We start from the raw sequence: 54,459 nt of genomic DNA on the forward strand, positions 1-54,459 counted from the left end.
TGTCGCAGGTCGAGATGATCGACGCGGCAGGGTCGGGCATGTTCACCATCAAGTCCACCAACCTGTATGGCATGAACTCTGATCAGCTCCCGATCTGGAACTCGTTCCTGGACGGCAAGATGACCGTCGAAGAGATCACCAAGCAGCTCCAAGCCCTCGTCGACAAAGTCCGCAACGACAGCTCCGTCGAGAAGATCGAGATCAAGTGACGGTCTCGACCACAACGCGTGGTCGAGAGATCGAGGCAACCCGCCCGAGGCGTCGTCGCGCGCCCCGGGCGGGGATGCCCCGCAAGCTCACGCTCGACTACGTGTCCTTCCTGCTTGTCTTCCTCGGCCTGCCGCTGGCGATCTTCCTGATCTTCGTCATCTCGCCGTTCCTCCAGGCCGTCTATTACTCGATGACCAACTGGACGGGCTTCTCCCCCGCGATGGACTTCGTCGCGCTCGACAACTTCGTCCGTCTGTTCCAGGACTCGTCGTTCCTCCAGGCGATGGGCAACAACATCGTGCTCGCCATCGTGGTGCCGCTGATCACCATTGCCATCGCACTGGTGTTCGCGAGCATGATCACGGTGGGCGGTGCCAGTCACGGTCAGGTTCGGGGGCTGAAGGGCTCCAGCTTCTACCGGGTGATCTCGTTCTTCCCGTACGTGATCCCGGCGATCGTCATCGCGATCCTGTGGAACATGATCTATCAGCCCAACGGACTGCTGAACGGTCTGCTCGCGCTTGTCGGACTCAACACCAATGAGTTCTCCTGGCTGGGTGATGAGCGCACGGCGATGGGCTCGACGATCTTCGTCATCGTCTGGAGCATGGTCGGGTTCTACATGGTGCTGTTCGTGGCCGCGATCAAGGGCATTCCGGCGGAGACGCTGGAAGCCGCTCGCATCGACGGCGCGGGTCGCTTTCGTACCGTCGTCTCGATCCTTCTCCCCCAGATGCGCGACAACGTGCAGACCGCATACATCTACCTGGGCATCCTCGCGTTGGATGCCTTCGTCTACATGGCGGGTCTCAACGCCACCGGTGGCCCGGGAAACAGCACGCTCGTGATGAGCCAATACCTGTTCCGAACCGCTTTTGAAAAAGGCCAGTTCGGGTTGGCGAGTGCCATGGGTGTGGTGCTCGCGGTCGTCACCCTCGCGTTCGCCGCACTGGTGATCGGGGTGTTCCGGCTGTTGGGTGGCAAGGACGACGGAGACAGAGCATGACCGCGATAGACACCACCGTCCCGTCGACCATCGCCCCGCGACGCCGACGGGTCGGGTCCACACGCGGCGACCGCGCAGTGGGCATCGCTTCTCACGTGGTTCTCGGCGCCTGGTCGCTGGTGGTCATTCTCCCGATGATCTGGACCGTGATCGGCTCCTTCAAGACGACGCCCGAGATCTTCTCGTCGCCTTTCGGCCTCCCCGCCAACTGGAACTTCGACAACTACGTGAATGCGTGGGTGAAGAACAACTTCGGCGGCATGTTCCTCAACACGATCATCGTGGTCGGGGTGTCGTTGGCGCTGGTGATGGTTCTGGGCGCCATGTGCGCGTATGTCCTCGCGCGCTTCTCGCTTCCGGGGAGTCGGGTCGTGTACTACCTGATGCTTGCAGGCCTCACCTTCCCGGTGTTCCTCGCGATCGTGCCGCTGTTCTTCATCCTCCAGGGAATGGGACTGCTGAACACCCTGCCGGGGCTCATCATCACGTATGTGGCGTTCGCGCTGCCGTTCACAGTGTTCTTCCTCTTCTCGTTCTTCAAGTCGTTGCCGTACGAGATCCAGGAAGCCGCCTACGTCGACGGTGCCAGCGAATGGCGCACGTTCTTCCAGGTGATGCTGCCGATGGCCAGACCCGGAATGGCCGCGATCGCGATCATGAACTTCCTCGGCCTGTGGAACCAGTTCCTGCTCCCCATCTCGCTGAACACGAACCAGGACAACTACGTGCTGTCACAGGGTATGGCGACATTCGCCTCAGCGGCCGGGTATCAGGTGGACTTCGGCGCCATGTTCGCGGCCGTCGTCATCACGATCGTTCCCGTGCTCGTGGTGTACATCCTGTTCCAGCGTCAGTTGCAGGGATCGGTGTCTCAGGGCACTTCTCGGTAACCGGCACTTCCTGGCAACCGGCACTTCCTGGCAACCGGCACTTCCCGGTAACAGGCACTTCTTGGCAACAGGGAAGGAGGCGGCGGGCGCACGACGCCCGCCGCCTCCTTGCGTGGCTCCGAGTCCACAATCTCCGGCCTCGAGCTCCGCGTCGACGAGCGGGCGGACTAGGCTCAAAGACTCGGGGCGGTGCACGAAGCACAGGTCTCCGAGCGCGCGAGCGGAGCGGGGATATGAAGCGCACCTGGGTGGTCATGCGCCACGCGACGCCGATGATGCTCGCGCAGCTCATCCCCCTCGCTTCGTCGTTTGTCATCGTCTCCCTCGCGCTCATGCTCGGCCGCGACGATTTCGTGACGGTGACCGGAATCTCCGCCACGATCGTGGGACTCGGTGCGCTGATCAACGTCGGCGTCGGCATCGCCACTCTCCGCGACCTCGCTAGGACGGGCGATGATCCGCGCGGGGTCGCCCAGGCGCTGTCCTGGAATCTTCGGGTGGCGTCCGCGATCTCGTTCGTCTCGCTGGCGGTGAGCCTGGTAACCGCGGTGGTGTTGTGGCTCGTGCTGCCGGAGGGATCGGTCGCGCGCATGGGAGTCGTCCTCGCGTTCCTCCTTCAGATTCCGATCTACTTGATCAGCCCGCATACGAGCGTGCTGTCGTCGGCGTTCCAGCATCTCGACCGTGAGAGGGAGAATTTCGGCATCACGCTGAGCCGGAGTGTAGTGGCGCTCGGCGTCGGCATCGTCGTGGTGCTGCTCGTTGACGATGATGTGATCGCCATCGGGCTCCAGGCGGCCGTGGGATCCGTCATGGTCGGCTTGATGCTGGCTGAGCGCCGGCGTCGCCTCGCGCGATCCGAGGTGAGATTCCGGGTGTTCCCACGGCCGGTGTTCTCCGGGAGGGCGGTGTGGGACCGGACGGTCAACTCGCTCGACGGCGCAGTGTTCATGCTGCTCTTCATCGTGGCGCAGCTCATCGCCGCGAGCATCTCGCTGGAAGTGGGCGCACAGGTCTCGGCGGCGGTGGCCTTCTGTCGCACGGTGATCATTCCGCTCAAGATGATCGGCGTGACGGCCGGGCGCATGAGCCTTCGGGAACCGGGATTACGTTCAGCCTTCGCCCTGTCTTCGATCTCAGCGACCGCGATGATCGTGGTGCCGCTGGCTCTGCTGCTGGCGACGCTGGCGTTCGTGGGCTACAGCCCTCTCTCCGGTACCGTCCTCACTCTTCTGGTCGCGGCTCAGCTGCTTGTCGAGCCGTGCGCGGGCCCGCTGTTCTCGTACCTGAGAGTGTCGTTCGGCGCGCGCCCCGGGCTCGCCGGCCTCATCATCACGTACGTGATTGTCGCTCCCATCGTCCTGATGCTCTGCAAGTTCACGCTGCCCACGGCCGTCGGAATCTGGATCTGCCTGCTCGGTGCCAGGCTCCTGTTCGCCGCGCTCACTCTGCTCGCGCTGCGCCAGGGCCTGCGCCGCGCACTCAGCGGGGCTTCTACGAGGGTGGGAGGAGAAACCACGTGACGAATGGACGATTCGCGACGCCCTCGCGCGTCTGCGCGGTCGGAGCCCAGCCCCGGTTCGCGTAGAACGACTTCGCGCGTGCGTTCCCGTCCCACACCTCGAGCTGTGCGGCTCGCGAGCCTCGGCGACTGTCGAACTCCTCATATAGACGAGTGCCGATCCCGGTGCCGATGGCCGCGGGTACGACGTAGAGTCCGACGAGCTCAACGGGCTCTGTCTGGTCTTGCGGGCCGCGGAGGTGAATGAAGCCGAAGAGTGAGGTGTCGGATTCGATCACCAGCGTCGTGCGATCCGGCTCTGTCAGGAAGCGGGTCCACATCGGCAGGCGATCGCGTCGCGCATCCCCCGGATCCAACGCGCTTCCGTACGAGAACGTCCGTGACGCAACGTGCACCTGCGTGATCGCGCGGGCGTCCGCACGTGTCGCTTCGCGAATCCTCCCGATCATCGGTCCATTTCACCACGCCTCCCCCGTCCCGGGCGTAGCATCGCTTCCTTAAGAAGTGAGGGGGATCTGAGATGGGTGACGCAACGCGCACGGGCGTCATCGTCGACGTGGACGGGACTCTGTGCGATGTCTCGGGCGTTCGTCACTATGTCTCGGGCGAGCACGGCCACCGGAACTTCGATGCCTTCCACCGCGCCAGCGCGCTGTGTCCGCCCGTGCTCGAGACGCTCGCGTGGACGAATGCTCGCCGAGCCGAGGGTCACACGGTCTTCATCGTGACAGCTCGCCGCCAGCGCTGGGAGTACCTGACGCGCGTGTGGTTGAGAAAGTGGGAGGTGTCGTATGAGCACCTCCTGATGCGCGGGGACACCGATGACCGGGTGGACGTCCACGTGAAAGCCGAGATCCTGCAGACGATCCGCGATCGCGGATTCCGCATCGTCGCTGCGATCGACGACAACCCGAGCGTCATCGAGCTGTGGCGCGCGGAGGGCATTCCGGTCACGATCGTTCCCGGCTGGCCAGGCGAGATCGAACCAGAGTTCCGCGAGGCGTGAGCGGGGATCATCGGTCCACTCGCTTAGCCAGGCGCCACATCAGCGAAACGATAGCCTCGGAGCATGCATGACGCGACGAGGCGAGGCACCGAGATCCTCCGGGACCCTGCGTTCGCCTTCTTCTGGAGCGCGACAACCATTCGCGCATTTGGCGGGGCCGTCGCTGGCGTGGCGTTCCAGGTGCTGATCGTCACCGTCCTCGACGCCAGCCCCGCCGAGATCAGCGTGCTGGCAGCACTGAGCGTGGTGCCGTATCTGTTCCTCGGGCTGATCATCGGCGCGCTGATGGACCGCTGGCGCAGGCAGCGCACCCTCATCATCACCACCATCGGACGGGCCCTCGTGCTCGCTGCCGTGCCGGTGCTGCTCCTCACAGGCACGTTGACGTTCTGGACGCTGGCCGCCGTGACGCTTGCACTCGGTGTGCTGACGCTGTTCGCGGACTCCGCCGCACAGCCATTACTCCCCCGGATCGTGCCCCGCACCTCGCTCGTGGCGGCGAACGCGCGACTGGGACAGAGCACCACGGTCGCGGGGACAGCGGGGCCGGCCCTCGGTGGTCTGCTGCTTCGGCTGATCGGGCCGACCTGGCTGTTCGCGCTCGACGCCGTCGTCAACACCATCGCTGCCGTGCTGCAGGCGCGGATCCGGGTGGACGAGCCCCGTCCAGCGCCCCGGGAGACAGGTAGCCACATCGGCCGGGATATCGCCGAGGGAATGCGGTTCACCTATCGCCACCGGACACTGCGTCCGCTGGCGCTCTCCGTGCACGTATGGTTCCTGGCCAACAGCATCGTCGCGACCACTTTCGGAGTCTTCGCGCTGCGACACCTGGACCTGCCCGACTGGGCGTTCGGCGTTGCTCTCGCGGCCGGAGGAGTTGGCGGCTTCCTCGGCGCCTTGATCGCCCCGCGAGTGGGCGCGATGCTCGGGGCCGGCCGCGCGATCCTGTTTGGCCGTGCCCTCATCGTCGTGCCGTGGCTCGCGCTCGCTCTGGTGCCCCTCTCGCCCACGACCTCGATGGCTATCGTTCTCCCGATCGTGGCGGCAGCGCAGTTCGTGTACTGCCTCGCGATGGGCATCGAGGACACCAACGACATCTCCTACCGTCAGGCTGTTGCGCCGGATGAGATCCAAGGCCGCATGAACGCGACCATCCGCACCGTCAATCGTGTCGTCTTCTTCTTCGGTGCGCTGCTCACGGGCGTGTTGATGACGCTGCTCGACTTCGCTGCAACGCTGGGGATTGGTGCGATCGTGTTCGCGGCAGCAGCCGTGATCGTCCTCTTCTCACCGCTGCGCGCGGCGCGTCACGAAGACGCGACCCACGTCTGATCAGGCCCGCTCCGTCTTTGGTCGCGCAGCTTCTCCCAGCCGATCGAACCAGGCATCATCGGAGTCCGCGGCGAGCTTCGGCATGACCCCGATCGCGAGCAGCAACCAGGGCAGCACCTGCTGTCCCGGCCGCCCGGCGAGCGCCGGACGATAGCTGGTGGTCACGACAACACGAGTCGAATCAGCTGTGATGTGCTCGAGCCGGCGATCGATCGTCATGCAGATTCCGCGTTGCCAGAGCTGAAGCACCTGATGGGTGTCGTCCTCCGACCGAGCAACCCGCACGCGCACCCGGTCGTTGCCACAGGACGGCTCATGCACCTCTATCCAGCGAGACCCTGCCACTCGGGGGTCTCCGCTGGGTTCCACGACATCGACGGGATGATCGTCGACGGTCACCATGGCCACGGGATCGGTCAGCACGTGCCAGATCTCCGAGGGCGTTGCGGAAACAACGCCCTCCTCGAGCACCGTGCGGTACGTGGTTTTCATCAGCATTGTTTCTCCTCGCCTGTCGTGGTGGGGATCAGAGCTCGACGTGGCCGTTGACGCAGACGAATGCGTTTCCGCCCACCCAGATCTGTCCGTCGTCGTAGCTGACGTGAACACGACCCTCGTGATCGATCACCGTGCCCTGCGCGGCCACATAGCCGTCCGTCGTCACTCCGGTCTCCCGTAGCCACAAGGCCAGCCCCGCATTGAGGCTGCCGGTGATCGGGTCTTCCCACACCGGGTCGTTCCCGACGAACGCGCGCACTTCGTATCGAATGTCACTCTCGCTCGGATGCTCACCGATCACACCGATGCAGCGCGCTCCAAGGGCGGCAGGATCCGGTCGAAGGGCAAGCACCTCCGCGGCACTGGCGAGTCGTACCCCCATCCACTCCGGCCCGTTCACCAGCCAAGAGGCGTCGCGGATGTCGATGCGATCGATGCCGAGGATCTCGGCGACCTCCATCAGCTCCGCTTCGTCGACCGGACTGAAGCGCGTCAGCGGCGGCGCTGCGAAGGCGAGCATCGCGTCCTCGATGCGCACAGGAACCAGACCCGCACCGCACTCTTGCACGACTTCGCCGGACCGTCGGGGCACGCCGCCAGCGTGCAACCAGGCGAGCGCTGAGCCGAGAGTGGGGTGACCGGCGAACGGGAACTCCTGGGTTGCCGAGAAGATGCGAAGCCGGTAGTCCGCCTCCTCCGACGTCGGCGGAAGCAGGAAAGTCGTCTCGGCGAGGTTCGTCCACTTCGCGAAACGCTGCATCTGCTGCGTCGTGAGCCCTTCGGCGTCATGCACGACTGCGACGGGATTGCCCTGATAGACCGTGGGCGAGAAGACGTCGACTTCGGTGTACCGGCGCAGTGTCACCTCCCCAACGTATCCGAGAGGGGACCCACCGGTGGGAGGGGCCTGTGCACGTTCGCCCCTCCCACCGGGAACCGATCAGGGCGTCCGGCGCCCCGTCATCGACCGGATCAGCCAGGCGATCACAGCGAGCACCAGCAGTACCAGTCCGACCCAGAGCAGGAAGTTCAGAGACTGGACCAGTCCGCCCGTGATGGCGAGCACGATCGCGATCACCACGATCACGATGAACAAGATGTTCATGAGGACTCCTTCCGTGGTCGCGGGTGCGACCGGGACTTCACGCTATGGTCACGCGCACCCGGCACGGAGGGGGTTGACTTCCACGCCCCGCGGGTGGCATGCACACCGCGTCACTTGTCGTCGAGGCGATCCTGAATCTCGTCCTTCGCGTGTTCTGCCGCATCATGCGCGTCATCGACGCCCTGCTTCAGCTTGGCGTTCTCCTCCTCGGCGAAACCGCGCGCCTCCAGGTCCTCGTTGCCGGTGACCTTGCCGGCAGCGTGCTTCACCTTTCCGGCGAGCTCCTCGGCCTTGTGCTGTGCCTTGTCTCCAATAGCCATGGGGTGTCCTTTCGTCCATCGCCGACGCCTGAACGCGCCGACAATCCACGCTCACCCGCACTCATCGCCCCGGGCAACCGGGTTGACAGAGAGCGGGAGACCTGATGATGGACGGCAGATCCTCACACGGAGACGTTGAACGCGAGCCCCAGCACATAGGTCACCGCGGCGGCGCCGAATCCGATCAGCAGCTGACGCAGCGCACGCCGCAGGGGCGAGGCGCCGGACAGGATTCCGACCATCGCACCCGTCGACAGGAGAGCGATACCCACCAGCACCAGGGCGAGCACGACAGCGAGCAGTCCCGTCGCCCCGAAGAGCCAGGGCAGGACCGGGATGACAGCACCCGATGCGAAGAAGAGGAAGCTGGAGATTGCGGCCCCCCAGGCGGAGCCGACCACCTCGTCATCCTCCTGCACCTCGCGCTGCGGCTTGGTGCCTGCATGAGAGGCCTCCAGCACACTGCGAGCCCGAACCATCGCCTCCTCTTCGGGCACCCCGCGCGTGCGATAGATGAGCGCGACCTCGTTCGCATCCAGATCGAGGTCCAGGAAGGCATCGTCGCCGAGATCGCTGGGCTGGGTGGCGTCGAGCAGCTCGCGCTGCGAGCGCACGGAGACGAACTCCCCCGCGCCCATGGACAGGGCACCGGCCAACAGACCGGCCAGGCCGCTGAACAGGACGAACTGCGGTGCAACGCCGGTGGCGCCGATGCCCATGATCAGCGCCAGATTGCTCACCAGGCCATCGTTCGCTCCGAACACCGCCGCGCGGAACGTGCCCGCCAGTCGGCGCCGGCCACGAGCGGCGAGGCCGCGGACCACCTCGTGATGGACCTTCTCATCGGCCGCCATGGCCGCCGTGGCGAACTCCTCGTCCGCGTACGGCGATCGGGCCTCGGCCTGCTGCGCCAAGGCGAGCGTGAAGATCGATCCGAAGCTGCCCGCCATCCAGCCGAGCATCCGCGTGCGTACGCCCGCGCGCGGCAGTCGTGCCGGCTCTCCCCCGAGCAGCGTCAGCCAGTGCGACTCGTGACGGCCCTCGGCTTCGGCGAGCGCGAGCAGGATTTCGCGCTCTTCCCCGGTCTTGCGCTCCGCGAGACGGCGGTAGACATGAGCTTCGGCGCGCTCGTCCGCCAGGTACTTCGCCCAGCGGCGGCGGTCGGCATCGGTGGGGGCTGGGGCAGCGGGGGCAGGCGCAGACATCGTTCTCCTCGGGACAGCAGCTTCCACCGTAGGTGTCGACGCGCCCGAGAACCGCGGAATCTCGCGGATTGCCAGCATTTCGGGCCGCCGAACGAGACCCGGAAAACTCAGGACCGCACGCGGCGGCGGATCACCTCGATGCGCTTCTGCAGCTGCGCTACCGTCGCCGTGCCGACCGCTGGGCCACCGCATTCTCGGCGAAGCTGGGCGTGGACGGCACCGTGCGGCTCGCCGCTCTGTCGGGCATACAGACCCACCAGAGTGTTCAACAGCTGACGCTGTTCCCGAAGTGTACGGTGCAGCGGCTCGGGGAGAGAGGTCTCCCGCTCCCCGCTGGTCTTCTCACGCGCCTCACGCGCTTCGCGGTGTTTGGCCTGCTTCGCCTGATGCTGCATCAGCAGCTCGTGCACGTGCTCGGGCTCCAGCAGTCCCGGCAGCCCGATGAACTCCAGTTCCTCCGCCGTACCGGGCTCAGCGAGCTGCCCGAACTGCTGTCCTTCAAAGACGATGGAATCGAAGTGAGCCGTCGAGGCGATCGCCTGGTACTGGAACTCCTCGGTGAGGGCGTCCTCCGCCTTCTCCTCGCGGTTGGCGGAGTCCAGCAGCGAATCCTCGAGACCGTCGTCGTCTTTCGTCTGGCGATCCAGCGCATGATCGCGCTGTTTCTCCATCTCGTTCGCCAGCTTCATCAGCGGTGGGACGTTCGGCAGGAACACGCTGGCTGCCTCGCCCCGACGACGAGCGCGCACGAAGCGGCCGATCGCCTGCGCGAAGAACAGCGGCGTCGACGACGACGTGGCATAGACGCCGACGGCGAGCCGCGGCACATCGACGCCCTCGGACACCATCCGAACGGCCACCATCCAGCGACTCGTCGAATCCGCGAACTTCTCGATGCGGGCCGAGGCATCGCTCTCGTCGCTCAGGACGACGGTGGGATGCTCGCCGGTGATGCCCTGCAGGAGCTTCGCGTAGGCGCGTGCGACCGTCTGGTCGGTAGCGATGACCAGCCCGCCCGCGTCCGGCACGTGCTTGCGGATCTCGCTCAGCCGGTCATTCGCGGATCGCAGCACGACCTGCATCCACTCGCCCTCCGGATCCAGGGCGGTGCGCCAGGCCTGGGCGTTGACGTCTTTCGTGTTCTCCTGCCCGAGGTTCGCCTCCAGCTCATCGCCCATGCTGGTCTGCCAGCGCATGGTGCCCGCATACACGTGGAAGAGGACCGGCCGCACGACGCCGTCGGCGAGGGCTCGACCGTAGCCATAGCTGTAGTCGGTGGTGGACACTCGTCCGCCGGACTCGTCGGGGTGGTACTCCACGAACGGGATCGGCGCGGTGTCGGATCGGAATGGCGTTCCGGAGAGGGAGAGCCGGCGGGTGGCGGGACCGTAGGCTTCACGAATCGCGTCGCCCCAGCTGAGGGCGTCACCGCCGTGGTGGACCTCATCGAGGACCACCAGGGTGCGTGCAGACTGTGTGAGTCGGCGGTGCACGGAAGCGCGCGCAGCCACCTGCGCGTACGTGACGACGACCCCGTGGTAGTACCGAGCCGGGGCGACATGGGAGTTGCGGAACACCGGGTCGAGGCGGATGTGCAGACGGGCCGCGGCGTCCGCCCACTGGGTCTTCAAGTGCTCGGTGGGCGCCACCACGATGATCTTGTCGACGACGCCGGTACGCAGCAGCTCCTGCGCCAGCGTCAGCGCGAACGTCGTCTTTCCTGCGCCCGGCGTGGCGGCGACGAGAAAGTCCCGCTTGTCCTGCGCGAAGTACTGCTCCAGGGCCTCCTGCTGCCACGCTCGAAGCTTGCCCGCGGTACCCCACGGGGCTCTCTGCGGATAGGACGGTGACAGCACTCGGTCAAGGATAGTCGCCTCCACCGACACTGCTCCGCGGGACGGGGAGGACATGCTCGAAGAGCGCTGTTATGCTTCCGGGTGGCCCGCCGGTGGGCGCGGCCTGACGCGGAAAGCAGGCGATCATGACGAAGCGCGACGAGCAGCCGGACGAGATGCGACGCACCCTGCCGCACACGGTCGGCGACAACGACGGCCCCCACCCCTGGCGGCGGTATGTGGCCATCGGAGACTCGTTCACCGAGGGCGTGGGCGACCCCGAGCCGTCCGCCCCCAATGGCCTGCGCGGCTGGGCGGATCGTGTCGCAGAGGTTCTGGGCACCGGCATCGACGACTTCGCATATGCCAACCTGGCCGTCCGCGGCAAGCTCATCCAGCAGATCATGGACGAGCAGATAGACGCCGCCCTTGAGCTCAAGCCCGACCTGATCACCTTCTGCGCGGGCGGCAACGACGTCATCCGCCCCGGCACCGATCCCGATCACATCGCCGAGCTGTTCGACGAGTCCATTGCGAGACTCGGCCGGGATGGGGCCACGATCGTGGTGTTCACAGGAATCGACGTCACCTTCACGCCGGTCTTCCGACCGTTTCGTGGGAAGATCGCCATCTACAACGAGAACCTGCGCGCGATCGCAGACAAGTACGACTGCATCGTGGCTGATCAGTGGGCCCTCAAAGAGGTCCAGGACGCACGGTTCTTCGCCGAGGACCGGCTGCACATGAACTCCCTCGGCCATCACGAAGTGGCGCGGATGGTGCTGCGTGCGCTGAATGTTCCGAACGATCTGGTGCCGATGCAACCCGACGCGATCGTGCCGCGCACCTGGCGCGAGGCACGCGTCGGCGACATCTCCTGGGCGCGCGAGCATCTGGTGCCGTGGGTCCTGCGCCGACTGCGCCATCAATCCTCGGGCGACACGATCACCGCGAAACGTCCCGAGCCGCTGCCCGTGACCCTCGTGGGCGACAGCCCGGACTGATCCCGATCAGCGACGTGCGCGCCCGAGATGCCACAGGGCGATAGCGCTCGTGGCAGCGACGTTGAGCGAGTCCACGCCGGCTGACATCGGAATCGTGACCACGTCGTGCGCCGAGGCGACGATCTCCGGGGCCAGGCCGGGGCCCTCGGCTCCGAGGATGAGGGCGACCGGACCGGTCGGGTGATAGTCCTGCAGCTCGATCGCGCGCGGATCGAGGGCAAGTGCCGCGACCGTGTATTCCGCGGCGGCGAGAGCGCTACGGAGTTCACGCCACGACGTTGCACGCGCCCACGGCACCTGGAACACGGTTCCCATGCTCACGCGGATGCTGCGGCGGTATAGCGGATCACCGGTGCTCGGCGTGAGAAGCACGCCTGCTGCGCCCAGAGCCGCGGCGTTGCGGAAGATCGAGCCGATGTTCGCCTGATCCGTGATGTTCTCCAGCACGACCACCGGCCGCCCATCGAGGAGGGAGTCGAGCCGGCGAGGTGCGGGACGCTCCACCACCGCGATCACGCCACGGTGCATGTCGAAGCCTGTCACGGCGGCCAGCTCATCCGCCTCCCCCACGAACACATCGACGTCGGAAGCGGTGATCTGCTGAACCTGCGCGAGCCACCGTGGCGCGATGAGCACCGATCGCACGCGGTGGCCGGCGGCGACAGCACGCTCGAGGACGGGCAGGGATTCCGCCACGTACGTGCCGTGTACGGCGTCGGTGGCGCGACGATGGGCCGCGTCCGTCATCGATCGCAGTGGCGCTAGCCGGGGATCCGTCGGGTCGAAGTGCTCGTGTGCGGGCATCGGTCCATCATCGCGCAGGTTGTCCACAGCCGCCTCGCCGTGATGCTCACATGCGCCCGTTCACCCAGCGTCCGACGCCGCCGCGCGGTACTGTGGGCTCACTCAGAAGGGGGAGTTCATGTCTCATACACAACAGCCCGGTGCCGTGCCGGGCGACGCGGGTCCGACCTCGGGTCTCAACGTGAGCAGGATCGCGATGTGGCTCGCGATCGGCATGCTCGTGGCGGCTGCACTGCTGGGCGGCTTCTTCATCATCGTCGGCGACCAGTCCAACGTGGCCGGGCGTGCGTGGCTGACCCTGTTGCTGGTTGCCGCATTCGCCGGTGCTGTTCTCATCGATACGGCGATAACCCGAGGCAGAGACCCCTGGTACCTGGGTGCGTCCACTGTGGTCAACGTGGTGATCGTGGCGGTCGGCCTCCTCAAGATCTGGAACGGCTGGGGCCAGCCCGCTGATACGGCCGATGAACTCGTCTGGTCGGTTCAGATGTTCCGGCTGCTCGGCGTGCTGCTGCTTCTGCGTGCCGCTCTCGGCATCACCCAGCTCTATGTCCCGTTCACGCGCAAGGCGACGACGCCGCCGATTTCGAAGGTCGCGGGCTACGGTGCCATCGCGTTCGGATGGCTGACCGCGCTCGTACTCGCGATTCCGGCGGCGTTCCCCGCCCCCGATTACCCGGACTGGTGGTGGCGTGTGGCCGGGGCCACCGCGCTGATCGCCGTGGTGCTGACGGTGATTCCGCTCATCATCCGCGCCTTTCAGCCCCGCGATGCCGCCTCGAGCGCACCGCAACAGCAGGTTCCGCAGGCCTACGGCCAGCCGGTGTATCCCCCGCAGCAGCAGGGGTATCCGCAGCAGCAGCCGGGGTATCCGCAGCAGCAGCCGGGGTATCCGCAGCAGCAGCCGGGGTACCCGCAGCAGCAGCCGGGGTACCCGCAGCAGCAGCCGGGGTACCCGCAGCAGCAGCCGGAGTACCCGCAGCAGGGGTATCCCGCCCAGCCGGGATATGCGGCTCCGGGGCAACAACCCCGCCAGACGCCTCCGGCACACCAGACACCTCCGGCTAACCCGGCGCAGCAGGGATACCCCACCCCGGGATATCCGCAGCAGCAGGGATATCAGTCCCCCGGGCAGCAGCCGTACTCCACACCGCAGGGGTATCCCCCGGCTCAGGGATACGGTGCTCCCCCGGTGTATCCGGCCCAGCCCGCACCGCCGGTCGTGCCGTCAGCACCCGCCGCCTTCCCCGTCCAGCCCGCGCCGTCGCCAACGCCGGCCGAGGGTGCCCCCGCAGCATCCCCACCACCGCAGGGATCGGGTGTCAACTCGCCTCAGCCGCCCGCAGCGCCGCCCCAGAGCGACGGGCACGGCGGCCACACCTACGACGGCAGCACACCCCAGTGACTCGCAGCTAAACACGTCGAGACGGGTGGGCCGTGGGTGAATGTTCGCACCCACGGCCCATGCGCGCCTGCACGTGGACCCGCGCCAACCCCGGCCCACCAGGCGTCGTGGCCCACATGCCTCGCGCCGACCCCGGGCCACCATGCCCCGCGGCTCACCGTGCGCCCGCCGCGGCGGGGCAGAACGGACCTAGGCTGAAGACGTGAACGCTGTCTCCTTCTCGGTCGCCGACATCTTCCGCGCGGCCGATCTGCTGGCCGGGCATCGCATCGCGATCATCACCGGTGCCGGCATCTCCACGGAGTCGGGAATCCCCGACTACCGCGGCGAAGGTGCCCCGGTGCGGACGCCGATGACGCACGAGCGATTCCTCGCGCAGGATGATGCCGATCGGCGTCGGTACTGGGCCGGCGGTGAGCTGGGCTGGAAGGACTTCTCCACCCGTCAGCCGAATGCGGGACACCTCGCCGTTGCTCGCCTCGAGCGCGAGGGTCTCGCCACCGGAGTCGTCACGCAGAACGTCGATGGCCTCCACCAAGCCGCCGGAAGTCGTCGGGTCGTGGAACTTCACGGCACGGGTCGTCGAGTGCGCTGCCTCGCCTGCGGCCAGGTTTTCGACCGACGTGCGATATCGGCGCGCATCCTCCGCGAGAATCCCTCGTTCGGTCAGAGCGCAGAGGTGAAGCTGGGGCCGGACGGCGACGCGATCCCCGCCGACACCACGGACTTCATCGTTCCTGACTGCACGGTGTGTGGCGGGCTCCTCCGCCCGGACGTGGTGTTCTTCGGAGAGTTCGTGCCGACCGCGACGTTCCGTCTCGCCGAGGGAATCGTGACGGCCGCCGATGCGGTGCTGGTCGCCGGCTCCTCCCTCGTCGTGAACTCCGCGACTCGACTGCTGGAACGTGCGCGTCGGCGTAATCTGCCACTCGTCGTCGTCAATCGCGGTGTCACGCGGTGGGACGACCGCGCGTCGCTGAAACTGGACGGTGCCATCGGTGAAGTCCTACCGGCATTGACGCAGGCGCTGCTGGACTGACATCGTCGGCGCGGCGGAGTCCCAGCGACGGCGCGCTACGCTCACACGGTGACTCTCATCACTCTCGTGCGCCATGGACAGACCGACTGGAACCTCGCCCGCCGTATCCAGGGCTCGACGGACATCCCCCTGAACGACACGGGTCGCCGCCAGGCTCGGGAGGCCGCGGCGGAGCTGACCGTGGGCGATCCCGTGCTGCTCATCTCCAGTGATCTGTCGCGTGCGGAGGAGACCGCGCAGATCATCGGCGCGGCCCGCGGGTGGACCGGACCGGCAACCTTCGCAGCGCTGCGGGAGCGCAACTACGGTGTGGCGGAGGGAATGACCGACACCGAGCTGGTCACTCGCTTCGGATCCTGGCACACCGCGGAGATTCCCGACGCAGAGCCGCGCGAGCAGGTAGCCGAGCGTGCACTTCGGGCGCTCACGGAGATCGCTGCGAGTGTCGATGAGGGCACCCACATCGTCGCGGTCTCGCACGGAGGTGTCATCGGATCGCTGCTGCGGCACCTGACGGGCGAGCCGCTCCCCAGCCTGCGCATCGCCAACGGCTCCGCCCACACGCTGCGCGTCCAAGACGGCACGCTGCGCGTGCACGAGCCGCACCTGCTGCCCGTCGGCTGAATCACATCCGCTCAGCGTCCCGCGCGGCGCAGCACCTCGCGAGCCTGGCGCAGCACCGGTTCATCCACCATGCGACCATCCAGACGGAAGGCTCCGGCTTCACCCGCCGCCGCATCCAGCAGCCGTCGGGCTGACTCGACGTCTGCCTCCGCGGGACGATACGCCCGCCGCACCACCTCCACCTGGGAGGGGTGGATGCACGCGGTCGCGGAGAAGCCACTGGCCGCGCCGTCGCGGCACTCGGCCTCCAGTCCCCCGAGGTCCGGGATGTCCACATGCACGGCGTCGATGGCATGCCGACCGAAGGCCCCCGCGGCCAGCAGCACGCGAGCACGTGCGTGGCGGGCAACATCTCGATACCCGCCATCCTCCCGACGGCTCGATGACCCGCCGAGCGAGGCGATCAGATCCTCCGCGCCCCACATCAGCGCGACCACCGCGGGGTGTGCGGCTATCGCGTCGGACGCCATCACGCCGCGAGCGGTCTCGCACAGCGCGACGACGCTCAGACCGCCACCGATCGCATCCAGCTGCGCCGTCGACTCGGCCTTCGCGAGCATCACCGTGTGAAACGGGCTGCGCCGTACGGCCGCCAGATCCTCGACGAAGTACTCCGAGTCGGCGGCGTTTACCCGCACGATGACCCGATCGGGATCAAGGTCCGCGGTGCTCATCGCGATGCGTGCGTCGTGCTTCGCCGCCGGCAAGACGGCGTCCTCCAGGTCCAGGATGACCGCGTCCGCGCGCTCCAGCGCCTTGCCGTAGCGATCCGGTCGATCGGCGGGACAGAACAGGACCGCGGGACCGTTGTCGAGCACCGCGGCGCTCATCCGGCATTCCGCATCCGCACCAGCACCGTGCGCGTCGCTGTCGCCACCACGGTGCCGTCCTGATTCGTCCCGGTGTGCTCGATGCTCACCAGGCCCTGGCCCGGACGAGATGCAGACGGCCGCTTGCTCACCACCCGCGAAGACACAGTGAGCGTGTCTCCTGCGAACATCGGCGCAGGGAAGGTGATGTCGCTCAATCCCACCTGGGCGATCAGAGTGCCCTGTGTGAGCTGGGCGACGCTGAGTCCGACCATCGTCGACAGCGTCCACATCGAGTTCATCAGCCGCTGACCGAATCCGCTCTCGGCTGCGACCTGCGCGTCGAGATGCAGTGCCTGCGTGTTCATCGTCAGGGTGGTGAACAGCACGTTGTCGGCTTCGGTGGCGGTTCTGCCCGGGCGGTGGACGTAACGCACGCCCTCGTCGAACTCCTCGAAGAACAGGCCCCGCTGCTCGATGACACGCTCCTCGGTCATGACGCCACCCCCAGCGCGCGCGCGATGATCAGCAGCTGCACTTCACTGGTGCCCTCGCCGATCTCCAGGATCTTGGAATCGCGATAGTGGCGCGCCACCGGGTATTCGTTCATGAACCCGTTGCCTCCGAACAGCTGGGTCGCATCCCGAGCATTGTCCATGGCGGCTTCACTGGAGACGAGCTTGGCAATCGCCGCCTCCTCACCAAACGGGCGACCGGCATCGCGCAGCCGGGCGGCGTGCTGCCAGGCGAGGCGCGACGTGTGAACCCGGGTGCGCATCCGCGCGAGCAGGAACTGCACGTGCTGGCGGGTGGACAGCGCCGAGCCGAACACGTTCCGCTTGCCGACGTAGTCCACGGCTGCTTCCAAGCATCCCTCGGCGGCGCCGGTACCCAACGCGGCGATCGCGATCCGACCCTCGTCGAGGATCTCCAGGAAGTTGCGGAACCCGCGGCCGCGTTCACCCAGAAGGTTGTCGGCCGGCACGCGCGTCGACACGAACGTCAGCGGATGTGTGTCGGATGCGTGCCAGCCCACCTTGTCGTACGCGGGTTCCACGGTGAAACCCGGCGTGCCGTTCGGCACGATGATCGTGGAGATCTCGCGCTTGCCGTTCGCCGCTGTCCCGGTGACGGCGGTGACGGTGACGAAGCGCGTGATCGCCGTGCCGGAGTTCGTGATGAACTGCTTGCTGCCGTCGATCACCCACTCCTCCCCGTCGAGGCGAGCGGTGGTGCGGGTGGCTCCGGCGTCGGATCCGGCTTCGGGCTCCGTGAGCCCGAAGCCGGCGAGCGCCCTACCTGCCAGCAGATCAGGCAGCAGTTCCGCCTGCTGCTCCGGTGTCCCGAACTTGAAGATCGGCATGGCGCCGAGGCTCACGCCGGCCTCCAGCGTGATGGCCAGCGACTGATCGGCACGGGCGATCGCCTCGATCGCCAACCCGAGGGCGAAGTAGCTGCCGCCCTGCCCGCCCAGGTCCTCCGGGAACGGAAGCCCGAACAGCCCGAGCTCCCCCATGGCGGCGACGACGTCGAGCGGCAGGGTGTGGGTGCGGTCGGCCTCATAAGACGCCGGAGCGACGACCTCGTCGGTGAAAGCTCGCACCAGACCCGCGAGTTCGCGTTCTTCCTCGGTGAGTTCCATGCTCATGCGGGTTCCTCTGTCTCCTCGTGGGTGAAATGGGCGACGATCTGGTCGCGTCGCACGTGATCGCCCACACGCGCATCGATGGTCACAGTCCCGTCCGCCGGCGCGAGCACCGGGTGCTCCATCTTCATCGCCTCGATGACCACCACCCGGTCCCCGGCGGCGATGGCTCCGCCCGGGTGGACAGCGACGACGTTGCCCGGCATGGGCGCCTTCAGTGCAGGGTCGACAGCGCCCACACCGCGGTCGCGCTCGCTGCGGCGCTTCTCCCCCAGTTCACGGCGCCCGATCGGCGTGAATCGTGCGGTGAGGCCGTCTGCGTGCGCCCAGACCGCACCATCGGGGTCTGCCGCGGACAGGGCGTCGGCGGGTAGCGTGGCAACGAGGCCCACCGTGTGGATCTCGCCATCATCGGCGATCAGCGTGACGGTTCCGCGATGATCCGGAGCGCCGAGACGGAAACCGGCGAGCGATCGCCACGGACCTGTCGGCGCGACGTCTCCGTTTTGCGGGACGGACGCTGCGGCAACGCTCAGCAACGCGGCAGTCGGGTCCGAATCGCGAAACGGCGGAAGCCTGTCGATGAGTCCGGTGTCCATATCTCCCGCGCGAACGTGCTCGTCGTCGAGAAGCGAACGCAGGAAGCCGATGTTCGTGTCGACACCGAGCAGCACGGTCTCCGCGAGCGCATCACGAAGACGCGTCACGGCGGCATCGCGGTCGTCAGCCCAGGCGATGACCTTGGCGATCATCGGGTCGTAATCGGCTGTCACGACGGAGCCGGTCGCCACCGCCGAATCCGTTCGAACTCGCGCGGCACGCTGCCAGAGGAGCACGTCACCCGTTGCCGGCAGGAAGCCGCGCGTCGGGGTCTCCGCGTAGACGCGAGCTTCAACAGCGTGACCGGTGAACGTGACGTCGTCCTGTGTGAGTGCCAACGGCTGGCCCGCAGCCACCCGCAGCTGGAGTTCGACGAGGTCGAGCCCGGTGACCATCTCTGTGACGGGGTGCTCCACCTGCAGCCGCGTGTTCATCTCGATGAAGAAGAACTCATCCGGTCGGTCGGCGGCGACCAGGAACTCGACGGTGCCTGCCCCCACGTAGTCGACGCTCGCCGCAGCTCGGCATGCGGCCGCGCCGATGCGCTCGCGTGTGGTGGCATCGATCAGTGGCGACGGAGCCTCCTCGACGACCTTCTGATGGCGGCGCTGCAAGGTGCACTCGCGTTCGCCGAGATGAATGACCGTGCCCTGCTGGTCGGCGAACACCTGCACCTCGATGTGTCGGGGGCGCTCGATGAGCCGCTCCAAGAGGAGCGAATCATCGCCGAAGGATGCCGCAGCCACACGTCGTGCGGTCGCGAGGGCGTCGTCGAGGTCGGTGGCAGCCCGCACCACCTGCATTCCCTTCCCGCCGCCCCCGGCCGACGGCTTCACCAGCAGCGGGAAGCCGACCTCGGCAGCTCGGCTGCGGATCTCGTCGTCCGTGAGGCCGCGCGCGCTGAAGCCGGGGACCGTGGGAACGCCGGAGGCTGCAACATGATCCTTGGCGCGGATCTTGTCGCCCATCACGTCCAGCGCGTTCTCGCCGGGCCCGATGAACACGACTCCTGCCGCAGCACACGCATGACCGAACGCCACGTTCTCCGACAGGAATCCATAGCCGGGGTGGATCGCCTCAGCACCGCTCTCTCGCGCGGCGGCGATGACCGCATCGATGCTGAAGTAGCTCTCGGCGGCGGGAGCAGGACCCAGGCGCACGGCATGATCTGCCTCCCGCACGTGCGGGGCGGTGGCGTCGGCGTCACTGTAGACGGCGACGGAGCGGATGCCCAGGCGCCGCAGGGTGCGTATCACGCGGCGCGCGATTTCGCCCCGATTGGCGACGAGCACCGTACGGAAGGGCGGAGGCGGAGAGGTCGGCATCGTCATGTCCCTCACATCCGGAAGAGGCCGAAGCGGCTGTCAGCGAAGGGCACGCGCCCGACCACGTCGAGGGCGAGACCGAGCAGGTCACGGGTCTGGAGGGGGTCGACGATTCCGTCATCCCATAGGCGTGCGGTGGCGTAGTAGGGGTTGCCCTGACGTTCGTACTGCTCTCGGACGGGCGCCCGGAAGGCTTCTTCCTCGTCGGTGCTCCACTCTCCGCCACCGGCTTCGATCTGATCCCGCTTGACGGTGGAGAGCACGCGCGCCGCCTGCTCTCCACCCATCACCGAGATCCGGCTGCCGGGCCACGCCCAGAGGAACCGCGGCGAGTAGCCTCGGCCGCTCATGGCGTAGTTTCCCGCGCCGAATGATCCTCCGACGATGACGGTCAGCCGCGGCACCCGACAAGTGGCGATGGCGGTGACCATCTTCGCCCCGTCCTTGGCGATCCCGCCCGCTTCCGCGTCACGGCCCACCATGAACCCGGTGATGTTCTGGAGGAAGAGGAGCGGGATGCCGCGCTGGTCGCACAGCTCGACGAAGTGGGCGCCCTTGAGAGCCGATTCGCTGAGCAGCACGCCATGATTGGCGATGATGCCCACCGGATGACCGTGCAGGCGGGCCCACCCCGTCACGAGCGTCGTGCCGTACTCGCTTTTGAACTCCGTGAAGTCGGAGCCGTCGACGAGACGCGCGATCACCTCGCGTGGATCGTAGGGCTGATTGACGTCCACCGGCACGACGCCGTACAGCTCAGTGGGGGCGACAACGGGATCCTGCGTGTCCACGACATCCCAGGCGAGGGGCCCGGGCGCCGGGAGGGTCGCAACGATGTCGCGGACGATCTCCAGCGCATGATCGTCGTCTTCGGCCAGGTGGTCCACGACCCCGGAGCGGCGGGCGTGAACTTCGCCACCGCCGAGCTCTTCGGCGGTCACGGTCTCACCGATCGCCGCTTTCACGAGGGGCGGGCCACCGAGGAAGATCGTGCCCTGTCCGCGCACGATCACCGTCTCATCGCTCATCGCCGGGACGTACGCTCCGCCCGCGGTGCTGGAGCCGAGCACCGCAGCGATCTGCGGGATGCGCTGCGCGCTCATGCGGGCCTGGTTGTAGAAGATCCGACCGAAGTGGTCTCGATCGGGAAAGACCTCGTCCTGCTGCGGGAGGAATGCCCCGCCGGAATCGACGAGTGAGATCACGGGAAGGCGGTTCTCTTCGGCGATCTCCTGCGCGCGCAGGTGCTTCTTCACCGTAAGCGGGTAGTAGGTGCCGCCCTTCACGGTGGCGTCGTTCGCGATGACCATGACGTGTCGCCCGTGGACGAGCCCGATTCCGGCTACCACGCCAGCGGCGGCCGCCTGCCCGTCGTACAGCCCGTCTGCCGCGAGGGCGCCGATCTCCAGGAACGGGCTGTCGACGTCGAGCAATCGGTCGACCCGCTCTCTCGCGAGAAGCTTCCCGCGCGCGAGGTGCTTCTCGCGTGCCTGGTCGGATCCCCCACGGGCGACCCGTGAGAGACGGCCGACAAGATCATCGCGCAGGGCGCCTTGTGCCGCAGCGTTCTCGTGGAACGCCTCATCCTGAACCACTGCGCTGGTAAGCCGGGTCATGTGTCCTCGCGATCGTGGCTGCTCTGCCGGTGTCGTCGGGATTCAGTTAATGTCTACTAACTGGAATGTACGCTAACGCGGAAGGAGCACGATGACAAGACCCACCACACACCGGGATCGCGCCAAGGCCGAACGACGTGCATCCCTCGTCACCGCGGCCGCGCGGCTGTTCGCGGCGCATGGTTACGCCGCCGTCACCATCGACCAGCTCGGAACCGCAGTCGGTATCAGCGGGCCGGCCGTGTATCGGCACTTCCCCGGCAAGCAGATGGTGCTGGAGGAGCTCCTCGTGGGTGTCAGCACACGCCTGCACGAGGGCGGTCGCGAGGTCTGTGCCGCCGGATCGCCGCCGTCTGAGACGCTGCGAGCGCTGGTCGAGTTCCATACCCGCTTCGCTCTCGTCGAGACCGACGTCATCCGCGTCCAGGACCGCGATCTCCCGTCCCTGAATCCGTTGGCCCGGGATCAGGTGCGCACGTTGCAGCGCGCCTACGTCGACGACTGGGTCGCGACTCTGCGCGCGCTCGATCCGACGCTCTCCGATCCGCTCGCGCGACTGCGCGTTCACGCGGTCTTCGGACTCCTCAACTCCACGCCCCATGCGTTGCGGGGCTCCCGCGCCGACCGCGCCGTGGCGGCGAACGAACTCGCCGCGGCGGCGTGGGCGGCGCTGACCGCCGCGGCATCGCCGATCGGCGATGCACCCCGCGCGTAGGCTCGGGAGCGTGCACGCGAACGACTCCCCCACGCCGCCGCAGAACGATCCGACCACGCCCCGATCGCGGGGCACGTCGCGCCGGCAGTTTCTGCAGGGCGGCGCGATGGATTCTCCCCCGACATGCTTCCGGTGCTGTCGACGCTCGCTCGGGAGTTCGCGGTCTTCGACAACTGGTATGCGGCGGTGCCGACCCAGACGTACGCCAACCGCTCATTCTTCCACGCATCCACCTCCCATGGTTTTTTTGACCAACCACGGCGGCGGCTATCGGAAGTGGCTCACCGATCGGGATGCCGACGCGCGCGACCTACGAGTGAGGCTCAACCTCTCCACGCCGCGGGATCCGGCGGCCTGCCCTCCGTGGCATCGATGTGGACTCCGCCCAATCCCGACGCCACTCTCGACAGTCTGACGATGAAATCCAGCAAGACGGCGCTGACCCCACCGGCGCGAGGACTTCTCGGGCTCCTGATGGAGGGGGAAGGGCTTGCTGGCGGGGCGGCGCCGAAGACCTACGCCGACGCCTTCACCCTTCTCGAGGAATACGGTCACGGGCTGTTCGGCGAACGTTGAGGACGAAGGCCGCGGACGATCCGTCCGCGGCCCCGCCCTCAGGCCACGAGCAGCGCGCGCGCCGGATCCTCGAGAATTCGCGCCACGTCGACCAGGAATCGTGCGCCCTGCTCCCCGTCCACCAGGCGGTGATCGAACGACAGGCTCAGGGTCATCACCTCGCGGAGGGCGATCTCGCCGTCGTGCTCCCACGGACGTCGCAGTGCCGCACCGATGGCCAGGATCCCCGCCTCCCCCGGGTTCAGGATCGGCGTGCCCGCCTCGATCCCGAATGTTCCGATGTTCGTCAGGGAGAAAGTGCCACCCGACATGTCGGCGGGCGCCGTGCGCCCCCCCCGCGCGGTTGCCGCCAGCTCGCGGATCGCGTCCGACAGCCCAGGAAGCGCCAGTGCGCCGACGTCGCGGATCACGGGCACGACGAGCCCGCGCGGGGTCGCCGCCGCGATCCCGAGATTGATGCGCCGCAGTTGGACGATCTCCTGTGCCTCTTCATCCCAGCGCGAATTGAGCTCGGGCGTGCGTCGCAACGCGAGCGACACCGCTTTCGCGACGACGGCGAGGGGTCCGATGCGATGCTCCGCGAGCTCCCGGTCGTCTCGAAGCCTACGCACGAGCGCCATCGTCTCGGTCACGTCGACCGTGTGAAAACACGTGACATGAGGTGCGGTGAAGGCGCTGCGCACCATGGCGGCCGCCGTGTGCTTGCGCACACCGCGGATCGGGATCCGGATCTCGTCTGCATCCGCCACGCTCGCCTGGGGCGCGATCGCCGGGGCCGCGACTCCGACCGCGGCCGAGACGTCTTCGCGGGTGATGAGCCCGTCTGGCCCCGTGCCGGTGAGCTGCTCCAGGTCGACACCAAGGTCGCGAGCAAGCCTGCGGACGGGCGGGGTGGAGCGTGGCCGTTCGGCTCGCTCCGCCGGCGTGGATGGTGCGGGAGCCGTGATCGTGGCCGTGGGTGACGATGACGGCGTCTCGCCACCGCCGCGCCGCTTGCGCATCGGTCGGGCTGTACTGGTGGGTGCCGCGCCGTATCCGACCAGGTTGGGCGGAACCACTTCGTCCGTCACCGTGTCCGTGGTGGGCTCGGGTGCGCCCCCACCCGTGTCGAAGGAGATCAGTACCGATCCCACCTCCACGACGGTGCCGGCTTCCGCATGAAGCGCAGCCACCGTGCCTGCATACGGAGACGGGAGGTCGACCACCGCCTTCGCCGTCTCGACCTCGGCGATCGGCTGGTTGATGGTGACGGTGTCGCCGACCGCGACATGCCACTGGATCAGCTCCGCTTCGGGGAGCCCCTCCCCCAGATCCGGGAGACGGAAATCGGTGGTCGAAGTCACAGGGTCACTCCCGTCAGGCTGTTGGGGCGTCCGAGAGCGCGGTCCACGCCGTCGAGGATCCGATCCAGATCCGGAATGTGGCTGTGCTCCAGCTTGGACGGCGGATACGGAATGTCGTGGCCGGTCACGCGCACGGGCGCAGATTCCAGATACTCGAAGTCCCGCTCAGTCACGGACGCGACGATCTCAGCGCCCACACCCGCCTCGCGGGCGGCCTCATGGGTCACGACAAGGCGACCGGTGCGCCGCACCGAGGCATCGACGGTGTCGTAGTCGACAGGAGAGATAGAGCGGAGATCGATCACCTCGATCGAGACGCCCTCGTCCTCCGCGGCAACGGCCGCATCCATCGCGGTGCGCACCTGCGCGCCGTAGGTCACGAGCGTCACGTCCGTTCCGGGACGCACGACGCGGGCGAGTCCCATCGGCGCCGCATCGGCGAGATTGGCGTCCAGATCGACGTCCCCCTTGGTGTGGTACAGCCGTTTGGGCTCCAGGAACACCACGGGATCATCGCTGGCAATCGCCTGCTGCAGCATCACGTTCGCGTCCTGCGGATTGGACACCGCCACCACGCGTAGCCCCGCCGTGTGGACGAAATAGGCCTCTGGGGACTCCGAGTGATGTTCCGCGGCCCCCACGCCACCCGCCCAGGGCACTCGGATGGTGAGCGGCATCTTCACACGTCCGAGGGTGCGGTAGTGCAGCTTTGCCACCTGGCACACCAGCTGGTCGAAGGCCGGATACATGAAACCGTCGAACTGGATCTCCACGACCGGACGGAACCCGCGCATCGCCAGGCCTACGGCGGTTCCCATGATGCCCGCCTCGGCCAGCGGCGTGTCGATCACGCGCTTCGCGCCGAACTCGTCGAGCAGGCCCTCGGTGATGCGGAACACCCCACCGAGCCGACCGACGTCCTCGCCCATCACGAGCACTCGCTCATCGCGGCGCATCGCAGTCTGGAGCGCGGAATTCAGGGACTTGCCCATCGTCATGGTGGTCATCGTGCATCCCCCTCGAACCCGGCGAGGTACGCGGCGAACTGCGTACGCTGACGCTCCAGCGCGGAGTGCGGTTCCGCGTAGACGTGGTCGAACACTTCGATCGGTGCGCGGTTCTCGATGCTGAGGCACGCGGCCCGCACGTCAGCGCCCAGAGCGTCCGCTTCGGCCGCGATCTCAGCGGCGAACGCGTCGTCGAACTCGCCGATCGAGCGGAGGAAGGTCTCGACGCGCGTCAGCGGATCGCGTGTGCGCCAGAGCTCCAGTTCTGATTCGTCGCGGTATTTCGTCGGGTCATCGGAGGTGGTGTGCGGTCCCATGCGGTAGGTGACCGCCTCGATGAACACCGGGCCCTGACCGGACCGAGCCTGACTGAGCGCCCAGCGCATCGCCGCGAAGCACGCGAGCACATCGTTGCCGTCCACCCGGACGCTCGGGATGCCGAAGCCGGGCGCGCGTCCGGCGATCGGCGCCGCAGCCTGCACGCCCACCGGCTCCGAGATGGCCCACTGGTTGTTCTGACAGACGAAGATCACGGGGGCTGCGAACGAGGCGGCGAACACCATCGCCTCGTTGACATCCCCCTGGCTGGTGGCCCCGTCACCGAAGTAGGCCACGGCGACCTGGTCCTGACCGTCGCGCTGGATGCCCATCGCGTAACCCACCGCGTGCAGCGTCTGCGCGCCGATGATGATCTGCATGGTGGCGGTGTTGATCTCGTAGGGGTCATAGGTGGAGTTGCGCTCACCACGCCACGTGTTCACCAAATCGCTCGTCGTGGCCCCGCGTGCATAGACCACGCCGAGTTCGCGATAGCTCGGAAAGACGAAGTCGTCGCCACGCAGCGCTCGGGCCGTGCCGAGCTGGGCTGCCTCCTGACCCAGGCTCGGAGCCCACAGGCCGAGCTGCCCCTGGCGCTGCAGCGAGAAGCCCTCGCTGTCGATGCGTCGGACCATCGTCATGTCGCGCAGCAGCTCCCGCAGGTCCGTCGCGGTGAGGTCCGAAACGTACGAATCCAGATCCCCGTCCGCAATGCGCGTGCCCTGTGCGGTGATGAGCGTATGAATGCGCCCGGTCCCGGTGGCGGGATCCGCCGTCGCTCCCAGCGTGTACACCATTGTGTGCCTCCTTCGCGCTTCGCCTCGTGAGCTCCGCGCGTCGACCGGCGACATTGCCGGATTGTGGCCAGCGTAGGCGCGCTCATCACCTCGCTCAACCAAATGTGACAGGCATGAGCAACATGCGCCATGCTCGCGATCGATGTCCTGCTAATCTTGCGCAGTATGACAACCCTGGACCGGACCGATCTGGAACTGCTCGCCGCACTGTCGGACGAGCCCCGTGCCACCGTCGTGGCACTGGCGGATCGGCTGGGGCTGTCACGCAACACGGTCCAGGCGCGCATGACGCGACTGGAGCGCGGTGGGGTCTTCCTCTCGTTTCAACGATCGATCTCGTCGACCGCGCTCGGATTCCCGCTCGAAGCCGTGGTGAGTGTGGGCGTGCGCCAGAGCGAACTTCCTCGGATCATCTCGGAGATCGCACGGATCCCCGAGGTTGTCCAGGGGCACGGGCTGAGCGGACAGGTCGACCTGCTGATTCGCGTCGCGTGTCGTGACGCCCGACACCTGTTCGACACGGATGCCCGCATCCTCGCCGTCGAGGGCGTGGAGCGGACCGAGACCTCGCTTGTCATGGGCGAGGTCATCCCCTACCGCCTGGGCGGCCTCATGGAGCTGGCGCGTCGCGACGCCTGAGGCTCACGGCAGCGCGAGGAACTCTCGAATCGCGCGTGCGGCCGGCTCCGGAGTCTCTTAGTGGATCAGGTGAGGCTCACGACAGCGCGAGGAACTCTCGAATCGCCCGTGCGGCCGGCTCCGGAGTCTCGTAGTGGATCAGGTGGCCCACATCGGGGATCTCGACCAGTCGCGCGTCCGCGAACATCGTCACCAGCACACGCTCCTTCTCGATCGGCGTGATGTCGTCCTTCTGCGCGGCGACCAGCAGCGTGGGGACGGCGATCGCCGCTGCTGATTCACGAACATCGTGCGACACGCTCGTCACGAACGCGTCATGGAGCTGGGATCGATCCGCGAACCGGGAGAAGTAGGTGTCGTGCTGGTCGTGAATGAACCGGCGCAGATGAGGGTCGCGTGTCTTGGCCATCGTGATGCTCATGACGCGCACGATGATGCGGGAGCGGAGCAACCAGGTGCCCACTCGCGCGGGCAGGTGCGCGCCCGCCCAGTAATAGAAGACAGCGAGCCGTGTCATGATTCCGCGCGGGCCCTCCAGAGCCGGTGCGCCGATCGGGTTCACCAGGATCAGCCTCGGGGTACGCAGGCCGCGGGCCACCGCAGCGGAGGCCACGATCGATCCGAACGAGTGCCCCAGGATGATCGCGCCCGGCGCCACTCGCGCGAAGTCCACCAGCCAGTCCACGTAAGCGCTCAGGTCGTGTCGTCGCCCCGGAAGCGGTGCCGTCTCGCCGAAGCCGGGAAGATCCGGAGCGATGAAGCGGACGTTCGGAAGCTGCGCGAAGACCGGCTCCAGGCCGTGGTGCTCGCCGCGGAACCCGTGCACGGCGATGATCGTGGTGTCCGCGTTCTCCGGTCCGTACGTCCAATACGCGGTCCGTCCGCCCCCTGCCGGCGCTTCGTGACGAGTCACGGGGATGCGGGAGAGCTGCGCGGCGTACGGGGATGACACGCTGTCGATCCTAACGGCGACACCTGCGGGACACCCGGATGTCGGAGCCGCGCGGTAGCGTGCCGACATGGACATGATTCTCGTACCGGGCCTGTGGCTCGACGCACGCTCATGGGACCCGGTGATCCCGGCTTTGAATGATGCAGGATTCCGCCCACTTCCCCTGACGATGCCGGGCACTGGTCGCCCGGCTGACGGGGTGGCAGACATCGGGATCCAGGACTGGGTGAACGCTGTCGTGGCAGCGATCGACGCCGCCGACGAGCCCGTCGTGCTGGTCGGTCACTCGGGGGGCGGCAATGTTGTCTGGGGTGCCGCGGACCGACGACCCGAGCGCGTCGCGCGTGTCATCTTCGTCGATACCGTGCCTCCCGCCCCGGATCGCGGCATCAGCGAGTTTCCCGTCGTTGACGGGCTCATTCCCTTCCCCGGCTGGGACTTCTTCCCCGAGGAGGACGTGTATGACCTCACCCCCGAGCACCGTGCCGCCACCGCCGACCTCGTGGGCTCCATCCCGCCCCGGGTGCCCACCGAGCCCCTCGCTCTGACCGACGAGCGCCGGTACCGGGTTCCCGTCACGCTGCTGATGGGATCACTCGATGAGAAGGAGCTCGAGGGGATGCTCACCGAGTGGGGGCCGTACGCGGCGGAGTACACGGCCATCGCTGACCGCACCGTGGTCAAGCTCGATACCGCCCACTGGCCGCAGTTCTCCGCACCCGAGCGGCTCACCGACGCGCTGGTCAGCGCAGTTCGCTCCTGAACCACGCAGGAAACTGAACCACGCAGGAAACTGAACCACGCAGGAAACTGAACCGCGCAGGAAACGACGAAGGGCCCGACCATCTGGTCGGGCCCTTCGTCGCGGCGATTACTTGCCGAAGTTCTTGAAGCGCTGGTTGAACTTCTCGACGCGGCCGGCCGAGTCCATGATGCGCTGCTTGCCCGTGTAGAACGGGTGTGAAGCCGACGAGATTTCCACGTCGATGACCGGGTACTCGACACCGTCGAGCTCGATCGTCTTGTCCGAGGACACGGTCGAACGGGTGAGGAAGGTATCGCCCGAGCCCAGGTCGCGGAAAACGACGGGCTTGTAGTCGGGGTGGATGTCAGTCTTCATTGGATTCCTTGCGGGATGGGAGGTGTGCGGAAGAAAAGTCTGTGGCGACGAGCACCAAAGATCGAGTCTATCAGACTCAGGGCTCAGCTTGCCCGAGCGGCGTAGCGTCCGTCGGACGACGTCAGCCGGATCGGAAGGCCGAAGGTCTCACTGAGGTTGGCCTCGGTGAGGACCTCGGTGATGGGCCCCTGCGCAACAGCGCGACCGTCGCGCAGCAGCAGAGCGTGGGTGAAGCCGACGGGGATCTCCTCGACGTGATGGGTGACCATCACCATCGCGGGAGTCATCGGCTCCTGGGCATACTGGGACAGAAGAGCGAGGAGCTCTTCACGCGCTCCGAGGTCGAGGCTCGCAGTCGGCTCATCAAGCAGCAGCATCTCCGGATCCGTCATCGCCGCACGGGCGATCTGGACCCGCTTCTGCTCACCGTCACTCAGGGTGCCGAACGCGCGGTCGGCGAGCGCCGTGAGCTTCCAGTCGGCGAGCACCTCGTCGGCACGGTCGGTGTCCATGCCGTCGTACTGCTCGTTCCAGCGACCGAGCACGGAGTACGCGGCGGTCATCACGACATTGCGCACCGTCTCGTCACCGGGGATGCGTCGCGCCATCGCCGTTGAGGCGAAACCGATGCGCGGGCGGATCTCGAACACGTCCGAACGGCCGAGGGTCTCCCCCAGCACGTCCACCTCACCGGTGGTGGGGTGATCGATGGTCGCAGCCATGCGCAGCACGGTGGTCTTGCCTGCCCCGTTAGGGCCGAGGACCACCCAGCGCTCGTCCTCTTCGACGGACCAGTCGAAAGCGTCGACGATGTGACGACCATTGCGACGCACGACGACGTCGCGGAATTCGAGAACGCGGGACATGCTCTCAGCCTATCGGCTGGCGGCGATGACCTCCGCGTACAGCGCCCGCGTTTCGGCGGCGATCTGCGCCCAGCTGAAGCTCTCGGTGGCGCGCTTTCGCCCCGCCGCGCCATAGGCGCGAGCCGTCTCCGGGTCAGAGACCACCTCGGTGAGCACCCGCGCGAGATCGGCCACGTAGCGGTCCGGATCCACCGGCGTGCCGGTGCCGTCCTGCACCTGCTCGATCGGCACCAGCCGGCCGGTGACGCCGTCTACGACAACCTCGGGGATACCGCCCGTCGCCGTTCCCACCACGGCCGCGCCACACGCCATCGCCTCCAGGTTGACGATGCCGAGCGGCTCGTACACCGAGGGGCATACAAACGTGGTGGCGCTCGTCAGGATCGCGCACAGCTCATCGCGCGGCAGCATGTCCTCGATCCAGACCACGCCCTCGCGTGTCTCGCGCAGGCCCGCGACCAGCGCGCGCACCTCGTCCATGATCTCGGCAGTGTCCGGCGCGCCGGCACACAGCACCACCTGAACGTCCTCGGGCAGCTGAGCCACGGCGCGGAGCAGGTAGGGCAGTCCCTTCTGGCGGGTGATGCGCCCCACGAAGACGACGGAGGGGCGATTCGGGTCGATGCTGTACCGCGCGAGCACGGCGGCATCATCGACGGGACGCCAGGCGTCCACATCGATGCCGTTGTAGATGACCTTGACCTTTGCCGGATCGAGCGCGGGATACGAACGCAGGATGTCCTGACGCATCCCCTCGCTCACCGCGATGACCGCGGCAGCACCTTCCATCGCCGTCTTCTCGATGTAGCTGGACACGGCGTATCCGCCGCCGAGCTGCTCGGCCTTCCACGGGCGCAGCGGCTCGAGGCTGTGCGCCGTGGTCACGTGCGGAATGCCGTGCAGGAGTCCGGCGACATGGCCCGCGAAACCCGCGTACCAGGTGTGCGAGTGCACGACATCGGCACCCGCGACATCGCCGACGATCTCCAGGTCGATCCCGAGGGTCTGGATCGCCGCGTTCGCATTCGCCAGCTCCCCCGGCGTGTCGTATGACGTGGTGTCAACCTCCGGGCGTGGCGCGCCGAACGCGCGCACCTGAACCTCGGTCCCGCTGTCTCGCAGCGATTTCACCAGCTCAGTGGCGTGTACACCCGCACCTCCGTAGATGGCCGGCGGGTACTCCTTCGTCACAATGTCGACGCGCATGTGAGGAACGCTAGTACAGACCGGCCCCAACCCCTAGGTTGGTGTCATGCCAGCAGCTCCAAAGGTCTTGGGAATCGTCCTAGCCGGTGGTGAGGGGAAGCGGCTGATGCCGCTGACCGCCGACCGGGCGAAACCCGCAGTGCCGTTCGGCGGTCAATACCGTCTGATCGACTTCGCCATCTCCAACCTCATCAACTCCGGTCTTCGTCAGATCGTCGTGCTGACGCAGTACAAGTCGCATAGCCTTGATCGCCACATCTCTCAGACGTGGCGCATGTCGGCTCTGCTCAACTCGTACGTCGCGTCGGTGCCCGCTCAGCAGCGCCTCGGGAAACGGTGGTTCACCGGGTCCGCGGACGCCATTCTGCAGAGTCTGAACCTGATCAACGATGAGAAGCCCGACATCGTGATCGTGATCGGTGCTGATCACGTGTACCGGATGGACTTCCGTCAGATGCTCGATGCGCATATCGCATCGGGAGCGCGAGCCACCGTGGCCGGCATCCGCCAGCCCATCGCGCTGGCCAATCAGTTCGGCGTGATCGATGTGGAGCCCGAGCAGAACGACCGCATCCGCGAGTTCCTCGAAAAGCCCAACGACGCAGTCGGACTGGCCGATTCCCCCGGTGAGGTGCTCGCCTCGATGGGCAACTACATCTTCGACGCGGATGCCCTCATCGAAGCCGTCGAGGCCGACGGCGAAGACACCACGTCCGGTCACGACATGGGCGGCGACATCATCCCCTACTTCGTCGATCGTGGCGAAGCCGGTGTGTACGACATGGTGCGCAACGAGGTTCCCGGATCGACGCCGCGCGACCGCTGGTACTGGCGAGACGTGGGTACGATTGACTCCTTCTTCGACGCGCACATGGACCTCATCGCCACGCTGCCGATCTTCAACCTGTACAACACTGAGTGGCCGATCTACGCGCAGGCGCTGAACTCGCCGCCGGCGAAGTTCGTGCGCGATGGTGTGGGTCGTATCGGCAATGCCATCGACTCGATCGTGTCGCTGGGCTCGGTGCTGTCCGGTACCCATCTGGAGCGCAGCGTCGTCGGGCCCTGGACGCTCGCGGCAGGCGGGTCGACCATCACTGATTCGGTGCTGTTCGATCGGGTCGAGGTGGGCCTCGGGGCGCGTGTGAATCGCGCGATACTCGACAAGAACGTCGTGCTCGAAGACGGTGCCACCGTGGGCGTCGATCGAGAACGAGACCTCGCCCGTGGGTTCACTGTCACAGACAGCGGGCTGACCGTTGTCGGCAAGGGCGTCCGCGTCCCCCGCTGACGAGTGACGCCGCCCGCTGACGAACGAGGGGTGGAGAGCGCGCACCGCGCTCTCCACCCCTCGTCGTTCACGCGTTGTCACGCGATGTGAGGCGTCCGCGCGGTGCCGATAGGCTCGCCGTATGCCGCGTGTTCTCGTCGTCCTCGATGCTGATTCCACCCTCATCCGAAACGAGGTGATCGAACTGATCGCCGATGAAGCCGGTCGTGGCGCCGAGGTTGCGGCCGCCACCGAAGCGGCCATGCGCGGCGAGATCGACTTCGCCGCCAGCCTGCGATCACGCGTCCAGCAGCTCGCCGGCGTTCCTGTCGCGGCCTTCGAGCGCGTCCTTGCCCGTATCGAGCCGACGCCGGGTGTTCGTGATCTGATCGCCGCCGTTCACGCGCGCGGCGGCGTCGTGGGCGTGGTCTCCGGCGGTTTTCACGAGATTCTCGATCACATCGCCCCTGCTCTCGGCGTGGACGTCTGGCGCGCGAACCGACTCTCCGTCGCAGACGGCACCCTCACCGGCGAGGTGGATGGACCCATCCTCGATGCTCAGGCCAAGGCAGACGGCCTGCGAGCGTGGGCCGACGAGCATGGCTGCGACGTGACGATCGCGATCGGCGACGGGGCCAACGATCTGCTCATGATGGCTGCCGCGGATCTCGGCCTCGCCTTCAACGCCAAGCCGCGCGTGCGCGCCGAAGCGGACCTGGTGATCGGCCCGGTATCGCTCGCCGAGGTGATCCCGCTCCTTCCCTGACGCGCCGCGCGTGCTTCAGAGGGTCAGTGTCCCATGCCGAGGCCGCCGTCGACGGGGATCACCGCGCCCGAGATGTAGGCGGCATCGTCCGACGCCAGCCACGTGACCACGCCGGCGACCTCGTCGGCCGCGGCGAAGCGCCCGGCGGGGATGCTGCGCTTGTACTCGGCCTGCGTCTCTTCCGGGAGCGCAGTGGTCATGTCAGTCTCGATGAAACCCGGGGCGACGACGTTCGCCGTGATGTTGCGCGCACCCAGCTCGCGAGTCAGCGACCGAGCGAATCCGACGAGCGCGCTCTTGGAGGCGGCGTAGTTGATCTGGCCGGCTGAGCCGTAGAGGCCGACGACGGAGGAGATGAGGATGACGCGGCCGTACTTGCGGCGCAGCATGTTCTTCGATGCTCGCTTCACCACGCGGAAGGTGCCGCCCAGGTTGGTGTTCACCACCGAGTCGAAGTCGTCCTCGCTCATACGCAGCAGCAGCATGTCCTTGGTGATTCCCGCATTGGCCACGAGAACGTCGATGGGGCCGAGCTTCGCTTCGACCTCCGTGAACGCGGCGTCGACGGCGGCGGCGTCCGTGACATCGGCTCGAACGGTCAGCGTGCCTTCCGGACCTTCTCCAGAACGCGCCGTCACCGCGACCGTGTAGCCATCGCGCACGAAGCGCTCGGCGATGGCGCGCCCGATGCCCCGGTTTCCACCGGTCACCAGAACGACGCGTGCGGGAGCGGAATCGGTGGTCATGGAGCCTCCAGAACTCTTGTGAACGAGACTCCAGCTTATCGGCGCCGGATTGACATGACCGCTCGCCCGGACCACGCTGGAATCCGGCGATCACGCCCCGAAAGGACTTCTCATGAGCACGCCCGACGGCACCAACCCTTACGAGCCGACCGCACCCAGCGCGCCGAGCGATCCCTACGCTGCTCCCGCAGCCGCTCCCTCCGACCCCTACGGCGCCCCGGCCGCGCCCGCAGACCCGTATGGCCAGGCACCCGCCGCTGACCCGTACGCGGCACCGGCGGACCCGTACGGTCAGGCACCCGCTGCTGACCCGTACGCCGCACCTGCTGCCGACCCGTATGGTCAGGCACCCGCCGCTGCCCCGTACGGCCAGGCACCCGCCGCCGACCCCTACGGCCAGGCGCCCGCTGGTGGCTACGGCGCGCCGGCCGGCGACGCGTATGCCGCCTATGGGCAGCCCGCGTACTCCGCACCCGGATACGGCGCGGCCCCGGCGTACGGCTACCCCGCCGCGGCTCCGAACAACACGATGGCGCTCGTCTCGATGATCGCCGGTATCGCGGGCTGGACGCTCGTGCCGTTCATCGGATCGATCGTTGCCGTCATCTGCGGCCACATCGCGCGCAAGCAGATCGCTCAGACGCACGAGGGCGGCGCCGGCATGGCCACCGCGGGCCTCATCATGGGCTACATCGCGATCGGCCTGTGGGCGCTCGTGATCGTCTTCGGCATCATCGCGCTCGTGATCGGCATCGCCGCCTCCAGTTCCTACAGCAGCTACTGATCCATGCCTGCGCCGCCGGTCAGCGATCGGCGGCGTAGGCTGGAGGGGCCGTGAACAAGAACCGCCCCTCCCACTCCGCGACTTCGCTCCCGCGCTCCCCTCAGGATGAGGCGGCATCGCGGTTGAAGCGCTATGCGATCACGATGGGCATTCGCATCGCGTGCTTCCTGCTCATGGTGATCATTCAGCCCTACGGCTGGTGGACCTGGGTGTTCGCCGCCGGCGCGATCTTCCTGCCCTATGTCGCGGTCGTCCGTGCGAATGCCGGCGAGGAGAGCGATGCGCGCATCGTAGAGTCGCCCGAGATGTCCTTGAATGCGCCGACGGAAGACGTTGCCGTGGATGAGGCGCCGCCCATCGTCATTCGCCTGGCGGAGACGCCGCCGCAGACCGGGTCCGCGTCCGACTCCCGCGACACGCCATGAGCCCGCGCGAGGTGACTCATGCTCGGTGACATTCTCGGCTCTCTCGGCGGTGACCCGGGAGCTGACACCTGCTCGCGAGCCGGCTGCTCCGCTCCCGCCACGCAGCGGGTGATCTGGCGCAACCCACGCATTCACGCTGCGGATCGCCAGAAGATCTGGCTGGCGTGCGATGAGCACGTCACCTACCTGCGCGACTTCCTCGCCGCGCGCGAGTTCCCCGTGCGCGTGGAAGCGCACGACACGGCAACCCCTGAGCCCCCTTCACCGAACGATGCGAACGAGTCCGACTGATGCCGAAGAACACCGTCGCCCGCTGGAGCATCTACATCGCGATCGCCATCGTGTTCGCCGTGGTGTGCGCGTTCCTGTCCCATTGGCAGTTCGACCGTAACGAGCACCGCGCGCGGGCGAACCTGCTCATCGAGACGAACTACGATGCCACCCCCGCCCCCCTGGCGGAGCGCATCCCGAGCGGCGCCGAGTTCGACCCCGCCGATGAGTGGGCTCCCGTCGTTCTCACGGGCGAGTACCTCGCGGATGACACCGTTCTCGCCCGCAACCGCCCTCTCGGCGGCACCAGCGCCTTCGAGGTCCTCGTCCCGTTCGCGACTGACGATGGCCGCATCATCGTGGTGGATCGTGGCTGGATCCCGCCCGCCGAGGATTCCTCCCCCAGTGCCATCCCCGCCCCTCCGGCCGGGAACGTGACCGTGACGGTCCGGCTGCGACCGGGTGAGATGCTGCCGGCTTCCGGCCGCGGAGCGCCCGCGGGGCAGGTCCCCACGATCAATCTGCCGGCCGTCGCCGACGTCAGCGGCGTTGACGTGGAGACCTCCGCCTATGGACTCATGGCCGAGGAGTCGCCCGCACCCGCCGAACGTCCCCATGCACTGGAGAAGCCCACCGAGGACCCCGGTCCGCACCTCAGCTACGCGATCCAGTGGATCCTGTTCGCGGTCATGGGCTTCATCTTCATCTTCTACATGATCCGCACCGAAGTGCGGCACCGTCGCGAAGACGCTGAAGATGCGGCGGCGCTGGCCGAGGGACGCACCCCGGCGAGGCGCCAGCAGAAGAAGCGACGCGACCGAGACGCCGAAGAAGAGGACGCGATCCTCTCCGCCTGACGAGAACGTCCCCGCCGCACGGCGGGGACGTTCTGACGTGGTGGATCAGGCGAGCTCGATGAGGTCCTGATACTCCTGGTTCCAGATGTCCTCGACGCCGTCGGGCAGGATCAGCACCCGCTCGGGGTTCAGCGCTGCGACGGCGCCCGGGTCGTGGGAGACCAGCACGACCGCGCCCTCGTAGTGCGCAAGCGCCCCGAGGATCTCCTCGCGAGAGGCGGGATCGAGGTTGTTGGTCGGCTCGTCAAGCAGCAGCAGGTTGGCGCTCGAGACCACAAGGGTGGCCAATGACAGGCGCGTCTTCTCGCCGCCGGACAACACGCCGGCGGGCTTCAGCACATCGTCGCCGGTGAAGAGGAATGATCCGAGCACCTTGCGCGCCTCGGTGGCGTTGATGTCGGGCGCTGCGGACATCATGTTGTCCAGCACGGAGCGGCTGACGTCCAGGTTCTCGTGCTCCTGGGCGTAGTAACCCACCTTGAGACCGTGGCCCGGCTCGATGGCACCGGTGTCAGACTTGTCGACCCCGGCGAGGATGCGCAGCAGCGTGGTCTTGCCGGCACCGTTCAGGCCGAGCACCACGACCTTCGAGCCACGGTCGATCGCGAGGTCGACATCGGTGAAGATCTCCAGAGACCCGTAGGACTTGGACAGACCGTTGGCCATGAGGGGCGTCTTGCCGCAGGCTGCCGGCTTCGGGAACCGCAGCTTCGCCACGCGGTCCTCCTGGCGGACCTCCTCAAGGCCGGAGAGCAGCTTCTCGGCGCGCGCGATCATCTGGTGCGCGGCGGCGGCCTTGGAGGCCTTGGCACCGAACCGTGCGGCCTGCAGCTGCAGCTGGGTCGCCTTCTTCTCGGCGTTGACGCGCTCCTTCTTGCGACGCTCCTCGTCGGCGGCGCGCTGGCGGAGGTAGTTCTTCCAGTTCATGTTGTAGACGTCGATGACCTGACGGTTGGCGTCCAGATAGAACACGCGGTTCACGGTCTCGCCGACCAGCTCGATGTCGTGGGAGATGACGATGAGGCCACCCTTGTAGTTCTTGAGGAACTCGCGCAACCACACGACGCTGTCCGCGTCGAGGTGGTTGGTCGGCTCGTCGAGGATCATCGAGTCCGCGTCGGAGAAGAGGATGCGGGCCAGTTCGATACGACGACGCTGACCGCCCGAGAGCGTGCTGAGCGGCTGCTCGAGGATACGGTCCGGCAGTGAGAGGTTGTGCGCGATCGATGCCGCTTCCGCCTCGGCAGCGTAGCCGCCCAGTGACTCGAAGCGCTCGGTCAGATTGCCGTACTTGCGCATCGCCTTCTCGGCGACGGCGCTGTCCTCCGACGCCATCGCGAGGGCGGCTTCCTTCATGCCGAGCGCCAGAGTGCCGAGGCCCCGGGCATCCAGGATTCGCGTGCGGGCCAGCATCGAGGGGTCGCCGGTACGCGGGTCCTGCGGCAGGTAACCCAGCTCGCCGCTTCGCGTCACGTTGCCGTCGGCGGGAAGCAGATCCCCGGCGAGCACCTTCGTCAGCGTGGTCTTGCCGGCCCCGTTGCGCCCGACCAGTCCCACCTTGTCACCGGGGCTGACCCGGAAGGAGACGCCCTCCATCAGCACGCGTGCGCCGACGCGGATCTCGAGGTTCTGCACGGCGAGCACGACGAAGCTCCTTCTGTGAGGGGATGCGGCCGACTGGCCAGCCTCCTACTCTATCGCCTCCGACTGCACGCGGCCTTCGAGACCGATCCGGACGCGCTCACAGCCCCCGCGCTGTCAGGCTGTCGGCCATGGTGTCCGCGTGCCGCAACGCGACAACCAGCAACGGGAGCACAAACCGAGGGCCGGGACGAAGGCCCCGCATGCGCTGAACCTCCCGGATGGTGCGCGCGTGGCGGAGGAGCACGGGCGCGGTGGTGATCGTCAACGACAGCACCAGCGCCACCCGATCCGGGTTCACTCCGACTCCACGCATCGGGCTCAGCGCCCGTCCCACCACGGCCATCATCTCGGTCTGCGACACGCTCACGGCGACGACGGCGGCGAGCACCAGCAGACCGAGGATGCGGCCGGCGGCGATCAGTGCTGCTTCGATGCCGGAGAACACCCCGACCATCACCAGCACGAACGCCGCGACGACGAGGAGCGACCGAAGCTGTGCACGCAGGGCCGCGCGGGCACGCGGACTGCGCCACGCGGCACAGAGGCCGATGCCGGCGACGAGGATCGCGAGGACCGCGCCGGCGACGGAAGGCAGGAGCGTGACAACCAGTGCCAGGAGCGCCAGCGCGGCGAGCCGCCAACCCGCGCGCAGCTCCCCCGCCGCGCTCATGAGCAATCCCGTTCGTATCTCGCCACGACAGCATCCGCGCTGCCCTGGTCGACGAGTTCACCGTGCGCGAAGCGCAGGACGTGATCACAGCGCCGAGCGAGCGCGAGATCGTGCGTCACGAGCACCAGTCGCTCGGTCACGGGAGGATGGCCTCTCGCCTCGTCGCCCAGCAGCAGGGCACCCACCCGACGCGCATTGCGAAGGTCGAGCTGGGTGGTCGGCTCGTCCGCGATGAGGATGGCGGGCCGGCGTACGATCACACTCGCGAGTGCGAGCAATTGCTTCTGACCGCCGGAGAGTACGCTCGCCGATCGACCCGCCAGCTCTCCGAGCCCGAACTGCGCGAGCGCCGCGTTGACCCGCTCTCGACGCTCGTCCCGGGAGAGGGGCAGCGCGCCCGCAGTGAGGGCGATGTCCTCTCGCGGCGTGGGCATCAGGATCTGGGCGTCGGGATCGGAGAACACCATTCCGACGGTGTCACGCAGCCGACGATCGCGTACATCCACGCCCAGCACCGAGGCGGATCCGCGCGTCGGCTTCACGAGTCCGGCCAGCACACGTGCGAAGGTCGACTTTCCCGACCCGTTCTCCCCGATGACGGCGATTCGTCGGTGCGAAAGGGACACGCTGGCCCGGGTGAGGACGGCAGCGCCGTCCTCACCGACGACATCGAGGTCTCGAACGTCGATCACGCTGCCGCCGGCGCGCTGCGCGGCACCGCTCGATTGCGCAACGGCGCGAAGGCAGCGGGGTAGGCACGCAGCAGCGCCGTCGCCACGACCGTTGCTGCTGCGGCCTTGATCAGATCCCCCGGCAGGAACGCGACGCTCGTCATCGCCGTCTGACCGAGCGGGATGCCCGTGATGAGCGCCTGCAGCGGGATCCCGAGCGCATAGACACCCAGGATCCCTCCGACCACGGCGCCGAGCGCGAAGCGCCACCAGGTGCGACGGCCCGAGTGAGCGATGAGGCCCGCGATCACGACGCCAGAGAGCCAGCCCAGCAGGTAGCCGACCGTCGGCCCGAAGAAGACGCCCAAGCCACCGCGTCCGCCCGAGAGCACCGGAAGCCCGATGGCTGCGAGGAGGATCACGACCGCAACAGCCGCAGCCCCACGCCGAGCGCCGAGTACCAGACCTGCGAGCATCACGCCCAGCGTCTGCGCCGTGATGGGCACCAAACCCGGCACGGGAATCGGCCCGATGAGTCCGAGCGCGACGATGAGCGCGGCGAAGACGGCGATACGAGCAAGGTCACGAGTGTCGAATGGGCTGGTCATCATGCCTCCTGAACGGTGTTCATTGAACGGTGTTCACTATAGTGAGCGGATGGCCACCGAACGCAACTCGCGCACGCCGCGTGTCGACCGCGGCACAATCGTGGACACGGCTCTCCGGCTGCTGGACGAGGTGGGTCTCGCGGATGTGTCGATGCGCCGCCTCGGCAGCGAGTTGGGCGTTCAGCCCAGCGCGCTCTACTGGCACATCGCGAACAAGCAGGAGCTTCTCGCCGCTGTCGCCGATCGCATCGTGCCGGCAGCACCCGTGCTGCTGGGTGAGGACCTGTCCCCCGGAGCCGTTGCTCGACGGCTGCGCACCGCTTTGCTCGCGCATCGCGACGGAGCCGAAGTCGTGCTGAGCACCTACGCGCTCTCGCTGGGCACGAGCCCGGCCGCCGCGGCCTTGCAGGCAGCCCTCCGTCCGGCCGTGGCCGCGGAGCTGCGCCCTACCGTCGCGGCCGCCATTCTCCAGTTCGTGCTGGGCAACGCCTCGGTGCTGCAGCAGCGACTCACCGCTCTCCGCTTCGGCGCCCTGACGGGCGACGCGCACGCGATGACCTCGGCATCCGATGATGAGTTCACCGTGGGACTCGATGCGCTGCTCGCCGGTGTGGCACACCGCGCGTCCGAACAGACACACTGACCTCCACTGAGACGTCGGGATCCACGATGGAGGTCAGTGTGTCTGTTCCTGAACGAGGGGCTCGCGATGAGACGGAGGGCCGTGGTGACGCGCGCGGTGAACTCAGCCGTTCGTCGTGGCTTCGCGGACGTGACCGAGTCGAGTGCCGGGGATGAACGCGACGAGCGCCAGGATCGTCGCGAACGCGAACACAGCGGCGAACCCGCCGCCGAGAGCCACGATGAGCCCGAACACCGCGATGGCTGACGCGGTCGTCAGTGAGTCCGCGATGGTCAGGGACGAAGACACGAAGCCCTGCGTCTGCGGCGTGGAGTAGGCCAGCCCGAGGACGCTCAGTCGGGGGTACATGAACCCCATGCCCGCCCCCGCCGCCGTCCATGCGACGATGATCAGCCAGGCGGGTGCCGTGACGAGCGCGATCAGTGCCACAGCGCCGATCGATGCCGCAAGGATCGTGAGCCCGATGAGCGCGGTGCGTCGGTTTCCCACCCGGTCTCCGAAGCGGCCCTGGAGCTCAGAACTGAGCGACCACAGGATCGCGCCGCCCGTGAGCCCGAGTCCGGCGAGAGTCGGCGTGAACCCGTAGTCCTCGCGCAGCACGTAGGGCACGTACACCTCGGCACCGAGCATCGCCGCCGCGATCAGGCCGCGCATCGACACCACGGACGGAAGTCCCGGCCGAGCGCGGAGTGTTCCCACCGGGATCAGTGGACGGACGACGACGGCGATGAGCACCAGAAGGAGGACGGCTCCCACCACCAGCACGGGCGTCGGAAGGTGCCAGTCGCCGAGCATGCTGAGCGCCGTGGCTGCGACGGCCACCACGACCGCGGCGGCGATCCGGCCCGCGATCCCCTCGTTCGAGGCGCGTTCGGTCGGCCCTCCGATCGTCCGCAGACGCCCGAACACCATGATGAACGCGACCGCCGTCAACACCGCCACACCGAGGAACACCCAGCGCCAGTGCAATTGGTCCGCCACGAACCCGGCCAGGAACGGACCGATCAGCGACGGCACCACCCACGCAGCGGAGAAGGCCGCGAACACGCGACCGTGCAGAGCACCGGGATAGGCGCGCGCCACCACCACGTAGAGGGCAACGGTCTCACCGCCACCACCGAGTCCCTGAACCAGTCGGCCCACCACCAGCGTGGGCATGTCGCTCGCGACGCCCGCGATGATCAGACCTGCCACGAACACGATGACCGAGGTCGCCACGGGCCAGAGCGGCCGCGCGCGGTCGCACCAGATGCCGACCACGATCATGCCGATCACGCTGGCCGCCATCGTGCCCGCGAACGCCACCGAGTAGAGCGATGCGCCGTCGAGGTCCTCGCTCACGACGGGCATCACCGTGGTCACGGCGAGAGACTCGAACGCGGCGAGGAAGATCAGCGCGACCGCACCCGCCGTGGTCCACACGTACTCCGGCGACCAGATGGACGCCGGACGCTGCTCCCGACTCACGCGAGAGCGCCGAGTCGCGCGAACGCGTCCTGCAGAATCTCCGGCGAGGTCGCGAAGTTCACGCGGATGAAACCGCGCCCCTCCTCGCCGAACGTCGGTCCCGGGTTCACGGCGACACGGGCATTCTCGAGGATCCACTCCGCGGCGTCGTCGCCCCAGCCCAGCGGTCGCACGTCGATCCAGGCGAGGTAACCGGCATCGGGGACGACATACTGCGCGCCGGGCAGGTGCTGTGCGACGAGCTCGCCCACCAGCTCACGATTCAGATCCAGACGTGCGCGCACCGCGTCCAGCCAGGCGTCGCTCTCCGGCGCGTACGCGGCTACGCCGGCGATCACACCGAACCAGCCCGTGCGCCACTCCACCTCGACGGGAAGATGGCTGACGACATCGGTGGTCCGATCGGACGCCGTCACCATCAGGGCACACTTCAAGCCGGCCAGGTTGTACGCCTTGCTGGCGCTCGTGACGGCGAAGCCAACCTCGCGGGCATCGTCACCAGCGTCCAGGAACGGGGTGAACGCGACACCATCACGCACCAGCGGGGCGTGGATCTCATCGCTGATGATGAACGCGCCGTGGGCTCGTGCGATTCGGGCCAGCTCGACGAGGGTGTCGCGATCATGCACCGTACCGGTCGGGTTGTGCGGGTTGCAGAGGAGCATCGCGCGCGCCCCCGCAGCAAAGGCAGCGTCAATGCCGGCCAGATCGAGGCGCCATCCCTCCGCGTCGGCCACAAGCGGTACACGAATGACCTCACCACCCGCCTCGGGGACCGCATCGAAGAACGGCGGGTACACGGGCGGGGTCACGATGACGCCGTCGCCCGGGCTGATCACGCCGCGCATGATCTCGACGAGACCCATCACCACATCCCCCGTGGTGCGAACGCGAGTCGCGTCGACCTCCCACCCGTGACGTCGTGCCGAGAAGTCGACGAACGCTGCCTGCAGCGGATGTGTCGGAGGCGTGTAACCGGTGTCGCCGATGGCGAGCGCTCCGGCCAACGCCTCGGTGATCGCCGGTGCCAGCGGAAAGTCCGACTCCGCGACGAACAGCGGCAGCACATCGGCGGGGTACTTCGCCCACTTGGTGCTGCCACGCCGCCGAAGCGTCTCGATCGGCAGGGCGTCGATCGGGTCCGTCATGTCTATAGTCCAATCCGCGCGCGTGAAAAAGTGATGTCCAGGACGGGCTGCCGCCTCCGCATCTGTCGCCGCCGCACTCAAGCGTGTGCCGGGCTGTCTCAGGAAGTCAGCGGGAGCCCTCTCTCGAATCTACTCCCCTCCGCGGACAACGGGCGGGCACCCACGAGCGTCCACCTCCGTGGCCAGCTCGCACTCAGGTCGCAGAAGAACAGCCTCCGACCAGGACAATCCTGGTCGGAGGCTGTTGATAGTCGGGTCAGATCGCGAAGCCGAGGGCGCGCATCATGTCGCGGCCGTCGTCGGTGATCTTCTCCGGGCCCCACGGCGGCATCCACACCCAGTTGATGCGGAACTGCTCGACGACGCCGTCCAGGGCCTCGCCGGTCTGTGCTTCCAGCACATCCGTCAGTGGGCACCCGGCGCTGGTGAGCGTCATGTGGATGACCAGGGCATCATTCTCGTCGTCCCAGCCCAGATCGTAGATCAGGCCGAGATCGACGATGTTGACGTTCAGCTCAGGGTCCATGACGTCCTTGAGCGCTTCCGTCACCTCGTCATACTTCTCGGGGGTCAGTGTCGCGGTCATGCTTCGACCTTACGCCTCGATGATCTCGCCGGGGGCGAGAAAGCGGTCGTAGCCCTCGTTCTCGAGACGCTCGGCCAGCTCGGGTCCGCCCTCTTCCGCGACCTTGCCCTTGACCAGCACGTGCACGTGATCCGGCTTGATGTAGCGGAGGATGCGCGTGTAGTGCGTGATGAGCAGAACACCCATGCCGGTGTTCTCCTTGGCACGGTTGACGCCCTCGGACACGATCTTCAGCGCGTCGACGTCGAGACCTGAGTCGGTCTCGTCGAGGATCGCGAACTTCGGCTTGAGCAGCTCCAGCTGCAGGATCTCGTGGCGCTTCTTCTCACCGCCGGAGAAGCCCTCGTTGACGTTGCGCGCAGCGAACTTCGGGTCCATGCGGAGAGCCTTCATGGCCTCCTTCACGTCCTTCGTCCACGTGCGGATGGCGGGAGCCTCACCGTCGATGGCGGTCTTGGCAGTGCGCAGGAAGTTGGTGACCGTGACGCCGGGGATCTCCACCGGGTACTGCATTGCCAGGAACAGGCCGGCGCGTGCGCGCTCGTCCACCGTCATCGCCAGGACGTCTTCGCCGTCCATCGTGATGGTGCCACCGGTGACGGTGTACTTCGGGTGGCCGGCGATCGTGTACGCCAGCGTCGACTTGCCGGAGCCGTTGGGGCCCATGATCGCGTGGGTCTCGTTGGTGTTGATCGTCAGCGAGACGCCGTTGAGGATCGGGGTGGTGCCCTCCTCGGTCTCGACGGTCACATGGAGGTCGTGGATCTCGAGAACAGCCATCAGTTGATTTCCTTCTTCACATTCGGGTCAATGAGCACGTCGTCGCCGTCGATCACGACGTCGAAAACCGGGACGGGCTCGAAAGCAGGGAGAGTGAGCGGCTTGCCGCTGGTGAGCGAGAAGGCCGAACCGTGTGCCCAGCACTCGATGGTCTCGCCCTCGACGAAGCCGTCCGCCAGCGAGATATCGCCGTGCGTGCAGGTGTCGCCGATCGCATGGATCACGTCATCCGCATCCTTCACGATGCAGATCGCCACGTCTTCGATGACGACGCGCAGTGCGGAGTCCTGTTCCAGCTCACTCACGGAGCAGGCGCGGGATGCGGTCACTTGTCTGCTCCGCGATCCAGTTCCACCGTGATGGCGTCGAAGAGCTCTTGCTCCAGGGAGTCGATGCCGATCTTCTGAACGATCTCGCCCAGGAAGCCGACGACCACCAGACGGCGTGCCTCTTCTTCGTCGATGCCACGAGCCTGCAGGTAGAACAGCTGCTCGTCATCGAAGCGACCGGTGGCCGACGCGTGACCGGCGCCCCGGATGTCGCCCGTCTCGATCTCGAGGTTCGGGATCGAGTCGGCACGCGCACCAGTGGTGAGCACCAGGTTGCGGTTCGCCTCGTAAGAGTCAGTGCCCACGGCATCCGGGCCGATCAGCACATCGCCGACCCAGACGGTGCGGGCCGTCTCACCCTGCAGCGCGCTCTTGTACAGAACGTCACCCTTGGTGTGCGGGCCCTTGTGGTGCAGGTACACCTGGCTCTCCAGGTGCTCCCCCGGATCCGCGAAGGACACGCCGAACAGCTTGCCCTCGGAACCGGAACCCGACAGCTGTACCGACGGGTTCACGCGCACGAGACCGCCGCTGAGGCTGGCAACGATGTGCGTGAGGGTGGCGTCCTTGTCGACGCGCGCCTGGTGAGCGGCCACGTGGACGGAGTTCTCATCCCAGCGCTGCACGGAGATGACCGTGAGATCGGACCCATCGCGAGCGATGATCTCCACGTTCTGCGCGTACTGCGCCGAACCCTTGTGATCCAGCACAACGGTGCCGCGCGCGTTGGCTCCGGCCTCGATCACGATGTGACCGAAGGCGCGCTTGTCCGCACCGGTGCCGAGCACGGGCAGAATCAGCGGAGCATCCAGCTCCTCATTCGCCGGAATGCTGAGGTGGATCACACCCGGTGCCTGCTTGAAAGCGATGGCTGCCATGCGGTCTTCGGGACGGAAGAACTCGTCACCGCTGGCGACCTCGTCGGCCGAGAGGTGAGCTTCGACGCCATCGAGGTCGTACTGCACGGCGCCCTCGTCGCCCGGCTCGTCGACGAGCAGACCGCGCAGGCGGTCCACCGGCGTGTGGAGGAAGTTGACCTCGCGCCCGGTGGGCATGGGCAGCTCCTCCGGGACGAACGAGGTCGGGCGCTCAGAACGCGTCTGAACGGGGACGAACGGGCCGTCGCTGTGCGCGAGAGAACCCGGCACCACCTGGGGTGCCTCTGTGCTGGTCGTCATCTCAGCCGACCGATCCTTCCATGCCCATCTCAATGAGCTTGTTCAGCTCGAGGGCGTACTCCATGGGCAGTTCACGGGCGATGGGCTCGATGAAGCCGCGGACGATCATCGCCATGGCTTCGTCCTCGGGCATGCCGCGGCTCTGCAGGTAGAAAAGCTGCTCTTCGCTGACCTTCGAGACGGTGGCCTCGTGGCCGAGCTGAACATCGTCGACACGAATGTCGATCGCCGGATAGGTGTCCGAGCGCGACATGGTGTCCACCAGCAGCGCGTCGCATCGCACCGTGTTGGCGGAGTGGTGCGCGTTGGCGTCCACGCGCACCTCGCCGCGGTAGCCGGCGCGACCGCCGCCGCGGGCGATCGACTTCGATACGATCGAGGACTGCGTGTACGGAGCCATGTGGATCATCTTCGCGCCGGCGTCCTGGTGCTGGCCGGGGCCCGCGAAGGCGACGGAGAGGGTCTCACCCTTGGCGTGCTCGCCCATCAGGTAGATGGACGGGTACTTCATCGTCACCTTGGAGCCGATGTTGCCGTCGACCCATTCCATGGTGGCGCCTTCGTGCGCGACGGCACGCTTGGTCACCAGGTTGTAGACGTTGTTGGACCAGTTCTGAATCGTGGTGTAGCGAACGCGCGCGTTCTTCTTCACGATGATCTCGACCACGGCGGAGTGCAGCGAGTCCGACTTGTAGATCGGAGCGGTGCAGCCCTCGATGTAGTGGATGTAGCTGCCTTCGTCGGCGATGATCAGGGTCCGCTCGAACTGACCCATGTTCTCCGTATTGATGCGGAAGTAGGCCTGCAGCGGGATCTCCACGTGAACGCCCTTGGGCACGTACACGAAGGATCCGCCGGACCACACCGCGGTGTTCAGCGCGGCGAACTTGTTGTCTCCGGCGGGGATCACCGTGCCGAAGTACTCCTCGAAGAACTCGGGGTGCTCGCGCAGCGCGGTGTCGGTGTCCATGAAGATGACACCCTGCTCCTCCAGGTCCTCACGGATCTGGTGGTAGACGACCTCGGACTCATACTGTGCGGCGACGCCGGCGACGAGACGCTGACGCTCGGCCTCGGGGATACCCAGGCGCTCGTAGGTGTTGCGGATGTCCTCCGGGAGATCCTCCCAGGACTGCGCCTGCTTCTCCGTGGAGCGCACGAAGTACTTGATGTTCTCGAAGTCGATGTCCGACAGATCGGCACCCCACGTGGGCATCGGCTTACGCCCGAAGAGCTGCAAGCCCTTCAGACGGGTTTTGAGCATCCATTCCGGTTCGCTCTTGAGCGCCGAGATGTCACGGACGACGGCTTCACTCAGGCCGCGCTTCGCGCTGGCACCGGCGGCATCGGCATCGTGCCAGCCGAATTCGTACACCCCCAGCCCTTCGAGCTCGGGTCGGTCAATGAGCACATCAGACATGGCGTCACACTCTCCTCAATTGGCCCAAACGGTCTCATCCGTCCCGGCATTCCGGACGCCCGACGAGGTGGACGGGGTAGGGATGCCGCTTCGGGCCATTCTCAGGCGCCGGGATTCCGACGCCTAGACTGTGTAGGGATGCCGCGTCTGGGAACGCCGCATCTCGACCCCTCGATTCTACAGGTTTGCTCGGACACTGGGCGGACCTGCCGCGGTGCCGTCACCGATCAGCACCGCCCGTCCGGAAGGCTGCGCATGTCGGCGTCCACCACCTCCGCCCCCACGCCGCTCGCGCGTTTCATCGCTTGGCTGCCCACAGTTCCCGATCGTCGGGTGCGGGTGATCGCCTGGCTGAACTTCATCGGCAACGTGGTGATCATCGCCACCGGAGGCGCCGTGCGTCTGACCGGTTCAGGCCTCGGCTGTCCCACCTGGCCGCTGTGCACCGCGGACTCGCTGGTGCCCGTACCCGGAATGGAAGAGGGCTACCACAAGTACATCGAGTTCGGCAATCGCCTGATGAGCCCGGTGCTGGGCATCGTCGCTCTGCTGCTGCTCGTGCTGATCTGGCGCATGCGCCAGGAACGGCGCGATCTGTTCGTCCTCTCGTGGATCGTGATGGGCGGCATTCTCGCGCAGGCCGTGGTGGGTGGAATCACCGTGTGGACCGGGCTGAACCCGTTCATCGTGGGCTTCCACTACGTCGCCTCGCTGACGCTGGTGTGCATCACGGCCGTGCTGCTGTGGCGCGTGTACTCCCCCGCTGGCCCGCGGGAGCGCGCCGTGCCGACGTGGTATCTGATCCTCACCCACGTGGCCACGCTCGCCATGGCAGTCAGCGTCGTCTTCGGGGTGCTGACCACCGGTGCCGGCCCGCACTCGGGCGACGATGATGTGCTGCGCCGCAACGGGTTCGACGCCACGATCCTCGAGCACATTCACGCCTGGCCGGGCTACGTGCTGTTCGCACTCACGCTGGTGCTCGCGGTTGTCGCCTGGCTGCAGAAGCTGCCGACGCTCCGGTGGGTCGTCTTGCTCCTCGCCGTCGAGCTGGTGCAGATCGCCGTCGGGCTGTACCAGGCGCGCAACGGCCTGCCGCCGCTCGCGGTGGGCATTCACATGGTCCTCGCATCGCTGACGGCAGCGGCCATGGTCACCGTCGTGATGTCTCTCAAGCAGCCGACTCCGACGAAGACGCTCACAGCACAGGCATAGCCCGCGCATCGCGGGCTCGGATACGCGCTTGTCACCCTTGTTCGAGCGGAGGGCTTCTCCGCTCGAACAAGGAGCTTGTACTGATGAAGAACCCCAGCGCCCTCAAGAGCGCACCGTTCTGGATTCTGCTGGTCGCCTCTGCGGGTGTCGCCGCGTACGGCGTGCAGGCGGCAGTGAGCCGTATCACGACCATGGAAGCCGGCCTGACGGACGGCTCGGCCACCACGGCGCAGGTCTACGGCGGGCAGTCGTGGGTGGTCCTGGAGTCCATCCTGGCGGGTGCCGGAATCGTCGGCGTGCTGGTCGCGCTGGCCGTGTGGGCCCTGGGCCCGCGGGTGGTCACCGCACCGGCGGTCGAAATCGCGCCCGCGCTCGAACCCGGCCAGTCGCTGCCGGAGCCGGCCTGGGGTGAGCAGACGGGAACGGGACACGATGCCGCCGCGCAGGCGAGCGTCGAAGCGCTGCCGAGCGACGCGGCGCAGCGGGCCGCGGACTCCGAGTCCACGACCGAGTCTGAGCCCACGACTGAATCTGAGCCCACGACCGAGTCTGAGCCGACTCCCGGGACGCCGCGCGCCGCTGCCGACGGAGAAGCAGCCGCGATCGCGACGGAGCCCAGCCTCACGCGCTGAGTCCCCTCGAACATGCGAAATGCCCCGGATCACCGGGGCATTTCGCGTTCGAGATCAGAAGGCGATCGGGAACAGGGCGTCCAGCGCGATAGCGAGGAAGAGGATGGTGCAGTACGTGATCGATGCATGGAACACGCGCATCGGGGCCGGCGGCGTGGTCCCCTTCACGGCCTGGTTGTAAAGGCGGTGCGCCTCGTAGACGAACCAGCCGCCCGAGACGAGAGCCGAGACGGTGTAGATCGCGTGCATCGGCCCGGCCGGAATCAACAGCAACGAGCAGATCACGGTGGCCCACGTGTAGAGGATCACCTGCAGCCCCACCTGGGCGGTGCCGCGCGTGACGCCGAGCATCGGCACGGAGACGGCTCCGTACTGGTCCTTGTACTTCATGGACAGCGGCCAGTAGTGGGCCGGGGTCCAGAGGAACACGACGATGAACAGAATCACCGGTGCCCAGGAGAAGGTCGGGTCCACGGCCGTCCAGCCGATCACCACCGGGAAGCAGCCGGCGATGCCGCCCCAGATGATGTTCTGCTCGGTGCGGCGCTTGAGCCAGAGCGTGTAGATGACGACGTAGAAGAAGATCGCGACGACCGAGTAGATCGTGGCCACCCAGTTCGTGAACACGGCGAGCCACACCGTGGAGAGCGCCGCCAGGACCCAGGCGAACACCAGCGCATTGCGCGGGGTGAGCTCCCCCGTGACCAGCGGGCGATCCTTGGTGCGCTTCATGTGCGCGTCCATGTCACGGTCGATGTACATGTTGAAAGCGGCCGCAGATCCCGCGCTCATCGCCCCACCGATGACGGTGGTGACCACGAGCCAGAGATCCGGCATTCCTTGTGCCGCCAGGAACATCACCGGCACCGTGGTGACCAGGAGGAGCTCCATCACGCGCGGCTTGGTGAGGGCCACGTAGGCTCGGATCTTTCGTCCGATTCCCAGCTTCTCGGTCAGCTGTTCTGTCGGTGTGGACGTCGCAGTCAGTTCGATCGCCCCCTTCGGACGTGTCGGCACGGGTCTTTTCAGTCTATGTCATCGCGCCGTACTGCCAGACGGTGGTCCGCAGTGCAAGAACCCCGCGCGGTGAATCGTCACAAACTCTCGATTCGACGCCGAGAATCCCCTACATGGCTATGCTGGAAAGGAACTATACGTGCGCATTTGCGAACCGTTTCCGTGCTGTTGCGGCCTGCGGACCGCTGATGCGCGCATCCAACTTCGCGGAAGGTGATCCGGTGCCGGAACTTCTTTGGGATGACGTCGACAAGCGCGCGGTGGACACCGCACGTGTGCTGGCAGCAGATGCGGTGGAGAAGGTCGGCAACGGCCATCCAGGCACTGCAATGAGCCTCGCCCCGGTGGCGTACCTGCTCTACCAGCGTGTGCTGCGTCACGACCCGTCCGACCCCACCTGGATCGGTCGCGACCGTTTCATCCTGTCCGTCGGTCACTCGTCACTGACCCAGTACATCCAGCTCTACTACGGCGGATTCGGCCTGGAGCTGAACGACATCGAGAGCCTGCGCACGTGGGGATCGCTCACCCCCGGCCACCCGGAGTACGGCCACACCAAGGGCGTCGAGATCACGACCGGACCGCTCGGTCAGGGTCTCGCCTCGGCGGTCGGATTCGCCTACGCGCAGCGTTATGAGCGCGGCCTGTTCGACCCGGAGGCCGCAGCGGGCACCAGCCCCTTCGATCACAATGTCTACGTGATCTGCGGCGACGGCGACCTGCAGGAGGGTGTCACCAGCGAGGCCTCGTCGCTCGCCGGTCACCAGCAGCTCGGCAACCTCATCGCCATCTACGACTCCAACCAGATCTCGATCGAGGACGACACCAACGTCGCCTTCACCGAGAACGTCGCCGCGCGATACGAGGCCTACGGGTGGGACGTCCGGGTCGTTGACTGGAAGAAGACGGGTGAGTACGTCGAGGATGTCGACGCCCTGTACGCGGAGATCGAGGCGGCCAAGGGCGTCTCGGACAAGCCGTCGCTGATCATTCTGAAGACCATCATCGGCTGGCCGTCGCCCGGCAAGCAGAACTCCGGCAAGATCCACGGCTCCGCTCTCGGTGCCGACGAGCTCGCCGCGGTGAAGAAGGTTCTGGACTTCGACCCCGAGCAGCACTTCGCCGTCGAGGACGCCGTCATCGAGCGCGCCCGCAGTCTGGTCGCCCGCGGCGCCGAGGCACACGCCGCCTGGCAGCAGGACTTCGACGCGTGGGCCGAGGCGAACCCGGAGCGCAAGCAGCTCCTGGACCGTCTCGAGGCGCAGGCGCTCCCGGCCGATATCGAGGACGCCCTGCCGGTGTTCGAGGCGGGCAAGGAAGTGTCGACTCGTGTCGCCTCCGGCAAGGTGATCAACGCCCTCGCCGCACGCCTTCCCGAGCTGTGGGGCGGATCGGCAGATCTCGCCGAGTCCAACATGACGTCCATCACGGACGCCCCCTCCTTCATCCCCACCGAGTGGTCCACCCACGAGTGGAGCGGAAACCCGTACGGCCGCGTGCTGCACTTCGGCATCCGTGAGCACGCCATGGGCTCGATCCTGAACGGCATCGTCCTGTCGGGCCTCACCCGTCCGTTCGGCGGCACGTTCCTGATCTTCAGCGACTACATGCGCCCAGCGGTTCGTCTGGCGGCACTCATGGGCATCGCCCCGGTGTTCGTGTGGACGCACGACTCCGTCGCGCTCGGTGAGGACGGCCCCACCCACCAGCCCATCGAACAGCTCGCGTCGCTGCGCGTGATCCCCAACATGACGGTGGTTCGTCCGGCAGACGCCAACGAGACCGCGGTCGCGTGGCTGCAGGCACTGCGCCACCACTCGGGCCCGATCGGTCTGGCGCTCACGCGTCAGAACGTTCCGACCTATGACCGCGTCGACGGACCGGCCACGGGCGATGCGTTCGCCTCCGCCGAGGGCGTCGCCCGTGGGGCGTACGTGCTGCAGGAGGCTCCGGGCGGAACCCCGAACGTGGTCCTCATCGCCACCGGCTCCGAGGTTCAGCTCGCCGTGGGCGCCCGTGAGGTTCTGCGTGGCGAGGGCATCAACGCCCGCGTCGTCTCCGCTCCGTCGCTCGAGTGGTTCGCTCAGCAGGACGAGGACTACCGCGAGAGCGTGCTACCCGCCGGTGTCAAGGCTCGCGTCTCCGTGGAGGCCGGTTCCGCAGCGAGCTGGTACCGCATCGTCGGCGACACCGGACGCACTGTTGCGATCGACCACTTCGGCGCCTCCGCCGACTGGAAGACGCTGTTCACCAACTTCGGGTTCACTGTCGACCACGTCGTGCAGGCAGCCCGCGAGACCGTTAAGGAGAACTCATGACCACCCCCACGGCAGATCTCACTGCAGCCGGCGTCAGCATCTGGCTGGATGACCTCTCGCGCTCGCGCATCACGTCCGGCAACCTCGCCGAGCTGATCCAGACGCGCAACGTCTCCGGCGTCACCACGAACCCGACGATCTTCCAGGGTGCCATCAGCAACGGCGGCGGCGACTACGCGGCCCAGCTGGAGGAGCTGGCGAAGGCCGGTGCCAGCGTTGACGAGGCGATCTTCGCGCTCACCACCGACGACGTTCGCAACGCGACGGACATCTTCCGTCCGGTGTACGACGTCACGGGCGGCGTCGATGGCCGCGTCTCGATCGAGGTCTCCCCCGATCTGGCGCACGACACCGAGGGCACTGTCGCGCAGGCGAAGGAGCTGTGGGCTGCGGTCGACCGCGAGAACACGCTCATCAAGATCCCCGCGACCAAGGCCGGCATCCCGGCGATCACGGCCACGCTGGCCGAGGGCATCAGCGTCAACGTCACGCTGATCTTCTCGCTGGAGCGCTACAACGACGTGATCGACGCGTACTACGCGGGCATCGAGCAGGCACAGGCCAACGGTCACGACATCAGCCGCATCCACTCGGTCGCCTCGTTCTTCGTGTCCCGCGTCGACACGGAGGTGGACAAGCGCCTCACGGAGATCGGCACCGAGGATGCCCTCGCGCTCAAGAGCCAGGCCGGCCTGGCCAACGCACGCCTTGCTTACGAGCTGTTCGGACAGAAGTCCGCGACCGAGCGTGCGCGCCAGCTCACCGCAGCGGGTGCCAACCCGCAGCGCCCGCTGTGGGCCTCCACGGGCGTCAAGGACCCGGCTCTGCCGGCCACCCTGTACGTGACCGAGCTGGTCGCCGCTGACACCGTGAACACCATGCCGGAGAAGACGCTGGAGGCGACCTTCGCCGAGGGCGTCGTCACCGGCGACACGATCACGCCGAACATCCCCGCCGCGCACGATGTCGTTGCTCGCCTGGCTGCGGTCGGCGTCGACTTCGCCGACGTCACCCAGCTCCTCGAGGATGAAGGCGTGTCGAAGTTCATCGCCTCCTGGCAGGACCTCAAGAGCACCGTGCAGACGGCGCTCGAGAGCGCACGGTGACCTTCCGACTTCGTCTCTCCGGCCACCCGCGTGAGGTGGCCGACGCCGTGGTTCCCGCTCTCGTCGAGGATCTGGTGGCTTCAGGCATCGCAGATCAGAACCCCACGCTGTGGGGAGCTGCCGCCGAGGCTGAGGCCGAAGTCCGCCTCGGCTGGGTAGAGTCCGTCGAGATCTCCCGCCCGCTCGTGACGGAGGTCGTCGCCCTGCGCGACGACCTCCGTGGGCGGGGGCTGGACCGCGTCGTGCTCGCCGGAATGGGCGGATCATCGCTTGCTCCGGAGGTCATCACGCGGGGTGCCGACGTTCCCCTCGTGGTCCTCGACTCGACCGCACCGGGCCAGGTTCTCGCGGCGATCGACGGGGAGAGCGAGGACGACCTGCGCCGCACCGTGCTGGTCGTCTCCTCGAAGTCGGGCTCCACGGTGGAGACGGATTCGGCGCAGCGCGCGTTCGAGGCCGCGTTCACTGATCTCGGACTCGACCCGGCCGAGCGGATCATCGTGGTCACCGACCCCGGTTCCCCGCTCGAGGCACGCGCTGTCGAACACGGCTACCGGGTGTTCACGG

58 protein-coding genes and 2 pseudogenes (1 of these 60 only partly in view) are annotated in these 54,459 nt (G+C 67.2%); 27 read left to right on the plus strand and 33 right to left on the minus strand.

Annotation, left to right across the window (positions count from 1 at the left end; all coding sequences use genetic code 11):
* The 4 genes and pseudogenes from ACI3KU_RS07945 to ACI3KU_RS07960 all read left to right on the plus strand — a co-directional run.
* Positions 1-209: pseudogene (locus tag ACI3KU_RS07945) on the plus strand (carbohydrate ABC transporter, N-acetylglucosamine/diacetylchitobiose-binding protein); the annotation flags it as partial.
* 74 nt (positions 210-283) lie between these two features.
* Complete coding sequence (locus ACI3KU_RS07950; RefSeq protein WP_404921773.1) at positions 284-1,216, plus strand: carbohydrate ABC transporter permease; 933 nt, start codon at positions 284-286, stop codon at positions 1,214-1,216.
* Positions 1,213-2,106 (plus strand): carbohydrate ABC transporter permease, encoded by an 894-nt coding sequence (locus tag ACI3KU_RS07955; protein WP_404921774.1) that lies wholly within the window; start codon positions 1,213-1,215, stop codon positions 2,104-2,106. Before ACI3KU_RS07950 ends, ACI3KU_RS07955 begins: the two co-directional genes overlap by 4 nt.
* A 233-nt stretch (positions 2,107-2,339) precedes the next feature.
* On the plus strand, positions 2,340-3,629 hold the full coding sequence (locus ACI3KU_RS07960; RefSeq protein WP_404921775.1) for a hypothetical protein: 1,290 nt from the start codon (positions 2,340-2,342) through the stop codon (positions 3,627-3,629).
* Here the strand turns inward: ACI3KU_RS07960 and ACI3KU_RS07965 are convergent.
* Complete coding sequence (locus tag ACI3KU_RS07965; RefSeq protein WP_404921776.1) at positions 3,601-4,077, minus strand: GNAT family N-acetyltransferase; 477 nt, start codon at positions 4,075-4,077, stop codon at positions 3,601-3,603. The two genes, ACI3KU_RS07960 and ACI3KU_RS07965, sit on opposite strands and share 29 nt — an antisense overlap.
* Before the next feature lie 71 nt (positions 4,078-4,148).
* On the opposite strand from ACI3KU_RS07965, the gene ACI3KU_RS07970 reads away from it, so the two are divergent.
* Positions 4,149-4,634 carry an HAD family acid phosphatase gene (locus tag ACI3KU_RS07970; RefSeq protein ID WP_404921777.1) on the plus strand — a complete coding sequence of 162 codons (486 nt, stop codon included), beginning with the start codon at positions 4,149-4,151 and terminating at the stop codon, positions 4,632-4,634.
* A gap of 63 nt (positions 4,635-4,697) precedes the next feature.
* Positions 4,698-5,969, plus strand: a complete 1,272-nt coding sequence (locus ACI3KU_RS07975; RefSeq protein WP_404921778.1) for an MFS transporter — start codon at positions 4,698-4,700, stop codon at positions 5,967-5,969.
* On the opposite strand, the gene ACI3KU_RS07980 is transcribed toward ACI3KU_RS07975, so the two are convergent.
* The 6 genes from ACI3KU_RS07980 to ACI3KU_RS08005 all read right to left on the minus strand — a co-directional run bounded on the left by ACI3KU_RS07980 (position 5,970) and on the right by ACI3KU_RS08005 (position 11,007).
* Positions 5,970-6,467, minus strand: coding sequence for a hypothetical protein (locus tag ACI3KU_RS07980; RefSeq protein WP_404921779.1), 498 nt, complete (start codon positions 6,465-6,467; stop codon positions 5,970-5,972).
* A gap of 28 nt (positions 6,468-6,495) precedes the next feature.
* Positions 6,496-7,332 carry a PhzF family phenazine biosynthesis protein gene (locus ACI3KU_RS07985; protein ID WP_404921780.1) on the minus strand — a complete coding sequence of 279 codons (837 nt, stop codon included), beginning with the start codon at positions 7,330-7,332 and terminating at the stop codon, positions 6,496-6,498.
* A 75-nt stretch (positions 7,333-7,407) separates the two neighbouring features.
* Positions 7,408-7,572 (minus strand): hypothetical protein, encoded by a 165-nt coding sequence (locus ACI3KU_RS07990; RefSeq protein ID WP_404921781.1) that lies wholly within the window; start codon positions 7,570-7,572, stop codon positions 7,408-7,410.
* 110 nt (positions 7,573-7,682) lie between these two features.
* Positions 7,683-7,892: a CsbD family protein gene (locus ACI3KU_RS07995; protein ID WP_404921782.1), complete on the minus strand. Its 210-nt coding sequence runs from the start codon at positions 7,890-7,892 to the stop codon at positions 7,683-7,685.
* 122 nt (positions 7,893-8,014) lie between these two features.
* Entirely contained in the window at positions 8,015-9,097 is a 1,083-nt protein-coding gene (locus ACI3KU_RS08000) for a VIT1/CCC1 family protein (RefSeq protein ID WP_404921783.1), read from the minus strand.
* A gap of 107 nt (positions 9,098-9,204) precedes the next feature.
* Complete coding sequence (locus ACI3KU_RS08005; RefSeq protein WP_404921784.1) at positions 9,205-11,007, minus strand: DEAD/DEAH box helicase; 1,803 nt, start codon at positions 11,005-11,007, stop codon at positions 9,205-9,207.
* Positions 11,008-11,108: 101 nt separating this feature from the next.
* Here ACI3KU_RS08005 and ACI3KU_RS08010 point away from each other — a divergent pair, with 101 nt between their 5' ends.
* A complete protein-coding gene (locus ACI3KU_RS08010; RefSeq protein WP_404921865.1) occupies positions 11,109-11,936 on the plus strand; it encodes an SGNH/GDSL hydrolase family protein in 828 nt (275 codons plus the stop codon).
* Positions 11,937-11,942: 6 nt separating this feature from the next.
* Here the strand turns inward: ACI3KU_RS08010 and ACI3KU_RS08015 are convergent, their stop codons facing one another.
* Positions 11,943-12,740, minus strand: a complete 798-nt coding sequence (locus ACI3KU_RS08015; RefSeq protein WP_404921785.1) for a TrmH family RNA methyltransferase — start codon at positions 12,738-12,740, stop codon at positions 11,943-11,945.
* A 118-nt stretch (positions 12,741-12,858) separates the two neighbouring features.
* Here ACI3KU_RS08015 and ACI3KU_RS08020 point away from each other — a divergent pair, with 118 nt between their 5' ends.
* The 3 genes from ACI3KU_RS08020 (at position 12,859) to ACI3KU_RS08030 (ending at position 15,808) form a co-directional block, all read left to right on the plus strand.
* The gene (locus tag ACI3KU_RS08020) at positions 12,859-14,145 is read left to right on the plus strand and encodes a hypothetical protein (RefSeq protein ID WP_404921786.1); all 1,287 of its coding nucleotides are present in this window, start codon (positions 12,859-12,861) and stop codon (positions 14,143-14,145) included.
* A 202-nt stretch (positions 14,146-14,347) separates the two neighbouring features.
* Positions 14,348-15,184, plus strand: a complete 837-nt coding sequence (locus ACI3KU_RS08025) for a Sir2 family NAD-dependent protein deacetylase (protein ID WP_404921787.1) — start codon at positions 14,348-14,350, stop codon at positions 15,182-15,184.
* 48 nt (positions 15,185-15,232) lie between these two features.
* A complete protein-coding gene (locus ACI3KU_RS08030) occupies positions 15,233-15,808 on the plus strand; it encodes a histidine phosphatase family protein (protein WP_404921788.1) in 576 nt (191 codons plus the stop codon).
* Positions 15,809-15,819: 11 nt separating this feature from the next.
* Here the strand turns inward: ACI3KU_RS08030 and ACI3KU_RS08035 are convergent, their stop codons facing one another.
* The 5 genes from ACI3KU_RS08035 to ACI3KU_RS08055 are packed head-to-tail and all read right to left on the minus strand — an operon-like array spanning position 15,820 to position 21,803.
* Entirely contained in the window at positions 15,820-16,638 is an 819-nt protein-coding gene (locus ACI3KU_RS08035) for an HpcH/HpaI aldolase/citrate lyase family protein (RefSeq protein WP_404921789.1), read from the minus strand.
* A complete protein-coding gene (locus tag ACI3KU_RS08040; RefSeq protein WP_404921790.1) occupies positions 16,635-17,114 on the minus strand; it encodes a MaoC family dehydratase in 480 nt (159 codons plus the stop codon). The genes ACI3KU_RS08035 and ACI3KU_RS08040 overlap by 4 nt, the downstream gene beginning before the upstream one ends.
* Positions 17,111-18,265 (minus strand): acyl-CoA dehydrogenase family protein, encoded by a 1,155-nt coding sequence (locus ACI3KU_RS08045; RefSeq protein WP_404921791.1) that lies wholly within the window; start codon positions 18,263-18,265, stop codon positions 17,111-17,113. The genes ACI3KU_RS08040 and ACI3KU_RS08045 overlap by 4 nt, the downstream gene beginning before the upstream one ends.
* The gene (locus tag ACI3KU_RS08050) at positions 18,262-20,193 is read right to left on the minus strand and encodes a biotin carboxylase N-terminal domain-containing protein (RefSeq protein WP_404921792.1); all 1,932 of its coding nucleotides are present in this window, start codon (positions 20,191-20,193) and stop codon (positions 18,262-18,264) included. The genes ACI3KU_RS08045 and ACI3KU_RS08050 overlap by 4 nt, the downstream gene beginning before the upstream one ends.
* 5 nt (positions 20,194-20,198) lie before the next feature.
* Positions 20,199-21,803 carry a carboxyl transferase domain-containing protein gene (locus ACI3KU_RS08055; RefSeq protein ID WP_404921793.1) on the minus strand — a complete coding sequence of 535 codons (1,605 nt, stop codon included), beginning with the start codon at positions 21,801-21,803 and terminating at the stop codon, positions 20,199-20,201.
* Between the two features lie 91 nt (positions 21,804-21,894).
* Between ACI3KU_RS08055 and ACI3KU_RS08060 the strand changes: the two genes are divergently transcribed.
* The 3 genes and pseudogenes from ACI3KU_RS08060 to ACI3KU_RS08070 all read left to right on the plus strand — a co-directional run bounded on the left by ACI3KU_RS08060 (position 21,895) and on the right by ACI3KU_RS08070 (position 23,094).
* Positions 21,895-22,518, plus strand: a complete 624-nt coding sequence (locus ACI3KU_RS08060) for a TetR/AcrR family transcriptional regulator (protein WP_404921794.1) — start codon at positions 21,895-21,897, stop codon at positions 22,516-22,518.
* Positions 22,519-22,641: 123 nt separating this feature from the next.
* Positions 22,642-22,704: pseudogene (locus ACI3KU_RS08065) on the plus strand (hypothetical protein); the annotation flags it as partial.
* 231 nt (positions 22,705-22,935) lie between these two features.
* The gene (locus ACI3KU_RS08070) at positions 22,936-23,094 is read left to right on the plus strand and encodes a hypothetical protein (RefSeq protein ID WP_404921868.1); all 159 of its coding nucleotides are present in this window, start codon (positions 22,936-22,938) and stop codon (positions 23,092-23,094) included.
* A gap of 38 nt (positions 23,095-23,132) precedes the next feature.
* Here the strand turns inward: ACI3KU_RS08070 and ACI3KU_RS08075 are convergent, their stop codons facing one another.
* Genes ACI3KU_RS08075 through pdhA form a run of 3 tightly spaced genes read right to left on the minus strand, consistent with a single transcriptional unit; the run spans position 23,133 to position 26,559 of the window.
* Complete coding sequence (locus ACI3KU_RS08075; protein ID WP_404921795.1) at positions 23,133-24,437, minus strand: dihydrolipoamide acetyltransferase family protein; 1,305 nt, start codon at positions 24,435-24,437, stop codon at positions 23,133-23,135.
* Positions 24,434-25,444 carry an alpha-ketoacid dehydrogenase subunit beta gene (locus ACI3KU_RS08080; RefSeq protein ID WP_404921796.1) on the minus strand — a complete coding sequence of 337 codons (1,011 nt, stop codon included), beginning with the start codon at positions 25,442-25,444 and terminating at the stop codon, positions 24,434-24,436. The genes ACI3KU_RS08075 and ACI3KU_RS08080 overlap by 4 nt, the downstream gene beginning before the upstream one ends.
* A complete protein-coding gene (gene pdhA / locus ACI3KU_RS08085) occupies positions 25,441-26,559 on the minus strand; it encodes a pyruvate dehydrogenase (acetyl-transferring) E1 component subunit alpha (RefSeq protein WP_404921797.1) in 1,119 nt (372 codons plus the stop codon). The genes ACI3KU_RS08080 and pdhA overlap by 4 nt, the downstream gene beginning before the upstream one ends.
* A 165-nt stretch (positions 26,560-26,724) precedes the next feature.
* Between pdhA and ACI3KU_RS08090 the strand changes: the two genes are divergently transcribed.
* On the plus strand, positions 26,725-27,198 hold the full coding sequence (locus ACI3KU_RS08090) for an Lrp/AsnC family transcriptional regulator (protein ID WP_404921798.1): 474 nt from the start codon (positions 26,725-26,727) through the stop codon (positions 27,196-27,198).
* A 76-nt stretch (positions 27,199-27,274) separates the two neighbouring features.
* On the opposite strand, the gene ACI3KU_RS08095 is transcribed toward ACI3KU_RS08090, so the two are convergent.
* Positions 27,275-28,150 carry an alpha/beta fold hydrolase gene (locus tag ACI3KU_RS08095; protein ID WP_404921799.1) on the minus strand — a complete coding sequence of 292 codons (876 nt, stop codon included), beginning with the start codon at positions 28,148-28,150 and terminating at the stop codon, positions 27,275-27,277.
* A 67-nt stretch (positions 28,151-28,217) separates the two neighbouring features.
* Here ACI3KU_RS08095 and ACI3KU_RS08100 point away from each other — a divergent pair, with 67 nt between their 5' ends.
* Entirely contained in the window at positions 28,218-28,913 is a 696-nt protein-coding gene (locus ACI3KU_RS08100; RefSeq protein WP_404921800.1) for an alpha/beta fold hydrolase, read from the plus strand.
* 108 nt (positions 28,914-29,021) lie between these two features.
* Here the strand turns inward: ACI3KU_RS08100 and ACI3KU_RS08105 are convergent, their stop codons facing one another.
* The 3 genes from ACI3KU_RS08105 to glgA all read right to left on the minus strand — a co-directional run bounded on the left by ACI3KU_RS08105 (position 29,022) and on the right by glgA (position 31,342).
* On the minus strand, positions 29,022-29,270 hold the full coding sequence (locus ACI3KU_RS08105) for a type B 50S ribosomal protein L31 (RefSeq protein ID WP_404921801.1): 249 nt from the start codon (positions 29,268-29,270) through the stop codon (positions 29,022-29,024).
* Between the two features lie 83 nt (positions 29,271-29,353).
* Positions 29,354-30,136: an ABC transporter ATP-binding protein gene (locus ACI3KU_RS08110; protein WP_404921802.1), complete on the minus strand. Its 783-nt coding sequence runs from the start codon at positions 30,134-30,136 to the stop codon at positions 29,354-29,356.
* Between the two features lie 9 nt (positions 30,137-30,145).
* Entirely contained in the window at positions 30,146-31,342 is a 1,197-nt protein-coding gene (glgA, locus tag ACI3KU_RS08115) for a glycogen synthase (RefSeq protein WP_404921803.1), read from the minus strand.
* Between the two features lie 46 nt (positions 31,343-31,388).
* Here glgA and ACI3KU_RS08120 point away from each other — a divergent pair, with 46 nt between their 5' ends.
* Complete coding sequence (locus ACI3KU_RS08120; RefSeq protein ID WP_404921804.1) at positions 31,389-32,633, plus strand: glucose-1-phosphate adenylyltransferase; 1,245 nt, start codon at positions 31,389-31,391, stop codon at positions 32,631-32,633.
* Between the two features lie 121 nt (positions 32,634-32,754).
* A complete protein-coding gene (gene serB, locus ACI3KU_RS08125) occupies positions 32,755-33,378 on the plus strand; it encodes a phosphoserine phosphatase SerB (RefSeq protein WP_404921805.1) in 624 nt (207 codons plus the stop codon).
* A gap of 23 nt (positions 33,379-33,401) precedes the next feature.
* Here serB and fabG read toward each other — a convergent pair whose 3' ends face one another.
* Entirely contained in the window at positions 33,402-34,124 is a 723-nt protein-coding gene (fabG, locus tag ACI3KU_RS08130; protein WP_404921806.1) for a 3-oxoacyl-ACP reductase FabG, read from the minus strand.
* A 112-nt stretch (positions 34,125-34,236) separates the two neighbouring features.
* Between fabG and ACI3KU_RS08135 the strand changes: the two genes are divergently transcribed.
* From ACI3KU_RS08135 to ACI3KU_RS08150, 4 genes are read left to right on the plus strand one after another with little or no spacing between them, the layout of a single operon-like run.
* Positions 34,237-34,908 carry a DUF4190 domain-containing protein gene (locus tag ACI3KU_RS08135; protein WP_404921807.1) on the plus strand — a complete coding sequence of 224 codons (672 nt, stop codon included), beginning with the start codon at positions 34,237-34,239 and terminating at the stop codon, positions 34,906-34,908.
* Positions 34,909-34,958: 50 nt separating this feature from the next.
* A complete protein-coding gene (locus ACI3KU_RS08140) occupies positions 34,959-35,333 on the plus strand; it encodes a DUF3099 domain-containing protein (RefSeq protein WP_404921808.1) in 375 nt (124 codons plus the stop codon).
* Between the two features lie 18 nt (positions 35,334-35,351).
* On the plus strand, positions 35,352-35,624 hold the full coding sequence (locus tag ACI3KU_RS08145) for a hypothetical protein (protein WP_404921809.1): 273 nt from the start codon (positions 35,352-35,354) through the stop codon (positions 35,622-35,624).
* Entirely contained in the window at positions 35,624-36,460 is an 837-nt protein-coding gene (locus tag ACI3KU_RS08150) for an SURF1 family protein (protein ID WP_404921810.1), read from the plus strand. Before ACI3KU_RS08145 ends, ACI3KU_RS08150 begins: the two co-directional genes overlap by 1 nt.
* Before the next feature lie 45 nt (positions 36,461-36,505).
* Here ACI3KU_RS08150 and ACI3KU_RS08155 read toward each other — a convergent pair whose 3' ends face one another.
* From ACI3KU_RS08155 to ACI3KU_RS08170, 4 genes are all read right to left on the minus strand, one after another.
* Positions 36,506-38,104, minus strand: coding sequence for an ABC-F family ATP-binding cassette domain-containing protein (locus tag ACI3KU_RS08155; RefSeq protein WP_404921811.1), 1,599 nt, complete (start codon positions 38,102-38,104; stop codon positions 36,506-36,508).
* Between the two features lie 97 nt (positions 38,105-38,201).
* Complete coding sequence (locus ACI3KU_RS08160; RefSeq protein WP_404921812.1) at positions 38,202-38,774, minus strand: energy-coupling factor transporter transmembrane component T; 573 nt, start codon at positions 38,772-38,774, stop codon at positions 38,202-38,204.
* On the minus strand, positions 38,771-39,466 hold the full coding sequence (locus ACI3KU_RS08165; protein ID WP_404921813.1) for an energy-coupling factor ABC transporter ATP-binding protein: 696 nt from the start codon (positions 39,464-39,466) through the stop codon (positions 38,771-38,773). The genes ACI3KU_RS08160 and ACI3KU_RS08165 overlap by 4 nt, the downstream gene beginning before the upstream one ends.
* The gene (locus ACI3KU_RS08170; protein ID WP_404921814.1) at positions 39,463-40,053 is read right to left on the minus strand and encodes a biotin transporter BioY; all 591 of its coding nucleotides are present in this window, start codon (positions 40,051-40,053) and stop codon (positions 39,463-39,465) included. Before ACI3KU_RS08170 ends, ACI3KU_RS08165 begins: the two co-directional genes overlap by 4 nt.
* Positions 40,054-40,102: 49 nt before the next feature.
* Between ACI3KU_RS08170 and ACI3KU_RS08175 the strand changes: the two genes are divergently transcribed.
* Positions 40,103-40,696: a TetR family transcriptional regulator gene (locus ACI3KU_RS08175; RefSeq protein WP_404921815.1), complete on the plus strand. Its 594-nt coding sequence runs from the start codon at positions 40,103-40,105 to the stop codon at positions 40,694-40,696.
* A gap of 102 nt (positions 40,697-40,798) precedes the next feature.
* Here the strand turns inward: ACI3KU_RS08175 and ACI3KU_RS08180 are convergent, their stop codons facing one another.
* From ACI3KU_RS08180 to sufB, 7 genes are all read right to left on the minus strand, one after another.
* Entirely contained in the window at positions 40,799-42,163 is a 1,365-nt protein-coding gene (locus ACI3KU_RS08180; protein ID WP_404921816.1) for an MFS transporter, read from the minus strand.
* Positions 42,160-43,311: a MalY/PatB family protein gene (locus ACI3KU_RS08185; protein WP_404921817.1), complete on the minus strand. Its 1,152-nt coding sequence runs from the start codon at positions 43,309-43,311 to the stop codon at positions 42,160-42,162. Before ACI3KU_RS08185 ends, ACI3KU_RS08180 begins: the two co-directional genes overlap by 4 nt.
* 256 nt (positions 43,312-43,567) lie before the next feature.
* Positions 43,568-43,897: a metal-sulfur cluster assembly factor gene (locus ACI3KU_RS08190; RefSeq protein WP_404921818.1), complete on the minus strand. Its 330-nt coding sequence runs from the start codon at positions 43,895-43,897 to the stop codon at positions 43,568-43,570.
* A gap of 9 nt (positions 43,898-43,906) precedes the next feature.
* The gene (sufC, locus tag ACI3KU_RS08195) at positions 43,907-44,677 is read right to left on the minus strand and encodes a Fe-S cluster assembly ATPase SufC (RefSeq protein WP_404921819.1); all 771 of its coding nucleotides are present in this window, start codon (positions 44,675-44,677) and stop codon (positions 43,907-43,909) included.
* Positions 44,677-45,006, minus strand: a complete 330-nt coding sequence (locus tag ACI3KU_RS08200; protein WP_404921820.1) for a non-heme iron oxygenase ferredoxin subunit — start codon at positions 45,004-45,006, stop codon at positions 44,677-44,679. The genes sufC and ACI3KU_RS08200 overlap by 1 nt, the downstream gene beginning before the upstream one ends.
* Positions 45,003-46,184, minus strand: coding sequence for a Fe-S cluster assembly protein SufD (gene sufD, locus ACI3KU_RS08205; protein ID WP_404921821.1), 1,182 nt, complete (start codon positions 46,182-46,184; stop codon positions 45,003-45,005). Before sufD ends, ACI3KU_RS08200 begins: the two co-directional genes overlap by 4 nt.
* Before the next feature lies 1 nt (position 46,185).
* A complete protein-coding gene (gene sufB / locus ACI3KU_RS08210) occupies positions 46,186-47,604 on the minus strand; it encodes a Fe-S cluster assembly protein SufB (protein WP_404921822.1) in 1,419 nt (472 codons plus the stop codon).
* A gap of 255 nt (positions 47,605-47,859) precedes the next feature.
* On the opposite strand from sufB, the gene ACI3KU_RS08215 reads away from it, so the two are divergent.
* Complete coding sequence (locus ACI3KU_RS08215) at positions 47,860-48,819, plus strand: COX15/CtaA family protein (protein WP_404921823.1); 960 nt, start codon at positions 47,860-47,862, stop codon at positions 48,817-48,819.
* Positions 48,820-48,902: 83 nt separating this feature from the next.
* Positions 48,903-49,451 (plus strand): hypothetical protein, encoded by a 549-nt coding sequence (locus ACI3KU_RS08220; RefSeq protein WP_404921824.1) that lies wholly within the window; start codon positions 48,903-48,905, stop codon positions 49,449-49,451.
* Between the two features lie 54 nt (positions 49,452-49,505).
* Here the strand turns inward: ACI3KU_RS08220 and ACI3KU_RS08225 are convergent, their stop codons facing one another.
* On the minus strand, positions 49,506-50,444 hold the full coding sequence (locus ACI3KU_RS08225; protein ID WP_404921866.1) for a heme o synthase: 939 nt from the start codon (positions 50,442-50,444) through the stop codon (positions 49,506-49,508).
* Positions 50,445-50,689: 245 nt separating this feature from the next.
* Here ACI3KU_RS08225 and tkt point away from each other — a divergent pair, with 245 nt between their 5' ends.
* The 3 genes in view from tkt to ACI3KU_RS08240 are tightly spaced (each overlapping or abutting the next) and all read left to right on the plus strand, a layout consistent with a single transcriptional unit that may run on beyond the window.
* A complete protein-coding gene (gene tkt, locus ACI3KU_RS08230; RefSeq protein ID WP_404921825.1) occupies positions 50,690-52,786 on the plus strand; it encodes a transketolase in 2,097 nt (698 codons plus the stop codon).
* On the plus strand, positions 52,783-53,892 hold the full coding sequence (gene tal, locus ACI3KU_RS08235; RefSeq protein WP_404921826.1) for a transaldolase: 1,110 nt from the start codon (positions 52,783-52,785) through the stop codon (positions 53,890-53,892). The genes tkt and tal overlap by 4 nt, the downstream gene beginning before the upstream one ends.
* Positions 53,889-54,459: the 5' portion of a glucose-6-phosphate isomerase gene (locus ACI3KU_RS08240; protein WP_404921827.1), read on the plus strand. Its footprint extends 1,058 nt past the window's final position; the window shows 571 of its 1,629 coding nt (coding positions 1-571); the start codon lies at positions 53,889-53,891; its stop codon lies beyond the right edge, outside the window. The genes tal and ACI3KU_RS08240 overlap by 4 nt, the downstream gene beginning before the upstream one ends.

The organism is Microbacterium sp. ZW T5_56 (assembly GCF_044987425.1).
Taxonomy (GTDB): domain Bacteria; phylum Actinomycetota; class Actinomycetes; order Actinomycetales; family Microbacteriaceae; genus Microbacterium.

Excerpts from the sequence above, each read along its gene's own strand:
- ACI3KU_RS07950 (WP_404921773.1), top strand. The coding sequence starts at position 284 with ATGCCCCGCAAGCTCACGCTCGACTACGTGTCCTTCCTGCTTGTCTTC.
- ACI3KU_RS07955 (WP_404921774.1), top strand. The coding sequence starts at position 1,213 with ATGACCGCGATAGACACCACCGTCCCGTCGACCATCGCCCCGCGACGC.
- ACI3KU_RS07960 (WP_404921775.1), top strand. The coding sequence starts at position 2,340 with ATGAAGCGCACCTGGGTGGTCATGCGCCACGCGACGCCGATGATGCTC.
- ACI3KU_RS07965 (WP_404921776.1), bottom strand. The coding sequence starts at position 4,077 with ATGATCGGGAGGATTCGCGAAGCGACACGTGCGGACGCCCGCGCGATC.
- ACI3KU_RS07970 (WP_404921777.1), top strand. The coding sequence starts at position 4,149 with ATGGGTGACGCAACGCGCACGGGCGTCATCGTCGACGTGGACGGGACT.
- ACI3KU_RS07975 (WP_404921778.1), top strand. The coding sequence starts at position 4,698 with ATGCATGACGCGACGAGGCGAGGCACCGAGATCCTCCGGGACCCTGCG.
- ACI3KU_RS07980 (WP_404921779.1), bottom strand. The coding sequence starts at position 6,467 with ATGCTGATGAAAACCACGTACCGCACGGTGCTCGAGGAGGGCGTTGTT.
- ACI3KU_RS07990 (WP_404921781.1), bottom strand. The coding sequence starts at position 7,572 with ATGAACATCTTGTTCATCGTGATCGTGGTGATCGCGATCGTGCTCGCC.
- ACI3KU_RS07995 (WP_404921782.1), bottom strand. The coding sequence starts at position 7,892 with ATGGCTATTGGAGACAAGGCACAGCACAAGGCCGAGGAGCTCGCCGGA.
- ACI3KU_RS08000 (WP_404921783.1), bottom strand. The coding sequence starts at position 9,097 with ATGTCTGCGCCTGCCCCCGCTGCCCCAGCCCCCACCGATGCCGACCGC.
- ACI3KU_RS08005 (WP_404921784.1), bottom strand. The coding sequence starts at position 11,007 with ATGTCCTCCCCGTCCCGCGGAGCAGTGTCGGTGGAGGCGACTATCCTT.
- ACI3KU_RS08010 (WP_404921865.1), top strand. The coding sequence starts at position 11,109 with ATGCGACGCACCCTGCCGCACACGGTCGGCGACAACGACGGCCCCCAC.
- ACI3KU_RS08015 (WP_404921785.1), bottom strand. The coding sequence starts at position 12,740 with ATGCCCGCACACGAGCACTTCGACCCGACGGATCCCCGGCTAGCGCCA.
- ACI3KU_RS08020 (WP_404921786.1), top strand. The coding sequence starts at position 12,859 with ATGTCTCATACACAACAGCCCGGTGCCGTGCCGGGCGACGCGGGTCCG.
- ACI3KU_RS08035 (WP_404921789.1), bottom strand. The coding sequence starts at position 16,638 with ATGAGCGCCGCGGTGCTCGACAACGGTCCCGCGGTCCTGTTCTGTCCC.
- ACI3KU_RS08040 (WP_404921790.1), bottom strand. The coding sequence starts at position 17,114 with ATGACCGAGGAGCGTGTCATCGAGCAGCGGGGCCTGTTCTTCGAGGAG.
- ACI3KU_RS08045 (WP_404921791.1), bottom strand. The coding sequence starts at position 18,265 with ATGAGCATGGAACTCACCGAGGAAGAACGCGAACTCGCGGGTCTGGTG.
- ACI3KU_RS08050 (WP_404921792.1), bottom strand. The coding sequence starts at position 20,193 with ATGACGATGCCGACCTCTCCGCCTCCGCCCTTCCGTACGGTGCTCGTC.
- ACI3KU_RS08055 (WP_404921793.1), bottom strand. The coding sequence starts at position 21,803 with ATGACCCGGCTTACCAGCGCAGTGGTTCAGGATGAGGCGTTCCACGAG.
- ACI3KU_RS08060 (WP_404921794.1), top strand. The coding sequence starts at position 21,895 with ATGACAAGACCCACCACACACCGGGATCGCGCCAAGGCCGAACGACGT.
- ACI3KU_RS08070 (WP_404921868.1), top strand. The coding sequence starts at position 22,936 with ATGAAATCCAGCAAGACGGCGCTGACCCCACCGGCGCGAGGACTTCTC.
- ACI3KU_RS08080 (WP_404921796.1), bottom strand. The coding sequence starts at position 25,444 with ATGACCACCATGACGATGGGCAAGTCCCTGAATTCCGCGCTCCAGACT.
- pdhA (WP_404921797.1), bottom strand. The coding sequence starts at position 26,559 with ATGGTGTACACGCTGGGAGCGACGGCGGATCCCGCCACCGGGACCGGG.
- ACI3KU_RS08090 (WP_404921798.1), top strand. The coding sequence starts at position 26,725 with ATGACAACCCTGGACCGGACCGATCTGGAACTGCTCGCCGCACTGTCG.
- ACI3KU_RS08100 (WP_404921800.1), top strand. The coding sequence starts at position 28,218 with ATGGACATGATTCTCGTACCGGGCCTGTGGCTCGACGCACGCTCATGG.
- ACI3KU_RS08105 (WP_404921801.1), bottom strand. The coding sequence starts at position 29,270 with ATGAAGACTGACATCCACCCCGACTACAAGCCCGTCGTTTTCCGCGAC.
- ACI3KU_RS08110 (WP_404921802.1), bottom strand. The coding sequence starts at position 30,136 with ATGTCCCGCGTTCTCGAATTCCGCGACGTCGTCGTGCGTCGCAATGGT.
- glgA (WP_404921803.1), bottom strand. The coding sequence starts at position 31,342 with ATGCGCGTCGACATTGTGACGAAGGAGTACCCGCCGGCCATCTACGGA.
- ACI3KU_RS08120 (WP_404921804.1), top strand. The coding sequence starts at position 31,389 with ATGCCAGCAGCTCCAAAGGTCTTGGGAATCGTCCTAGCCGGTGGTGAG.
- serB (WP_404921805.1), top strand. The coding sequence starts at position 32,755 with ATGCCGCGTGTTCTCGTCGTCCTCGATGCTGATTCCACCCTCATCCGA.
- fabG (WP_404921806.1), bottom strand. The coding sequence starts at position 34,124 with ATGACCACCGATTCCGCTCCCGCACGCGTCGTTCTGGTGACCGGTGGA.
- ACI3KU_RS08135 (WP_404921807.1), top strand. The coding sequence starts at position 34,237 with ATGAGCACGCCCGACGGCACCAACCCTTACGAGCCGACCGCACCCAGC.
- ACI3KU_RS08145 (WP_404921809.1), top strand. The coding sequence starts at position 35,352 with ATGCTCGGTGACATTCTCGGCTCTCTCGGCGGTGACCCGGGAGCTGAC.
- ACI3KU_RS08150 (WP_404921810.1), top strand. The coding sequence starts at position 35,624 with ATGCCGAAGAACACCGTCGCCCGCTGGAGCATCTACATCGCGATCGCC.
- ACI3KU_RS08160 (WP_404921812.1), bottom strand. The coding sequence starts at position 38,774 with ATGAGCGCGGCGGGGGAGCTGCGCGCGGGTTGGCGGCTCGCCGCGCTG.
- ACI3KU_RS08170 (WP_404921814.1), bottom strand. The coding sequence starts at position 40,053 with ATGACCAGCCCATTCGACACTCGTGACCTTGCTCGTATCGCCGTCTTC.
- ACI3KU_RS08175 (WP_404921815.1), top strand. The coding sequence starts at position 40,103 with ATGGCCACCGAACGCAACTCGCGCACGCCGCGTGTCGACCGCGGCACA.
- ACI3KU_RS08185 (WP_404921817.1), bottom strand. The coding sequence starts at position 43,311 with ATGACGGACCCGATCGACGCCCTGCCGATCGAGACGCTTCGGCGGCGT.
- ACI3KU_RS08190 (WP_404921818.1), bottom strand. The coding sequence starts at position 43,897 with ATGACCGCGACACTGACCCCCGAGAAGTATGACGAGGTGACGGAAGCG.
- sufC (WP_404921819.1), bottom strand. The coding sequence starts at position 44,677 with ATGGCTGTTCTCGAGATCCACGACCTCCATGTGACCGTCGAGACCGAG.
- sufD (WP_404921821.1), bottom strand. The coding sequence starts at position 46,184 with ATGACGACCAGCACAGAGGCACCCCAGGTGGTGCCGGGTTCTCTCGCG.
- sufB (WP_404921822.1), bottom strand. The coding sequence starts at position 47,604 with ATGTCTGATGTGCTCATTGACCGACCCGAGCTCGAAGGGCTGGGGGTG.
- ACI3KU_RS08215 (WP_404921823.1), top strand. The coding sequence starts at position 47,860 with ATGTCGGCGTCCACCACCTCCGCCCCCACGCCGCTCGCGCGTTTCATC.
- ACI3KU_RS08220 (WP_404921824.1), top strand. The coding sequence starts at position 48,903 with ATGAAGAACCCCAGCGCCCTCAAGAGCGCACCGTTCTGGATTCTGCTG.
- tal (WP_404921826.1), top strand. The coding sequence starts at position 52,783 with ATGACCACCCCCACGGCAGATCTCACTGCAGCCGGCGTCAGCATCTGG.